The sequence below is a fragment of the Microcoleus sp. Pol8_D6 genome, from assembly GCF_036700965.1.
GTDB lineage: Bacteria > Cyanobacteriota > Cyanobacteriia > Cyanobacteriales > Microcoleaceae > Microcoleus.
In genome coordinates this window covers 1-42,165 of record NZ_JAUBPW010000050.1, presented here as the reverse complement: position 1 = coordinate 42,165, position 42,165 = coordinate 1, and the positions used below count along the sequence as shown (strand labels likewise).

The following is a 42,165-nucleotide window of genomic DNA, read 5'->3' as shown; positions in this document are numbered from 1 at the left end:
CACCAACCATTACTCAAAATCCAGTACCGGTCTCAAATTTGCCACCAGCACCAACCATTACTCAAAATCCAGTACCGGTCTCAAATTTGCCACCAGCACCAACCATTACTCAAAATCCAGTACCGATCTCAAATTTGCCACCAGCACCGACCATTACTCAAAATCCAGCACCGGTCTCAAATTTGCCACCAGCACCAACCATTACTCAAAATCCAGTGGTTGCGCCTGCTGCTGCGCCGATAAATCTCGCACCGATACCGACACCGGAGCTCGCAGCCAACCAGCCACCCAGCACAAATCGTTTATTTTCGCCTAGCTTGCAAGAGCAAAACCAGATATCTAATTCCTTGCAACAGCGCATTTCACCTCCCGCGTCTGGGAATCTTAACGCTTCCAATTTGTCAACTAACGTGGGCGCCGTTATTTTTCCCGTCGAGGAGAGATTTACCAGGGAGTTTGCCGATTACCTAAATTTGCCATCAACAAATGCGATCGCCACCTTAGAAGATGCCCAAAATACCCTTCGCAGTGTACAACAAGCCACAGGCATCAAACCAGCTCTCATTTATATCAGCTTTGTACCCATGGGTTCTAGAGTCGATCGGCCTGACAGCAGTTCCTCCATCTTGCGCGTAGAACAGCAAATTCAAGCCTCTGACGAACTGGAAATGATGGTGATCGCCCCGGAAGGTGTGCCCGTTCGTCAGCGCATCCCTGGAACCTCTCGCGCCCAGGTAATGGAAGCTGTTCGGAAATTTCGCGATGAACTGACTAATCCGGTAAAGCGCAAGACTAAAAGTTATTTGCCTTTGGCTCAGCAACTCTACCAGTGGATGGTAGCGCCACTCGAAGCAGAACTGCAAGCCAAAGGCATTGAGAATTTATCTTTTATCTCAGATATGGGGTTGCGATCGATACCGATGGGTGCGCTGCACGACGGTAAAGGCTTTCTGGTAGAGCGTTACAGTGTTGGATCGATGCCGAGTCTGAGTTTGACAGATACCAGCGCCACCAATTTCAAAAATACCCAAGTTCTGGCAATGGGGGCGTCGCAATTTGCAGATATGAGTCCTTTGCCCGCGGCGGAAATAGAAGTATCGACCATCACCCCGCAGCAGTGGCCGGGCAAGTCTTTCTTGAATGAAGCTTTTACCCTGGCTAATTTGAAATCGCAGCGCCAGCAGTATCCTTTTGGGATGATTCACTTGGCTACTCACGCCGAATTTCGATCGGGAGACCCCAGCCAATCCTTTATTCAGTTGTGGGATACTAAACTGCGTTTAAATCAGTTACGACAAATGGGATGGCACAGCCCGCAAGTGGAAATGTTAGTTTTGAGCGCTTGCAGGACTGCTGTGGGCGATCGAGAGGCCGAGTTGGGCTTTGGCGGGTTAGCCGTGCAAGCCGGGGTTAAATCGGCTATGGCGACTCTTTGGTATGTCAGCGACGAGGGCAGTTTAGGATTGATGGCGGAGTTTTACGGGCAGTTAAAAACTGCTCCGATTAAAGCAGAAGCACTCCGGCAAGCGCAATTAGCGATGTTGCGCCAAGAGGTGCGAATTGAAGGGGGGATGCTGCACACTTCTGGTGGCAATCTGCCGCTACCTCCGGAATTGGCAAACGTGGGGAGTGAGAATTTTTCTCATCCTTATTATTGGTCTGCTTTTAGAATGATTGGTAATCCTTGGTAATGAGGTTTGTTTTAGTCGATCAACCTTTTGACTGTGCGGGCGATCGGCTGTTAGCAAATTTGCGCTATAACTGTCGCATAATCTTCGAGCGACAGTAATATAGTATTATAAAAATCTTGACTTATCGGGAGCGGGAGTATGAGCATTGTTCCACGCGGCATGACAGTCACTGAGGCTTATCGGCTCTATCGGTCAGGTAACTTATTGGTAAACAGAAAGTATCAAAGAAAATTAATTTGGTCAGTTGACGAAAAAGAAAAACTGATTGGAAGCCTTTTAAAGGGATATCCAATCCCTTTGATTCTACTAGCTGAACGTCCTCAAGTTCATGGAAGTGGAAAGTATGAGATCATAGATGGTATGCAGCGACTTAATGCTATTTGTGGTTTCATTGAAAATTTATTTGCATTTAAGGGCAGGTATTTCGATCTTAACGAGTTCTCCTATGCCAAACAATTAGCTGATGACAAGGTATTTGAATTTGAAGAAAGTTTAGATAAATTAGATAGAAAAGAATGTGCAGATATTTTAGATTATCAGCTTGCAGTAACCATTTACACTGCAATGGATGAAAGCGACATAACAGAGGTTTTTGGCAGAATAAATTCCGGTGGTAAGCATTTAAGCAACCAAGAGAGACGACAAGCAGGTGTAACGACATCATTCGCAGAAGTGGTTCGTACAATTGCTATGCAGTTGCGGGGGGATGATACTCGGAAAACGCTTCGCTTATTTGATATGCCCCAGGTTAGTATTGATTCCAAACAGAATAATCAAGGTTATGGGATTCAAGCAGAAGACACTTTGTGGTGCAAGCAAGGAATTCTTAGTATAGCTGACCTGCGTGATAGTAAAGATGAAGATATGATAGCAGATATTGCAGCATCGATATTACTTAATCAACCTCTAAAAAGAAGCAGAGAGAGGCTAGATAGTCTGTATGATGAAGAGAGCAACGAATTCCAGTTAATAGAGAATAGTCTTGCAACGTATGGCTTCAAAAAACTAGAAGAAGACATTGTAAAAACCTTCTCCCTTCTGGGAGGAAGTATTGAAACATATAGCTCAGATAGTAAGTGTTTACAAAATATCGTAAACCCAGGCATTAATAATCCAATACCGCAGGCTTTCTATACAATATTCATGGCATTTTTTGAATTAATAATTGATTCAGAACTTCGACCTGCCAACCCTCAAAAGATTATGCAAGCACTCAAAAAGCTTCAGCAGAAGTTACAGCTAAGCAAGCGATATGCAGCGATAACGGATCGTATTAAAAATATTAATCAAACTAAGGGACTCATACAAGACTACTTCGCGAAAAAAGATAAATCCACTCTAGGACAAGGTGCTGAGTTGATACAAACATTCAAAAATTCCTTACTTCGTTCTCGTATAGAAACTGCTAAGTACGAGTGCAAGCAAGGTTTCCTCGATCTGTCACCAACAAGTAGAAAACTAAATGATGGTTTACCCCAGAGACTTGTTGAGACAATTTGCGGAATTGCCAACTCCGATCCCGATACAGATGGATATATTTTCATTGGAGTAGCTGACAAAAAGGAAGATGCAGAAAAAATTAAAAAATTAGATGAGATTAATCCTATTGAAATCAATGATAGATATGTTGTAGGAATTGATAGAGAAGCTAAGTTTTTAGGTAAAACACTAGAGGATCATGTTGGGATATTAATTAATGCCATTAAAAAATCTGCTTTGACAGACCCCTTAAAAACTCAGGTTCTGACGAAAATTGATACTATATGCTACAAGGGATGTTCTGTGATTAGAATAAATATCCCATCCCAAAAAGAGGTTTCATTCGTGGGTGAAAAAGCTTTTATTAGAGAGGACACTTCAACTGTAGAAGCTAAAGGGCAAAAACTAATGGCTGTTTTTCAAAGTTTCCAAAAGTAGTTTACGAATATCAGAAAAGCCCGATCGCCCAAAACATCTTCCACCATCATCAATCCGCTTCTAATCCGCCGGAATCATCCCCGATCGCACCCTTAATATCCTCTCAGCAACGGCGGATGCACCAAAAAAAACCCAAAACCCAGGAAGTAGAGGGGGAGTAGGTTTGATGTGTTTGTGCGCGTAAATGGCGCGATCGCCCCCTCAAGTGCAATTCCTAACCTCGTTTCACTCTCCCTGCGGCAAATTCTCCAGCCAAACCTCTAAATCCTCGATCGACTGAAAATCTAACAATTCCTCTGCTAGAGTTTCAATTTGCTCGATCGACAAATCAGCAATTCTAGTGGTGATAGATTCCGGTAATGTTCCAACTCGCCGATTTAACAGACGGCGATTTAACAGACGTAAAATCAAGGCTCTTCCTTCTTGTTCCCGCCCTTGCACAATGCCTTGTACAATGCCTTGTTCAATGCCTTGCTCGATGCCTTCTTCCTTAGCTTCCCGATAAAACCGAGTTTCCTCAAGCGTAATCCCTAACATCGCCTCTGCCTCCCTTCGGTTCAAATTTGTAAACTTGTAAACCAGTATTGTCGTCAGCATATCTATTATGGCGCGACTCGCTGCCTCAGATTCCTCCCGCTGCGATCGCGCCAACAACAATCGCGCCGCTTCCGGCGTACTCGCTTCGTCGATCGTCGTCAACGCCATCAGCGCCACCCCCAGCGGCAACTGTTCAATCTCCCCCAACTCATCCAAATATACCCGATGCACCTGATTGCAGTTCAACAGTGATCGATACGGATGTGTTTCTGATTGTTCAGTCGATCGACTCGGATAAATTACCACCGCTTCCCAATCTGTAAATCGCTGACGGTTGCGATAAAAATACAAAAACGACTCACCAAACAATCGCTCATAAAGCAATTCATCCCGCTGAAACTGCACCTCACAGAAATATACAACTCCAGGCTCAGCATCCGGCGGCAAAAACACCCCATCAATTTCAAACTTCGGTTCCTTCACAGCAACGGAGTCAAATCGATACTGTTCCGCATTCGATGGTGACTCTTCCAATAGCTCAAACAGCAGCGTCGGAGCTTCTTGAAATAACTTGTAAAATATTGAATCTCGACGCATTAACCCAACATCTCCTCTAACCTATGCAACTCATCCAACCGTCAGTCGATTTTAGATTTTAGATTTTAGATTTTAGAATTGACTCGCCTTGATAAATCTGGGAGGTTGAGCTTTGGTCTAAAATTTGGGGAGTATCCACAACCATTGTCGGGGGCTTCCGTTTTTTTGCTGGTTGCAAAAACAGCAAGTCGGTAATCTGATCAGTCAATTCTAAAGGATTCCAGATAGCCCCAGATCAAAAAACATCCTATATTTTCAGTCCTAGACGCACTCCCGACAAAGAAACGGGGTTTTTTACTTAATCTTCGAGTACGAACGAAGGATTTTCCTAAAAAAACCCGGTTTCTGGCCCCCCGTGCGTCAGTCATAATTTTGTTAATGGGCGATCGAATTTCGCCCATCAGCATTCCGTGTTTCCTTATTTGGAACTCGTCCAACCTCAAGTCCTCAGCCAGAATCAACAAGTGTGACTTGACGGGGTGACACTCGTCTGGTGGGTCAATAGTAGCTTGTTTGATGCGTCCGCGCGATCGCCCACTCGCACCTCAACAACCGCCAACCACTCATAATTGCCACAAAAATTCAAAATCCCAAACCCAAAACTGCCCAACCCCAGTACGATCGATCTAGTTAGCAAAAATAAGTAAAAACACTACCGGAGTAATTTTTATGGATCTGGTCGTACTCCAGAACTGGCTGGACAACATCTCCTTTGCCATTTTGTTCTCAACAATGCTCATTTACTGGGTTGGCGCAGCATTCCCCGGCATTCCCTACCTGTCAGCGCTAGGAACCGCAGGAATGGCCGTCGCCAACCTATCCATCGCCGCTTTACTCGGTTCTCGATGGATAGAAGCCGGCTACTTCCCCTTAAGCAACCTCTACGAATCCCTATTTTTCCTAGTTTGGGGAATCACCGCCATCCACCTAGTCGCGGAAAACATGAGTCGTTCCCGCTTAGTAGGAGTAGCCACATCCCCCGTAGCAATGGCAATATCCGCCTTTGCAGCCCTGACTCTGCCCGCCACCATGCAATCTGCAGAGCCCCTAGTACCCGCCCTCAAATCCAACTGGCTGATGATGCACGTTAGCGTCATGATGCTCAGTTACTCAACTTTAATGGTAGGAGCGCTACTGGCGATCGCATTTTTGATCGTCACCCGCGGCCAAAAAATCGAACTCACCGGTAGTTCCTTCGGCACCAACAGCAACCGCAACAGCAACTACCGCCTCCAACGCCCTCAAAACCCCGAACCTCAAAATGCAGAAACCAGCGCCGACAGCGCATTAGCTTTCAGCGAACCCTCTTTCAACTCCAACAATAACGGTTTGGGCACCACCGCAGTGCTCGAATTAGCCACCGTTCAAACCGCATCAACCTCCCCAACTCAAACCGCAGAACTTCTCTCGCCCCAGCGATTGAATCTAGCAGAAACTCTTGATAACATTAGCTATCGAATCATCGGTTTAGGATTCCCCTTACTGACAGTTGGCATTATTGCCGGTGCGGTTTGGGCTAACGAAGCTTGGGGATCGTACTGGAGTTGGGACCCGAAAGAAACTTGGGCGCTAATTACTTGGTTGGTATTTGCTGCCTACCTGCACGCCCGCATTACTCGTGGCTGGCAGGGAAGACGCCCAGCAATTTTAGCAGCCACAGGTTTTGTGGTAGTTTGGATTTGCTATCTAGGCGTCAATCTGTTAGGCAAAGGTTTACATTCCTACGGTTGGTTTTTCTAATTCCTGATCCATCAATGGGCTACAAAAGAACAGGATAAGTCAAAGAATCGGGATTAATATCATCTCCGGTTGTAGGGTGGGCAATTCCCACCTTACTCAACCAGCGAGATTCTAATAATTAACTCTCTCTTCCTTCTTCCCTTTTTTTACCGGCTCAGCTTCGCCGAAGACCTTTCTTCCTTCTTATAACTTCGGTCTTCCTAACATCCGTTACATCCGTTGCATCCGTTACAAAATCCGTTGCCGAACTTCCTTCCTTCATTAAAATAAGGACAATTAATATGGACGAATCGCCAATATTTCCCAAACAAGACGATGTTGTGTCTGCCCCTACCAGCGCTTTGATGTATCAATGTACATTCAAAGTCAGCGAATTTATGGCAATTATGCAGTCAAAATTGGTAGACGAAAAATTATTTTCAGACGGTCTGGATTGCGAGCTATTAAGTGCTGGCAAAGACTGGACTAAAGGAAAACTTAGAATGCGTCTGGAGTTCATTCCGCTGGAACCTGAAATCAAAGAGCAAAAAGCCCTTCCTGCCGCTGCCGAAAGATCAGACACCCTGCAAAACTATGCCGTAGATAGCTCAAAGCAAACCGATATAGATGAGCCATTAAATCAATGTGACTCAACAGAAATAAGTAATAATTTTCCTATTTCTAGGTATCCAGACCGCGACCCCCAAAGTATAGGAATGTGGAGCTAGGAAGGCAAAGACTGAGAGATTGGGAGAGGGGGATGCTTCCCCTTCTTTGCTCAAAATCCATCGGTTCAATTCCGTACACGGCTCGTTGTTTAACTTCCTTATTTTTGCTTAATGAAAAACTGCTCTCATGGCTGAATCTTCCCATTGGACGCACCTGCACGCTCAAGTTCACAGGACGCTGCTGTACCGAAAAATATTGCCATCAAATCAGCGATTGCTAGTAGCAGTATCCGGCGGACAAGATTCTCTGTGTTTGATTAAATTACTGCTAGATTTGCAGCCAAAATGGGGGTGGAACCTAGCGATTGTTCACTGCGATCATCGTTGGCGTTCTGACTCGCAAGCCTCGGCCAATCATGTAGAACAATTAGCTAAAAACTGGGGAATATCCTACTATTTGGAAACAGCATCGGACATCCCCAAAACAGAAGCAGCCGCCAGAAAGTGGCGATATCAAGCTTTAACCGAAATTGCGATCGCCCACAACTACCCCTACATTGTTACAGGCCACACAGCCAGCGATCGCGCCGAAACACTCCTCTACAACCTGATTCGCGGCAGCGGTGCCGACGGACTTTCCGCCCTCACCTGGACACGGCCGCTGCTCGATTTTCGATGGCCGATTGCCGATTTTAGATTGGGGAATTCCGGCGAAAATCCCAATTTCCAAATACCTGGCGATTTTAAATTGGAAAATCAGGATGAAAATTCCCAATCGAAAATCCAAAATCTAAAATCTAAAATCTATTTAGTTCGTCCCTTGCTCGAAATAACTCGATCGCAAACAGGTCAATTTTGTCAAGAGCAAAAACTACCCATTTGGGAAGATTCCACAAATCAAGACTTGCAATATAGTCGCAACCGCATTCGATCGGAATTATTGCCTTATTTGGAAACTCATTTCAATCCAAAAGCCCAACAAGCGCTAGCTCAAACAGCCGAACTCCTCCGCGCCGACGTAGAATATCTCGAACTTGCAGCCAGCGACTTGCTACAGCGAGCAATGTCTGCAATTGCAGACAGCCCGCAGGTGAATTTTCAACTTCCCGTCAAGTTAAATCGCCCGATTTTGCGGGAAGCACCGCTGGCCTTGCAGCGACGGGCAATGCGGCAACTACTCCAACAAATATTGCCCTCGGCGCCCAGTTTTGAAAGCGTAGAAAAACTAACCAGCTTAATCGTAGCGCCCAACCGATCGCAAACCGATCCATTTCCTGGAGGAGCGATCGGTCGAGTCGAACACCCTTCGATAATTTTAGATATTAAATTTTAAGCTGTGATCAAAGCCGAAAGGACTTGCCGCAAATCGGAAACTACCCGATCTTGCTCCTCTCCTGTCTGCTGCACGCGATCGAGTTCTCCCGCCGCCGCTTCGAGCTTTTGGCGTAGCGCAGTCAAATTGTCCTGCACCGGCTGCAACATTTCTTGATAAACATTCACCCTGCCCCAGAGTTGCGCCACTGCACCTTTCTGGTTGAACAAATTCTGCTCTAACTGCTTGAGTTCGTAGCGTTTCGCTTCACTTTCCCCATTTTGGCGGTTGACATTTGCCTCAATGTGGGATATGGATTCCCGCACCTGCTGAATTTCGTTTTCCAGTCTTTGCAATTCTTGGCTTTGCTGCTGCCGCTGAGTATCGAGCTGTGCGACAATCGGCCCCAAATCAATATCTCCTCGCTCTTGTTTTGAAGAATTAGCAGTACCCAGCCGTCGCCACAGCACCGCCTGATGCTGCTTCAAAACATCTTCCCGTTCCTGCAACCGGAGGCGCTGTCCCACCAGAGTTTCGTTTAACATCTGATAACTTTCGAGTTCATCTGCCATTTCATTTTCCAAAGCCATGCGATCGTACTCGCTAGCAGCTTGAATTTTCCCCTGCAGCTCCTCGATTGTCTCCCGCTGCAGAGTCAACTCCTCCTCTTGATCGTTAACAAACCGGAACACCTTTTCCAAATCCTGTTGTAGGTGTTGCACCAGCCCCTGTAACTCATCAACAGGCATCTTCTCCAAAGCTGACACATCTACTTTCTGCTCCGTACCCGCAGCACCCGAAGCAGATGCGAGCCTGGAAACTTGCTGGTAAAGATCCTCAACAGCCCGCACCTGCAAAGACACGGACTGAGCCTGATCCTGCTTAGCGCTGAGGGTACTTTGCTGCCCTTTAAGCTCCGCCCGAGCTCCGGCCAAAGCATCTTGAGATTGGTACCACTCTTGCCAGCGGTTTTGGAGGCTCTGATTTTGTCGATCGACCTCTTCTTGTTGCTGTTGGGCTATGCTTTGTTTTTGCTCCAATTGCTGCCAGTGCTGATCCAGAATTGCCTGTTGAGCGCCCAAGGCACTAAAAGACTGATTCAGTTGTTCCCGCACCCCATGGGCCGAAGCAATTGCCCCTCCCAGCTTCTGCATCAACTCCTGAATCCTCTGCGTCTGCTGCTCATCAACTACTGCCCCCTGGGGAACCTCAGACTGCTGCTGGGCCACCCGTTGCTGCTCGCCCCGCAACTGTTCCCAAGCCGTCTCAATTTCCACACGACTGCGATCGACTTCTTCTCGCAGTCGGTTAGCTTCATCTCGAGTATTTTCAATTTCCGAACGCTGAGCCTCCAGCCGCTCCAACTCCTCTTCCATTTGAGCCAACTGCTCTTCGCGGGCTTGCATTTCCATTTCCCGGCGATTGAGTTCCTGACTCGAAAACGTCAGAGAAGCCTTCCACTGTTCAATTTCCTCTTCCTTATCCTTAAACTTGTCCTGCAATCGCGAGAAATTTTGCAGAATGCTCACCAACTGGCGGGCCGCCTCCTGAATCCGCTGCACTTGCTTGCTAGCGCTCAACTCAACCAGCACCAGCGTGCCGTCGTTAAACTTATTAGCTTCCTCAACTGGGATCGCGTCATCACCTGGTACGGCGCTCCAGTTATGTTCGCCCCGCTGACAAGCTAGCAGTTTCAGTTCAGCCTTACCGCCACCGAGACCAAAGCCGCTTCTCTGTTTTTGTACTTCCGCTAGATACAGCACACTAATAGTCCTCTGCTTCGTAAAACCTATCCCAACTTACTTTAAGTTACTTAAAGGCCTAAAAGATAAGTGGTGTTTACTTCCTACGCTGTTGGGTAGACGGCTAATTCCAACATAAGTAGGCTATCCCCCTTAAGCCAAAGGTTCTTGACTAAACATAACACTGCGTGTGATCTTTAGTCAACTTACCTAAAGTAAACAAGTATAGGCAAGTAAGAATAACTTTTTGCCAATTAAGTCTTACTTTTTGGTGTCGTTTGCCCAATCGGGGGATAGCATTTTTTTCTAACTTTTCTTTAGCACTCACGCATAGCACGTTCTCACGGGAGAACTTCCAGAAAGTACGGCTGCCGCCAGTTGTCTGGAGGAATGAGAGAGCAGTACCAATGCCGCTTGATTAAAGACTAGCAAAACTTCGGAGACTGCCATAGGCAAAACCTGAAAAAGCTCAATCGATTTTAGATTTTAGATTTTAGATTTTAGAGGCGACCCCACGAATAAATGCGGGGGCTTGAGGATTTTCGATTTTCGATTTTGGATTGATTCCACGGATAAATCCGGGGGCTTGTACCATGAAGAAATTCGTGGTCAGTCCTGGAACATCCCCACGTCTAAAGCCGGGGGATTATTACCTATCTTCAAGACGACAAAGAGACATTCAAATATCCCTCTACTCACTCAAAAAAATTTACTTCTCCCGAAGCGCAGATTTGCTGAGTTCTTCATATTGTTAAGGTTGAACGTGACCTATGCTGCAATGATTTGCCCTTTAACTATTCCGAATGAATCGGATTAGTGCGTTAGCGGGGTTGCTCGCCCTCTAGGATATTTCAATGGGTTGAAAATTATTCTGACTCTGGCGAATTGCTCTGTGCCAATTATACCACCCTGGTTTTAGCAACACAATCGTTTCACGAGACTGAAAAGTCCCTACCGACTGATCCCCAAGTCTAAATCCCCATGTCATTAGCCCAGGGCTTGCCTCTGGCGTTTCGATCCAAAACTTTCTATTGATTTTACAACGCTTTAGTTATGGGTCGATCGTGAAAAAAGCCGTTGCTGCCCCCAAGCTGGTGCCTTGCTCCGGCGGACTAGGGATTTGAACCGCGCTGCCTTAGAATAAGGTAATGACGCGAGGCTAGGACGATCGCCGCAGGCGAGCAAAAAGGTTGATCGGCAGTGAGGGGTTTTCCTGACAATTGCCAACAAAGGTTCATTTTGACTGCACCTGATTTTGCTGTGGCAAACCCAAAAAAAACCTTGATCGCAACTCATCCAACCCAACAGACTAGCCTCACATTCCCCATCGGGGTTCGATCGGCACTTGCTGCTGGTAGCAGCGGTAAAACCAGAGAATCCTCGGTATTTTGAAGTTGACCTACGCCAAGATGCGTTGGAGAAACTGACGGCATACTCAGCCAAAAACTTCAAAACTTTGGCGATGGAAGACTTGAACCAGTCGGGAATGCCAGCGTTGCACAGTCGCACGATCCCGTGCAATCGTGCAATGTGGATTCTACGAGTTTAGGCAACAGTGGGAATACTTGGGAATACTAAGGTGAAACTCTACACTTAGAGAATGCCGCGAGTTTCGCGGTTTCAGCTTGTGGACTGGTAGCGCGGCCGAGGATCGGCAGCAAGTATCGCCCTTTCGTCAATGCCCAATTGTGAGATCGGCATCAGCGCGTAAATTATTGACGGAAACTAAAGTCAATCTTTTCGCCAGCACACAGTCTTTCCGAGCTCAGACGCCAACGGTTTTAAGGAGGATACTTTAGCTGCATGCAGGGAAATTTGAGTGAAATAGACATCCGCAGCATCCTGCAATTGATTGAGTTAGGTCAGCGAACCGGAGAACTGTTCGTAGAGGCCTACACCTCCACCAGCAGCAGCACGGGTACTCAACCTACCCCGCGCTCCCTTGCAGGACAATCCTGGTATGTCTTCTGCTTCAACGGTCAGATTATTTACGCTACCCAGAGTGCGGGCAGTTTGTTTCGCTTGCGCGACTACCTGCGCCGCTACAAAGCAGATACCGCCCTCGACAAAATCCAAGTTCCCTATATGGCATCTACCAATGCCCCAGAATACGGCTACCTATGGGCCCTGCTAGAAAACCACATCCTCACCCCAGCTCAAGGGCGCAACATCATCCAGAGCATGATCCACGAAACCCTATTTGACTTGCTCAGTCTCCACCAGGGTTCCTTCACTTTTGAAATGGGTCCAGCTTTGGCTCCTCAACTGACCAGCTTAGAAATTAGCTCCCTGCTGGCCAAGATTGTCAAACAGGTGCAGCAGTGGAAGCAGTTTCACCCTCACATTCAGTCGCCCAACCAATGCCCGGTGATTTCAGACCCCTCCGAGCTGCGAGTCGCGCTGCCTGTCAATACCTTTAATACTCTCAGACGCTGGGCCGATGGGCACACTTCGATCCGCCAAATGGCGCGCTACCTCAACCGAGACGTACTCACTGTCGCTAAGGCGATTTACCCCTTTGTGCAGCAGGGATTGGTGCAAGTATTTTACGAACCCTCTGTTGCCCCTACCAACAACAAAAAAGAATGGTCGTCCCCAGAAACTAAGGTTCCTAGAGTTGTCTGTATTGACGACGACAATACTATTCGCAAAACAGTCGAGTCAATTTTAAATGAACACGGTTACGAAGCTACTACGATCGGCAATCCCCTCCAAGCCCTGAGTTTGGTGTTTCCACTCAAACCCGATTTAATTCTGTGTGATATCGCCATGCCAGAACTCGACGGCTACGAAATTTGCGCTATGCTGCGTAGTTCTAGCGCTTTCCGCCAGACGCCGATCGTTATGCTGACGGGCATCGACGGATTTATCGACCGCGTTAAAGCCCGCATGGCCGGAGCTACAGACTTTTACACCAAACCTTTTGGTGAAAGCGAGTTATTGATGCTGGTAGAAAAATATGTGGGTCCGGGCTACCCTCGGGTCAATCTCTCAGAAAGATTATTAGACCGATCGCTAGAAGACCAATTAGAAGAAAAATAAATTTCGCACCCATGCCATGATGGGAGCTTTTTTGTACCTGCGGTTAGATCGAGTCTCGGCCGCCACAAAGAGAAAGCTGGGGGTACTATTGGCGATCGCACCATAAACTAGAATGTATAAATCCGCGCGCTGGCATAAGGGCGTCGGTAAAACTCTGTTCAATTTCTAGGCCCAAGTGGGTCTAACAAGCTCAAAGTGCAAATATAATATACTTGTTCTCCACTTGCAGCCGCTCCGAAAAACTGATGCACAGAACTACTTATTGCTAGGTATTTCTGTACAAAGTCAGAGAGTGCAATTGTCAGTCTTAAGTGACTCCGTTCATGATTGTTGCGACACCAGCCAGGTCAACAACTCCTCGCTAATCCGAGTATCGGTTTAGCATTTATCGCAGAAATTACCCAGAGTTTTACCAATTGAGACGGCGGTGGGAGTACAAAGTGAAGCTTTAGGGGTTTCAAATTAATTGTTCGTAGTCGATGGGAGCTAATGTGCCAGCAAAGGTCGCGCGGATTTATTGATGGCAGTCAATTATTGACGGAGCAAATTTATTGCCAAGGATCTCAGGCAGTCGCGCCATTCACCCCTTGGCTGTGTCAAGCTTGGCTGTGTCAAGTTTCGACCATCGAAGTTTCGATCGGGTTCTTCTTGGCGGGAAACCTCAACAATTTGCTAGAAATGCAGGTGTCAGAATTATGATTAGCGGTAGCCCAGACTTTATATTACCAGGACTAGGCGTAGATCCGGCTCCGGAATTCCAAGAACTAGAAACTCCCGAAGGCGAGCTGCACCTGCGGTTCTACGTTCCTTCGGGGAACGAGTTCGCACTGCCAGCGACAGGGATTAGAGAGGTACTATCCCCTTCCCCAGACCGCATGACACCGATCCCCAACGTTTCCTCTTTGCTTTTAGGTACGCTAAATATGAGAGGACGAGTGATTTGGGTGGCAGACCTCGGCCAATTTCTGGGAGACCAAACACCTCTGAATACAGATAGACCCGAAATCCCGATCGTGGCTGTGGAAGACCAAGACACGATTTTGGGGCTGGCAGTCGATCGAATTGTGGGGATGGACTGGCTCGACGTAGAGCAACTGCACTCTCAGAACAATGCACCAGACGGCATGATTCCATTTCTGAGGGGAGAATGGATGTTAGGTGCACAAGCTCAGAAAGTGCTCCGACTGCTAGATCAAGTGAAAATTCTGCGCTCGGCGCGGTGGGCAGCGTGAAATCGATTTTAGATTTGCGATTTGCGATTTTCGATTGAGGTCTAACCATCAACAGTCACACGACTTGAGGCGCGCATCTAAACATTCAATTCAAGATAAAAATCAAAAATCTCAAATCTAAAATCTAAAATCCAAAGAGGGCGGCAAATGGCAACAAGTACCAACTTTCAGCAGGACTACCAACGGGCAGAAGCGGCCTACATGGATGGCAATTATTCAGAAGCCGCAGCCCTAGTTTATCAATTAGTAGAAGATTTTCCCGAAGACCCCAGCGCTCGCCTGCTGTGCGGACACATTTATTGCTACGGACTGCAACAGTATGAGGTGGCGCGGGAACAGTACACGGTTGTGCTAGGCCTGAGTGATGACCCGAGTTTGGTGGAACACGCTCACAACGGAATTACCTACACAGACCAATTTTTATCTGGAGAGCTGCAAACGGAAAATTTCGAGGCTTTGTCTGCTGAAACTGAATTAGAATTCTACCCAGACTTATCTCTTGATGAAGGGTTAGAAGACCCGGATTTGGGACTTTTCCAAGGAAATTCCCCATCCCTTTCCTATACAAGTCAATCCCCAGACGAAATGGAAAACGAGGACTTGGCAGACTTGGGCATGAGTGGCTTGGGGTGGGAAGCAGAAGACGACGATGGCGCAGGCTCAGTCCCAGATTTAGCCTCACATTCTAACCCATTTGGTGGCGACAGTGGCGGAATGGCAGCTTATGCTGAGAACTCCGACTCGCTAGACATAGACGAGTTTGCCGACTCGGACTTTGGAGACCCTTTTGCCTTAGATGATGGAGGGTTTGATGCTGCTGACTTGTCTAGCAGCAAAGTCTCTGGGAAAAGCGCACCTTACTCAGGAGATTCGTTTTCAGAAGCTCCGACTCAGATGCTCAACGGTCAAAGTTTTGCCTCTTCAGAAACCGGGAATTCCTTCGACTCGAACCAGCTAGACTCCCCCATCGGGCACTCGGATAATTTTGGCGAACCTTTTGCTGCGCTCGATTTGCCAGACGAATTCGACGATAACTCCGACTACGACTACCAAGCCCCGCCCCAGAGCGGCCAAAATTACGGTCATAACGCACCTGGGGCCGAAGAGGAAGACCCGTTTGCCGAGGCGATGCCCTCGTCGGGTTTCGGGTCTTCTCGACCTCAAAACAAACAGCCGAATAACGGGTCGGACTACTCGTCAAACTATTCGCTGGCGGAAGACGAAACGCTGTTGATGGGAGGTGCTGTCCCCAACTCTCAAAGTCAAAGGTCGAGCCGGGGACAATTTAATTCAGTCGAGCCAGCATCCTCCAACAGCAACGGTTACAGCGACTCGGAACCCCCGGCATTTAGCTCTAGAGACAACTTCGAGTTAGATGCTTTTGAAGACGACGCTTTTAGCGATTCTTTCTCTTTTGACGAAAACGAACAAGCGACAGCTTTCGGGGCGTCCGACAAGAACAACAGCGCCTGGTCGTCAAAAACTGGGAACGCTCAAGAACACAGCGACTTTTTAGACGAATTTGACGAATTTGACGATTTGGGAAATTTGCCGGACTTTGATATCTCAGAAGATGCCACCAGTTCGATCTTGACTAGAGGTAACACCAATTTCGGCAACTCGACCAGCGGCATGATGGGAACGACTGGCAGCAGCCTGGACTTTGACAACAGCGATGGCTCAGCAATTCGGGATGACGAAATATTTAGCATAAACGGGCCGGCTGATACGTCGGTGCCGAGTTTTTCTCCCAGCGAAACAGAAGCGCTCGATACTTCGGTAACAGTAGAACAGGGGGGACTGGCTTTCTTGGAAAATGCCCCTTTGTTTACAAAACAGTTGTACACGGCAATCGGGGCGGGACTGGTTTCTCTGGTAGCTGTGGCTTTCGTCACCAACATTGCCTCCTATCAAGCTTTGCGGCAAGACAAACCGGAGGCGATCGTTTACCTGCGCCAAACAGGCTGGGTAATGACCGCAGCCGCAGGCTTTACCAGCTTTTTAACTTCTTGGGGCATCGGCCAGTTGATCGCCAAGCAGGTACGCAAGTCGTCGGACAATTTGCAAGCTCAGTTCGATGCCGTATCTCAAGGAACTTTGGATGCTCGCGCTACGGTTTACTCGGAAGATGAATTTGGTAAAATGGCTGCTAAATTCAACCACATGGCGAAGGTCATCCAAACCACGATTAGCGATACTAGGCGCAAGTCTGACGAGCAGGAACAGGCAAAAGAAGACTTGCAGCGCCAAGTGATTCGCTTGCTAGACGACGTGGAAGGAGCCGCCCGGGGTGACTTGACGGTGACTGCAGAAGTGACCGCAGACGTTTTGGGCGCTGTTGCTGACTCGTTTAACTTGACAATTCAAAATCTGCGCGAAATTGTCCATCAGGTGAAACAGGCGGCTCGGGAGGTCAGCAAAGGCGCTACGGATAGTGCCAAGTTTGCGGGCGATTTGTCTTCCGACGCGCTGCGACAAGCTGAGGAACTGGCGGCAACGCTGAATTCGGTGCAAGTCCTCACCGATGCGATTCAACGGGTCGCAGAGAGCGCTAGAGAGGCGGAAGAAGTGGCCCGGGGCGCGGCGGCAACGGCTCTGAAAGGGGGCGAGGCTGTGGAGCGGACGGTGGCCGGGATTTTAGAAATTCGAGAAACTGTAGCAGAAACCACGAGAAAAGTCAAGCGGTTGGCGGAAGCTTCTCAAGAAATTTCTAAGATTGTGGCTTTAATTGCGACGATCGCCTCCCGGACGAATTTGTTGGCCCTCAACGCCAGTATTGAGGCGGCGAGAGCTGGGGAAGCGGGCAGGGGTTTCGCGATCGTGGCAGACGAGGTGCGACAATTGGCAGACCGATCGGCTAAGTCTTTGAAAGAAATCGAACAGATCGTGATGCAAATTCAAAGCGAAACCGGCGCGGTAATGACGGCGATGGAAGAAGGAACGCAGCAGGTTATTGAGGGGACAAGATTGGCAGAACAGGCGAAGCGATCGCTTGAAGATATCATTCAAGTAACTAACCGAATTGACGTGTTAGTGCGATCGATTACTGCCGACACTGTAGAGCAAAACGAAACAGCTCGCGCAGTGGCCTCGGTGATGCAAGCAGTAGAGCTGACCGCTCAGGAAACATCCCAAGAAGCGCAGCGAGTTTCCGGTGCTTTGCAAAACTTGGTAGGCGTTGCTCGCGACCTTTTGACATCGGTGGAAAGATTCCGAGTAGAAACAGCAGAAAGACAATAATCAATTGTCTAATGCTTTTTTTGCAGGCTGATTTACAATCAGATTAGTGTGGCAATAATGGCATACAAAAAGCAACCTCGCAGTCTTGAAACCGCTGCGGGGCTGCCAATTCAACACCTAAAGGAAGTAGGAGTTGCACAGATGAACTATCAAACAGTAGAGGTAATTCCTGGCCTTTTTGGTGAAATTCAGCCGACGGGCTGTATTATCTCTACTCTCGCTAAATCTAGTAGTGGATATGCAAACAAGAGACTTCGCATTAACGGTAAATGGAAAACTTTTAATGTCCACCGTTTAGTATTAGAAAATATTTTAGGTCGACCGATCATATCCGAATACTTTGCTTGCCATACTTGCGATGTCCGCAACTGCATTAATCCTAACCATTTGTGGGAAGGTTCTAGGCTAGAAAATTCTCAAGATAGGTTTAAAAAAGGACGCATTAAAGATGTCGGAACTACATCTGCGCCGAAACCTCAAAAACAACTGCGACGCCAAGAAATAATTCCCGGTATTCGGACCCAAATACAGCCGAAAGGCTGCATGATTTGTACCTGGGCTAAAAGAAGTGATGGTTACGCCATTAAGGGTACTAAAATTAATGGTAAAACAAAAAGTTTCTACGCTCACAGACTTGTACTGGAACACAAACTGGGACGGCCTGTTAAACCCGGTTATTTTGCGTGTCACAGTTGCGACGATCGCGGTTGTGTCAATCCTGACCATTTGTGGGAAGGAACTCCCGCTGATAACTCCCGCGATGCTATAGAAAAAAACCGCTTTCCTTTCGTTCCTGGCAATATCTGCCCTAACCGCAAACTAAAACCCGAACAGGTGCGGGAGATTCGCTATCTTTTAGGTGAGGCCATCTCGAAAAGAAAAATAGCCAGGACATTTGCGATATCTCACAGTCAGATTATTCTCTTGGCAAGGGGCGAGATCTACAGAGACCTTCTCTAGAACTACTAACATAGACCCAATACAATAACGCTTAAAATCAGGAATAAAACTATGCTACCGGAGCAACAACAGAGGATAATGGGCTACTTTATTGAGGAGGCAAAAGACCACCTCAATACGATCGAGCAAGGCTTGCTGAATCTGCAAACCACGATCGAAGACCCAGAACTGGTCAACGAAGTATTTAGGGCCGCTCACTCTGTCAAAGGAGGAGCAGCAATGCTGGGGCTGACCAGCATTCAGCAAACAGCTCACCGACTAGAAGATAGTTTTAAAGTATTAAAAGAGTGCAGCGTTAAAGTAGACCAACAGCTAGAGTCCCTGTTTCTTCGAATTTTTGACACATTGCAAGGGCTGTTAGAGCAACTGTCGGGGCCTTTTGGACTGACAGAAGAATTGGGAGAACAGATGGTTCGAGAATTAGAACCAGTATTTGAAGAACTTAATGGGCACTTGGGGGGACTTGTTGGACACGGAGAATACCATGCATACGAGAGCAGCGCTCTGGCCGTACCCGAACCAGTGATGGCGGGGATGGGAGTCGGGGCGTTGGCCTCATCAAGGAGTATTCAGGATTCGCGGTCAGTTTACGCACCTGATGCCAGAGCAACAGAAGACAGCGCGCTGCAGCTAGTATTTGACTCGGACGTGCCGGCGAGGATGCGGGAACTCCTGCAAGAGTTCAAACAGCCCGAAGGGCCAGAAAGCAGGCGGCAACTCAAGAACATTTGTCGGAACTTGCTCAGGGCGGGGGAAGAATTTGAACTGCCCTGCTGGATAGAATTGATCCAAGCTGTATCCAAGGCGATCGCCAACCCAGACAATACCTACCGTACCTTAGCCCCAACGGTGATCAAAGACATCAAACAAGCGCAAGAACTGGTAATTTCTGGTCTAGAATCGTCGATCGCACCAAGTGCAAAACTTCTGGCGCTGCAGCCGGCTGTTCTGGTTCCAGAAACAGATTTTGAAGATTTGCTGGCCTTCGCTCAACCGAGTAAATCCGGGAAAAATGTGGTTTCTGTTGAGGATGAGGCCTGGGATCTGGTGGGTTCGGGCGATGCCCCGGATGGATTGAACAAGTTGCTGCCGACTATTTCGGGGCTGAGTATAGACGAGCTGTTCGACCAACTCGACAGTGGCGACAGCAACGATGACAGTGGCATTCGATCGTCCCAGTTCGACGCGGATTCCGCCTTCGCAGAATCGGATATAGAGACGGGTGCTTTTAGAGGCTCGACCCGCACCGGCCCGGAAGTGGGCGCGGCAGAACTCAACACTTTAGCTGACTTGTTTGACGGCGAGTCGCCGGATCTCGACGGCGCTTGGGAAGAAGAAGAAGACCTCGACTATGCACAGTCTTCTGGGATATCGGCGGGAATGCTGGGGTCAGACGATGACAATTCCGGCGATTTTACTGATTTGTTGTTTGACGAATACGATGCGGAAAGTTCCGAAACGAACACGAAGCCTCCGATTGATGACCTGACGAGTTTGTTTGGGGAGGATTTGCTGTTTGGAGAGGAGGCAGAGGGCTCGGCAGTAGCTGTCGGTCAGAAAAATGCGGGTTCGAGCCAGCGGTTAACTCGCAAACAGGTTAAAACCGGTAACGGTAAGCGCGGTTTGGAGCGGCGAGACGAGACGGTGACCCCAGCCAGGGGACAAGCTGACGAAGATGCTCTCGGTACGCTTTTGGACGAAGTGGCTGCCCAAACTTCTGCAGGTGGTAGGGACAATGCTGATTTCGAGAACTTGTTCGGCGATTTAGGCTTATCTGAGGCAACAGGTGGGCTGGCAGTCTCTTCGGAGTATTCCCTGAAGTCTGAGGCTTTAGACGGAGAATCGAAGAAGCCTGCGGCAGGGGAGGGCAATGATTCAGCGGAGGCCGAAGCGGTTGGTCTGCCTGAAATCGATGATTTCGAGTTGTTCTCTGAGCTTGGCGAGGATTCGGATTTGAGCGAGTTGTTGGGGATTACTTCTAATTTCCTTTCTTCAGAAGACGAAGGTGGGGAGAACGGGGGCGATCGATCTCAAGCTGCAGGCACCGCACAAAATGAGGAAATGGGCAACGTTCTTAACATGACATCAAATTCTGATTTAGATATCTCTGCGGATGAAAACTGGCTAGAAGATGCTTTCGGCATGGAAGACGAGTCTGTGCAATCGCTCAACCTGGAAGTAGACGATACGGATTTAGATGCGCTGTTTGGGGATATGACCTCGGACGCGATTTCTGAGGATGAACAGACTGTGCGGGATCGGCAAGGAGCTGCTACTTCCCGAGAAGCGGCAGATTTGGCTGAGCTGTTCGGTTCTGTACCTACGGGTACCGAGTATGACGGAGAAGCTTCGGGGCAAGCCCGTGGGGATTGGCAGAATGATGAGGATTCAGAATTGCCGAGTGCGGATGTGGGAGTTGATGAGGGCGACTTGGGGAGTTTGTTCGAGAACAATGGTGCGAATATTTCCGACCAAGGCTTGACAAATTCTGCAGCGGTTGAACTTGGGGCTTTGTCCGACGATCGTCCTGAGTCGGAAATTTCAAATGTCGAATCTGATGAGGGCGCAGCTTTCGATTTCTTGGAGGATATGTTTGGGGAAGGCATGGTGCAGCAGGGGGATGCTGGATCGGCGCCAGATGACGGCGCTGCGGATGTGAAGGAGTTGTCTGCCCAACCTGCCGATGGTTTGTTCGACGAGGTGAGTGCGGATTTGTTTGATCGAGCCGAAACAGATGCCGCCGGGGAGTTTGAGGGCGAAGATGATTTGTTTGATGCCCTGGAAACAGATTTTTCGAGTGTGGATTTAGAGGCACTGCCTGCAGAATCTCTCGATGGTATGTTTGATGGGGATGCTGACTTGCTCTCGGCGATGGAAACCGGGGCTACTCTCAACAACCAAGAGTTGGAGGGTTTTGACGATTTGTTGGATTCGATCGATGCTGAGGTTCTGGTGACTTCGGAACTGACGACGGGCTTTTGGGACGCTGAGGACGAGTCGGCCCAGACCGATTCCTCGGAGTTAGAAGAGGGGTCGCTGGCAGACTTTTTTGGCGAGGGCGAATCAGGTGATGAGGATGCCGAAGGCAATTTTGACGATTTAGAAGCACTGTTAATTGCCGGGGGTGCGGGAGCTGTCATAGCAGCTTCTGGGAACACAAATCAGAGTCCGGTAAATACAGAAGTTTTCTCGGATCTCGAAGAACTCCTCAGCGAGAGCGCAACTATGCCGGAAATTTCTGCACCGGCGACAACTGCCAGTAAAGCTTCGCGCGCTGCTGCCGAGGAGAGCGACGACGAATTTGGCGATTTGGAAAAACTTCTGGAAGATCCCAAGGACAGCGGCCGCCAAGGGGAAGGCAATATGGGGCCGTCGGCGATCAACAGACCCAGACGGAATGCCCGCGCGGGCGGGTTCGGCGACCAGACGATGCGGGTGCCAGTCAAGCAACTGGACAACCTCAGCAATTTGATGGGGGAACTGGTTGTGAACCGCAACAGTTTGGAGCAAGACCAAGAACGGATGCGGCAGTTTTTGGACAATTTGCTGCACCAGGTAACGCTGCTGAGCGATGTGAGCCAGCGGACTCAGGATTTCTACGAGCGGAGTCTTTTGGAGATTGCTTTGCTGGCAAACCGGCAGGGACACCGATCGGCCTGGCGCTCTGAGGATTCGGCGCACACTAGGGAAAGTGCTTGGAGACCGGAGGAAATGGACAGGTTTACTCCTTTCCACAGTTTGGCTCAGGAGATTATTGAGCTGATCGTGCGGGTACGGGAGTCGGCGGCGGACATTGAGTTTTTGGTGGATGAGGCTGATCAGGTGACTCGCCAACTGCGGCAAGTCACTACTCAACTGCAAGAAGGTTTAACTCGCGCCCGGATGAAGCCGTTTGCGGAGACGACGGACAGGCTGTTCCGGGCGGTGCGGGAAATCGCGATTAAGTGCGGCAAGCAGGCTCAATTGCAGGTTGAGGGTAAGGATATTTTGATCGACAAGATGATTGTGGATCAACTATATGACCCCATGACTCATTTGGTGAACAATGCGATTACTCACGGGATCGAAGCGCCGGAGGTGCGTCTGGCTGCTGGGAAGCCTGCAGTCGGCAGGATTACGATTCGCGCTTTCCACCAAGGGAACCAAACCGTGGTTTCGGTTTCTGATGACGGGGCCGGAATTGACCCGCAAAGGGTGAAGGCGAAGGCGATTAAGCAGGGTATGCTGACGGCGGCTCAGGCTCAGAGGATGTCTCGCTCAGAAGTTTACGATTTGCTGTTTATGCCGGGTTTCAGCACTCAGGAACAGGCGACGGAGTACGCCGGCCGGGGGGTCGGTATGAATGTGGTGCAGACTTCGTTGCAGGAAATTCGAGGCACTGTGTCGATCGATTCAACCATCGGCAAGGGGACTGTGTTTACCATCCGTTTACCTCTGGTGTTGAGTATTTCTAAGGCTCTGACTTGCATTAGCGATCGAGCTCGCATTGCTTTCCCGATGGATGGGGTCGAGGATATGATCGATGTCCCTCGCGATCAGGTGACGACGGGGGCGGACGGTTTACCTTGCATTGAGTGGCGGGGTCAAAGCTTGCCGTTCCGGCCGCTGCGGGATCTGCTGGCTTACAGCCGCCATTTGGGTCGGGGCAGTGTTTACGGGTTCAATACTGACGATGACATGATTTCGGTGATCGTGCTGCGGTCTGCTGGCAATTTCTTGGCGGTGCAGGTGGATCAGGTTTCGACGGAACAGGAAATTGTAATCAAGCCGTTGGAAGGGCCGGTGCCGAAGCCGATCGGGATTGCTGGGGCCACGGTGCTCGGAGACGGTCGGATCGTGGCAATTGCGGATGTTCTGGAGCTGATCGATTTGGCTACTGGAAGGCTGCGGAAGGACACTGGCGGTACGCTTTGGGATGAGGGCGATCGGGCTGCTGCCGAGGCGGAACTCGAGAAGACTGAGCCGACTGTGCTCATTGTGGATGACTCGATTACCGTGCGATCGCTATTGTCGATTACTTTTGAGAAGTCTGGCTATCGTGTGGAAGAAGCTCGCGACGGTAAGGAAGCTTGGGAAAAGATGAAATCTGGTCTGCCTTGCGATATCGTTTTCTGCGATATTGAAATGCCGAGAATGGACGGTTTGGAACTACTTTCTCGGATGCAGAAGGATGCGGTTTTGTGTGAATTGCCGATCGCGATGTTGACTTCTCGCGGTGCTGACAGACACCGCCAAATGGCTTACAGTTTGGGCGCGAAAGGTTATTTCACTAAGCCTTATTTGGAGGAGCAATTGCTTGATGCTGCTTCTCGGATGTTGAAAGGCGAGGTTGTTGGTGCTCCGGTTGGTGTGTAATGTGTAAATCTACGTTTCTCTGCGGTTGAAAAAGGTAATTTCTTAACCGCAGATAAGAATTGATAGATGCGGATTCACGCAGATAATCTCTAATTTATCTGCGTGAATCTGTGTTTATCTGCCTATATCTGCGGTTAAAAAAGGTAATTTCTTAACCGCAGATGAAAATGGATTGACGCGGATTGACGCAGATTTAGCTCGCGCTTTCGGTTTTGGTGGTAGGCTGGGAAAGTGGGGTGTAGCGGAAGGGCGATCGAGGTTATTAATGAACGCTGAAGAACTTTTAGAAAAATACGCAGCAGGACAACGCAACTTTCAAAAAGCAGAGTTAAGTGGGGTAGATCTTAAAGGTGCCGACTTGAGCGGGATAGATTTACAGGATGCCAATTTGTCCAGAGCAGAATTGAGTGAAGCAATCCTGACTAAGGTAAACCTTTACAGGGCAAACCTCAGCAGGGCATCTTTAAAAGGTGCGAATTTAAGCAAGGCAACGTATGGTTCACAAAATCTGCGTTGGGCAGACCTCAGCGGTGCTGACTTAAGTGGAGCCAACTTGAGTAGTGCCAATTTGACTAATGCCAATCTAGATCAAGCAAACTTGAGGGGAGCAAATCTAGCCTCTGCTAATCTAACTTTAGCTTCTTTTATTGAGACAAACCTGAGTCTTGCCAATCTGACTGATGCAAATTTGACTGGGGCAAACTTGACTAGCGCAGACTTAGGTCGTGCAGAGTTACGTGGCGTAAAAATTCTACAAACTAATTTTCAAGGAGCTAATTTACAAGAAGTCAATATGCCTAAATTTGGTTTGTCTCACGAGAATATAGCTGATGCAAATTTGAGTCGATGCGACTTGGAAAACGCACATCTCAACAACGCTAATCTGCAAAGATCAAACCTAGAGCAAGCCAATCTGCAAGGGGCAGATTTGAGGAATGTAAATCTGGAGGGAGCCAATTTGAGCCGGTGCTACTTGGAAAAGGCATACCTCAACAAAGCTAATCTGCAAGGAGCAAATCTAGAACAAGCCAATCTGCACGAAACAAATTTGAGCAATGCAAATCTGGAGGGAGCCAATTTGAAGAAGGCTAACTTGATGAATGCAAACAGCTATGGTTGGAATATTAAAAATGCAGACTTCACTGGTGCTATAATGCCCGATGGAGAACTCTACCAGCCCGAAACCTCTGACGGACAAATCTACCAGCCAGAAACTTCGGAAAAATTATCCCAAAAAGTGATATCTATGACGCGCAAAATTATTCGTACTGACAAAGCACCTGCACCAGTGGGCCCTTACAATCAAGCGATCGCCGCTACGGGCACTATGCTGTTTGTAGCTGGTCAAATTGCGATCGACATTAGACTAAACGATATTGTCTACACCGACGACGTGGCAAAACAAACCGAACAAGTTATGGCAAATCTCGAAGCCATTCTCACAGAAGCCGGCGCTACTTGGTTGGATGTCGTAAAAACTACCGTTTTCCTCAAAGATATGAATGATTTTGCCGCCGTAAATGCGGTTTATGCGAAATATTTTGATGCGGAAACTGCACCGGCGCGCGCTTGTGTGGAAGTTTCGCGGTTGCCGAAAGATGTGTTAGTAGAGATTGACTGTATTGCGGTTATTTAACGTGAGTTAGAGTGCTGACCTGGCACGTCGATCGATCGACGTGCCAAGTATCTAGAGTCTGACTCCTTAAGTTGCAATAGTCTCACTACTTCTTCAAATTAGCAGGAGGAGTTTCAGGTACAACCCAGTAGTAGATTGTTCTCTCGCCCACTTTTACTACCTGCTCAGGTTTCCAGTCGCCCATATCAAATTCATGGGACACAATGCGCGTACCTGGTTTTAATTCACTGAGTAATTTGGGGCGCAGTTTTACGTTAAGTTCTGGCAGTAGGTAAAGCGTGACGACTGTTGCCTCACTGAAGTCTGTTTGGAATAAATCTTCCTGACGAAACTGGACACGATCGGTCACGCCAGCCTTTTTGGCGTTCTCGTTAGCTTCTCGAATGCGTTCTGGGCTGATGTCAATACCAATGCCCCGCGCGCCAACTTTTTGAGCGGCTGCAATCACAATCCGACCGTCGCCACTACCCAAGTCGTAAACCACGTCATTGGATTGCACGTTTGCCAGCCGCAGCATTTCATTCACAACCGGTACAGGGGTTGGAACGTAAACAACATCGGGTTGACGAGTGGGAGCTTCTGTTGTGGAGTTAGGAGTCGCTTGAGCCTGATCAGAAACAGAATTAGTTTGGGATGTGGCAGTGGGACTGGGAACCACTGCCTCAAAGTTACGTTGTTCGGTACAACCGATCGCAGCAACACTGAGAATGCTAACGCCAACAAAGAGTGATTGCCTAATGGTTTTGAGTTGCATGATCGTAAATCTCCAAAAAAAGTTGCTATGTAGTATGACGGGCAAAGGGAATACCCAGTAGAACAACGATGATCCCTGCGATCGCGCCGATGCCTGTATAGACCACACTCGAATAGAGCAAATAACCACAAATGGCGCAGAACACTATGGGAATGAGCGGGTAAAGCGGTACGCTAAACGGGCGGAGTCGATCGGGTTCTCGAATGCGTAAAACAATTAACGACAGGGTGCTGATCAAAAAGAAAAACCAGAAGATGGGCGCAGTGTAGTCCACCATTGTTTCAAATCCTTTGCGGGTGAAGGTTCCCAGCCCAATCAGCGTCAGCGCGATCGCACCTTGCAATAAATAAGCGGTTGTCGGTGAACTCGGATGCGGGTGCCAACGTCCCAACCAGCGAAATGCAGACAGATCCTGCCCCAGAGCAAAGCTGCTGCGTGCCCCCGTAAAGATGCTGCCGTTGATCGACCCCAGCGTGGCGATCACAACCAGTAAACTCACAAACGCGGCTCCCGGTTCACCCAGCACTCGCCGCAGTAAATCTGATGCAACGGCTTGAGAGTTTGCCATGCCTGCGATACCCAATCCCCGCAGATATGCCAGATTAATCAGCAGATAAAGTCCTGTAATGATGCCAATGCTCCAGAGGAACGATCGCACAATATTGCGCTGAGGGTGGTGAATTTCGGCAGAAACGTAAGCGGCTTCATTCCAACCACCATAGGACAGCAGCACGAAGACCAGCGCTAAGCCCCAGGAAGAGGTAGCAGAGGCATCGGAGGGAAGGGGCCCGACGGGAGGAGGGGAGGATGCCAGACCAACCACGATCACCAGGAGTAAGCCTAAAACGAGTATCACTGCTAGCCAGTTCTGGAGGCCTTTACTCTGGCGCAGTCCAATGATGTTCAGCATTGTGAGCAGGCCGATCGCGACTGCTGCGTAAATTGCAGGCGAGTAGCCACCTAGTGGAAATAGCTGAGAGGCATAATCGCCAAACACAAATGCCAGCAGTGCGATCGATCCTGTCTGAATTACAGTCATGCGTGCCCAGGCAAATAAAACTGCGATCGGTTGCCCAAATGCCCGTTTCAGGTAGTAGTAGTTGCCGCCGACATGGGGATAGGTCGTTGCCAATTCGGCGTAGCAAAGTGCTCCCAGCAATGACACAACACCCCCCATTAGCCAGACTCCTATGACACCACCAACCGTTCCTGTATTAGCAGCGACCAGAGCAGGGGTTTCAAAAATGCCTGCGCCGATTACTAGCCCGACAATCAAGGCGATCGCATCAATTAGACTAATAGAGGGTTTTGGAGTCCCTGTTAGGGATTCGTTACGTTCCACCAGTGCAGTGTTCTCTAATCTATTCACAGTTTTAACTTCTCAACGAGTAGAATTTGTAACGACACCCAGGCGTAAACCAATTTCCGTTTTGCCTAAAAATCCGACGCCCACTCAAAAGAATTAGAATTCCTGCGATACCAGAAATTAAAAAGAGTTGCTGGAAACGTGAACTGTTCATCCTCAAAAATCTATTTAGGAGAGGGTTGACAATCAAGGTCTACTCTTAGCCTCAACAGCAAATGTGACTCAAAGGTGACAATCCCCACATTTTTCCAATTAATTACTGGGAGCCTATCGATATTACAGAAGACACAATTTCTAGTCCTTCTCATCACAGGCACTAAATCCCTGCTGAGGATCGGCGGCACTCGATCTATTTCCCACTCGCGAATGGTGCAGCAATTTTTCGATCATCCGCTTAGTTCTTAATACGGTAGCTGATCAATTTGCGGACATTTTCAACCGACATTGCTAATTCTTGGGCGATCGTTGCTTCGACCTGACGGGTTTGGGTTACTGGAAACTCGTATTCCAGCTTCTTTAGAGTTGAGTCACTGGTGTTGACAAAAATAGTGGTAACACCCAGGCTGCGATCGATTTCTGCATTTATGGTCAAGATTGTTACTGGTAATCTCCGATTTAACGGTCTATCTGCCTGGAGTTTGTGGACAGAGTTATAAGGACGGCTGAGAACTTGAACCGCGAGGAAGTTACCTGTAGTCCAGAATAAGGCTGCTACCAAAGGCAGGGGTAACCAGAATTCCCAGGCAGCGCGGTGTAGAAGCGGTAGGAAGCGAGGTAAAGCCATTGGAATGTTGGATTTTAGATTTAGATGGCTCGAAATACTCTGGAGAAACTACCAACATTTTAGTTAGCAACAGATTGGTATAAATCTTACCTGTGATGGAGGCTTTTCCTAAATTTCTTCTCTACCATACGTAAAATTTGCCAAACAATGGTTAGACGGATGCGAATTCTCCTGGTAGAAGACGATGTAGATCAACTGGAGCCACTTCAAGCTGCTCTCTCTGAGGCAGGACATATTGTTGATGGTGTAGAAGATGGGGCGACGGCCCAGTGGATTTTATCGCAGCGGGACTATGATCTGTTGATCCTGGATTGGTTATTACCTGAGATCAGTGGCTTAAGCTTATGCCAGCAATACCGCCGTCTGGGAAAAACGGCCCCAGTGTTGCTGTTGACTGCCAAAGATGCGATTGTTGACAAAATTAGCGGTTTAGACGCTGGAGCAGATGATTATCTCATCAAACCTGCCGATGTGTTTGAACTGTTGGCACGGGTGCGGGCATTGGGACGACGATCGCCACTTTGGAAAGGGGATACTTTACAGGTTGAAGATATGACTCTACATCTATCAACGCTGACTATTGAACGGGGGGAGCAAAGTATGCAGTTATCGACTCGTGAATTTCTTTTTCTAGAGTATCTGATGCGCCATCCTCGTCAGGTACTCTCCCGTGGCCAAATTGAACAAGCCTTGTGGGAGTGGGGCAGCGAACCGGAGAGTAATGCGATTACTGTCCTAGTGCGTCGCCTGCGGCAGCGATTGCAGATGATAGGTGCTGTCCGTTGGCTAGAAACCGTATATGGTATGGGATATCGCTTGAATCCAGATGTTTAATCGTAGCCGGCGCAATCTTGCCCACTGGTTTACGCTCTCGATGGGGGCTATTCTCATCATTTTTGCAGGGATCATTTACTACCAGCGAGCGGTTAACCGCTTAGAAGAGAGCGATCGACTACTCTACAAAAAAGCAAGAGTCATGGCTGCGAATATTGACTTTGGTTTGCGACAGGGAAAAGAACACATCGATCTGAGTAACGTTCCGATTCTTGGGAATTATGCTCCTCCCTCTGACAGTGAAGTTGTTTACGCTCGGTGGTATTCAGCGACTGGACAACTGCAACAGTTTTATGGGGCGCAGCCCTCGGATCAGATTCAAGTGAGCGCGGCGTTTCAAACCATTCACTCTTCCCCCGAGTGGCTGCGACAATTAACGCTTCCAGTTGACTACAAGGGACGCACGATTGGCTACCTCCAGATTGCCATGCCGTTGACGGATGCTCAGCAAACACTGAGAGAGTTACTGATTGTGATGGTGGTAACACTGCCCTTAACCCTGGGCGCTATTAGTCTAGTAGGTTGGTTTTTAGGCGGATTGGCAATGCAACCCATTCAAAACGCCTATGCCCAAATGCAAAGATTTACATCTGATGCTTCCCACGAACTAAGGGCACCGCTTGCCACAATACTCAGCAATGCCCAAGTTGGCTTACTCAGCCCAGTCGATGCCGGCAAGCCTAAGCACTCTCGATTGGAAAAGATTGCTGAAACGGCTAAGTCGATGAATCGGTTGGTGACTGATCTCTTGTTTTTAGCACGACAGGCAGGACAGTTAGACCGAAACTCGCTTCAATCAATTCACTTAAATGACCTGTTGAAAGATACGATCACCACTTCATCAATACAGGGTGTTGCCCAGCATTTAAGCCTTCATTTAGAACTGCCTGAAGAGAGAGTTATCATCAAAGCCAATTCTGATTTATTAAAACAAGCTATCACTAATCTACTCACCAATGCCTGCAAATATACCTTACCTGAAGGAACAGTGTGGCTGCGGTTATTGACTCAATCTCATCGCATTTTAATTCAAATAGAAGATACGGGAATCGGCATTCCAGATGTAGATTTGCCACACATTTTTGATCGATTTTACCGAGTTGATGAGGTACGAACACGGAAGAAAGGCGGCTCTGGATTGGGATTGGCGATCGCCCAGCAAATTGTGGAAGCTCACGGCGGACACCTAACAGTAAGTAGCGAGGTTGGGAAAGGTTCTCTGTTTCAAATAGAGCTGCCCCTGTCATAGAAGATATCCTGCGGCTATAACGGGGACATAGAAGATTGTCACTCTTGAATCACAGTTGCGATCAATTATGTGGTTGCGGTTTCAACCGCCGAGGGTAAAGTGCGCGACTTTATTAACTTCCACAGCCGATCGCACTTTTGTCGATCTGTCGCTGTCGCGCACCTACTCCCAAATCAATCTGAAACAATCAGATTTAATCTCAATTAGCAATTAGCAATTACTAATCACGAGTTAGCAACTAGCAATTAGCAATTACTCTACAAGTAATTACCAATTACCAACCGTAAACTATTTATTCAGCGCTTCGCGGGCGGCTACCGCTTCGTCGGGATGAATATTCAAGCGGGTCAAATTAATTCGACCTTTATTGTCAATTTCTCGCACTTTGACAATCACTTCATCGTTCACAGCTAACTCGTCTTCCACTTTTCCAACGCGGTAGTCCGCTAACTGCGAAATGTGAATCATTCCTTCTTTTCCGGGCAAAATTTCCACAAAAGCGCCGATCGGAATAATTCGAGTTACGCGGCCGACATACACGTCTCCTGCATTCAACTTGCGCGTCATGCCTTGGACAATGTTGTAAGCCCGCTGAGCTTTTTCGCTGTCGTTGCCAGCAATTGTCACGGTTCCGTCGTCTTCGATGTCTATTTTGACACCGGTTTCTTCGGTGATGGCTTTGATCGTTTTGCCACCAGGCCCAATTACCAAACCAATAAATTCTGGATCGATTTTCAGGGTTAGCAAACGCGGTGCAAACGGCGACATTTCCTTGCGGGGAGTGTCGATGGTTGCCAGCATTCTTTCTAAAATGTGCAGTCTGGCTGGTTTTGCTTGGCGGATGGCGGTAGCAATCACATCTAAGGGCAAACCTTTGATTTTCATGTCCATCTGCAAAGCAGTAATGCCGGTGTCGGTACCGGCTACTTTGAAGTCCATGTCGCCTAAAAAGTCTTCAATTGCCTGAATGTCAGTCAAAATTCGGACTTCATCGCCTTCTTTAATTAAGCCCATTGCCGCGCCGCTGACGGGTTGGGAAAGGGGAACGCCTGCATCCATTAATGCTAGCGTTGAGGCGCAAACTGAACCCATTGAGGTGGAACCGTCGGAAGAAAGGATTTCGGAAACTACGCGAATCACGTAGGGGAAATCTTCTTTGGATGGCAACACGGGCAGTAAAGCGCGTTCTGCGAGGGCTCCGTGACCGATTTCTCGGCGGCCGGGCGATCGCATCGGCTTGGTTTCTCCTACCGAAAACGGCGGGAAATTGTAGTGATGCAGGTAGCGTTTGTCTTGCTGCGGGTGCAAGTCGTCTCCTAAGTCTTGGGCGTCGCCTGGGGTTCCCAGGGTAGCTGCGGACAAGACTTGGGTTAACCCCCGATTAAACAACGCACAGCCGTGTACTCGCGACGGCAGCACGCCTACGCGACAAGAAACGGGTCGCACCTCGTCTAGCTTGCGACCGTCTACGCGGATGCCATCTTCGAGGATCTGCTTCCGCATCATTTTTTTGGTAACGTCTTTGAAAACGTTGCCGATCGCCTTGCTGTTGGCAGTGGCCGCTACTTTTACCGGGTCCTCTTCCGGGAGTTCGGCGATCGCAGATTCGACTGCATTTGCCTTAACTTCGTCCAAAGCTGCATTCCGTATTGTTTTGTCTTTTTCAAATCTTGACAAAATGATGCGGATGGGTTCTTGGGCGCGATCGCGAATGAAGTTTTCCAGGGCCGAATCTTGCGATGGCCGTTCCTCTACCACCAAATCGATGCCCAATTCCGCCATAATTTCGCGCTGAGCTTGAATCAAGTCACAGGCTGCTTCATAGCCGAAGTCGATCGCCTCGATGATATCCTGTTCGGGCAACTGGTTGGCGCCAGCTTCTACCATGATTACTCCGTCAGGAGAACCAGCTACCACGAGATCCAACTCGCCTTCTCTGATTTCGCTGTAAGTTGGGTTGATGATGAAATCATCTCCTACCAAACCGACTCGCACCGCAGCCATCGGCCCGTAAAACGGCATTTTTGCCAGCAGTATCGCTACTGAAGCCCCCGTCACCGCCAAAACATCCGGTGGCACTTGTTCGTCCATCGAAACCGTTGTGGCTACAACTTGGATGTCATCTCGTAGCCAGCTTGGAAATAGCGGACGCAGGGGTCGATCGATCAAACGACCCGTCAGAGTCACTTTTTCTGGGGGACGCCCTTCCCGGCGTAAAAATCCACCGGGAATTTTACCGCCAGCGTAGAGTCTCTCTTCGTAATCCACCAACAGGGGCAGGAAATCAATTCCCTCTCTCCCCTGCGATCGAGTCGCTGTCACCAAAACCGCCGTGTCACCCGACTGAATCAAAACTGCACCGCCTGCTTGAGGCGCTAGTAAACCAATCTTCAGTCTAATATCCCGTCCATCGAAGGATATTGACTTGTCTATCTCTACCATGTAGCACTGCTTCCTTATCTACCACATTCTTTCTCTGTCGGGATCGTAACATTACCACAGGATGTTTGAGAGTCCGACGCCAAAAGACAGGGATAATCGCCTCGCGATCGACTCTCTGTGTCTCGATTGTAAGCATTTATACTCGATAATTATTTTTTGCAGTCTGGGATCGATTCTCCGGTCGATCGTCCGCTAAACGCCTGAAATAGATGGTACTATGAATTTTCGTTTGGGAATTGGGACGTTGAAGGAAGAAAGAACAGGGATTTAGTTATTTAAGTTAGGGAATAAGCCGTAAGGTGTGCCATAAGTACCTAAATATACAGGTATCTACCTAATTCCTATCAGGCTTAAATTTTCCTCGGTTTGTTTTAAATAAAATTTTCATAAATCCATATAAATGTAGTAGTCAACATCCCACTTAAATAAAAATATCAGGATTTAAAAAATGGCAATTTTACACGGCAGTTGGGTACTAGAGAATGAAAAAAGTGGCTTATTTATTTGGGGAGAAACGTGGCGAAAAATTGGAACAATTGACACCATAGAATCGGGGATAAATCTACCGCATCCCTTAGCAATGACGGAATCGGAATTTAAGACTTTCCTAAATTCCTTGCGGCAGTCGGGAAAGCTGGATTGGCAATTACCGGAAACCGCCGAAACTTTACTGGAAAAAAGCAAAAAAACTCGGCGAGCGCCCAAAACTCAAAACGCAGCAGAAATTAGCCCACCCAACTCCTCAATTAAAAGGGAAATTCGGGCGATCGCACTTCCCACCCAAATCTCAGAATCGAATACAAATCTGATGCCGCAGCACTCAGCCGCAGCACTTGAGGAACCCGCTAAAACCGAGGATATTTACCTTTATCCCTGGCAAGTCGAGGGTTTTTGTCTCAACCCTCAAGCCGCTTTTATTTTCTTGCAATCACTACCGCTTAACAGCACGGAACCAGACTCTTTTGTTGGCTCAGATTTGCGTTTTTGGTCTCATATTGCTAGGTGGAGTTTGGATTTGTTGGCAAGATGCAAATTTTTGCCTGGATTGGAGAAACAGTCGGACGGTTCTGCTATTGCCAAATGGCAACCGTTGTTAGATAGTTCTACAGATAAACTCCGCCTCGCCACTTTTGTCAAGCAAATGCCGACGGCTTGCAGAACATATCAATCGAAGGAAGAGGGAAGTTCGGCAACGGATTCTGTAACGGATGTAACGGATGTAACGGATGTCAGGAAGAAGGAAGAAGGAAGTTCGGCAACGGATTCTGTAACGGATGTAACGGATGTCAGTCCGATGTCCGTCGGAAGAAGGAAGAAGGAAGAAGGAAGAGGGGAAAAGGAAGAAGAATCCAGTCAATTGCCTTTAGCGGTGGATTTGCTGATGGGGGCGGAGGAATTGGTGTTAGGCTTTTTGAGTAGTATTGTAGATAGTCAAGTGCGATCCTCTTCGAGGGCTGCGCTAACGGCTGGTAGCTTTACTTTAGACATCAAAGCAGTTTCTCCTGTGCGCGACTGGCTGCAAGCTTTGCAGCAGGAATCTGGGATAGTTCAAGTAGAAACAGCAGCATTGGAAAACTTGGCAACCAAGCTTAGTGCTTGGACTGCACCGCTGCAAAACCAATTATCTCAACAAAGTCAATTTCGCACTTGCTTTCAACTCATACCACCAGCGCCCGGTAAAGCCAACTGGAGTTTAAATTATTGCTTGCAAGCAGCAGATGAAACCGAATTTTTGGTGGACGCGACAACTGTTTGGAACAACTCTGTCGAGCGTTTGGCTTATGCGGGGCGGACAATAGAATTACCTCAAGAAACTTTGCTTAGTGGCTTGGGTTTAGCCTCGAAACTTTATCCGTTAATTGAACCGACTTTGCAAGCACAGCGGCCTCAATCTTGCCAATTAAATCCGCTGCAAGCGTACGAGTTTATTAAGTCTGTAGCTTGGCGGTTTGCTGATAGCGGCTTGGGCGTAGTTTTGCCGCCGAGTTTGACAAAGACGGATGGTTGGGCGAGTCGTTTGGGTTTGAGCATTCAAGCGGAAACTCCGAAAGTGACTCCGGCGAAAGGTGGGGTGGGATTGCAAAGTCTGTTAAATTTTAAGTGGGAATTGACGATCGGCGGACAGCGCATTTCTAAGGCAGAATTTGACAGATTGACCGCGTTGAATTCGCCTTTGGTGGAAATTAACGGCGAGTGGGTGGAGTTGCGCGCGCCCGATGTGAAAGCGGCTCAAACTTTTTTTGCCAGTCGCAAAGAGCAAATGACTCTTTCTTTGGAGGATGCTTTGCGTTTGGCGTCGGGCGATACTCAGATGATCGAGAAATTGCCTGTGGTGAATTTTGAGGCAACCGGTCAGCTTCAGGAATTGTTGAATACTTTGAGCGATAATCAAGCGGTAAGTGCGATCGCAACTCCGGCTAGTTTCCGAGGACAATTGCGGCCTTATCAAGCGCTAGGAGCAGGCTGGTTAGCATTCTTAGAACGCTGGGGTTTAGGTGCTTGTCTCGCGGACGATATGGGGCTCGGTAAGACCATCGAACTAATTGCTTTCCTCGTACACTTACAAGAACAAAATTCTCTAGAAGCGCCAACATTACTGGTTTGTCCGACATCGGTATTGGGCAATTGGGAGCGCGAAGTCAAGAAATTTGGTCCGACGCTTAAAGTGTTAGTTCACCACGGAGACAAGCGCGCTAAAGGCAAAGCATTTGCGAATGAAGTTAAAGGAAAGGATTTAATAATTACCAGTTACGCGCTGGTGTTTCGCGATGCGAAGGAATTTCAAGGCATTAAGTGGCAAGGATTGGTTTTAGATGAAGCGCAAAATATTAAAAATTCCGAGGCGAAGCAGTCCCAAGCGGTACGGCAAATCGAGGCATCTTTTAGAATTGCGCTGACGGGAACTCCGGTGGAAAATAGACTGCAAGAATTGTGGTCAATTTTGGAGTTTCTCAATCCAGGCTATTTGGGGCCGCGCAATTTCTTTCAGCGCCGATTTGCAATTCCGATCGAGAAATACGGAGATCGAGAATCTTTGCAGACTTTGCGATCGCTCGTTCGGCCTTTCATCCTCCGCCGCCTGAAAACTGACAAAGAAATCATCCAAGATTTGCCCGAAAAACAGGAAATGACTGTATTTTGTGGGCTGGCGGGTCAACAGGCGGTCTTATATCAGAAAATAGTCGAAGAGTCAATAGCTGAATTAGAATCAGCCGAAGGGATTCAGCGCCGGGGAATGATTCTGGCTTTGCTGGTAAAACTCAAGCAGCTTTGCAACCATCCGGCTCTTGTGAAAGCAGAAGCTAAGCCGAAAGAATTGGAGATTAAGAGTCAGGAATCGGGGAAATTGCAGCGGTTGGTGGAAATGTTAGAAGAGGTGCTCGCTGAGGGCGATCGGGCTTTAATTTTTACTCAATTTGCCGAATGGGGAAAACTCCTGAAACCGCATCTAGAACAGCATTTAGGGCGAGAAGTTTTGTTCTTGTACGGAGGAATTCGGCAACAGCAGCGGGAAGAAATGATCGATCGCTTCCAGCACGACCCCCAAGGCCCGCCGATTATGATTTTATCTTTAAAAGCTGGCGGTACAGGTTTGAACTTAACCAGAGCCACCCACGTTTTTCACTATGACAGATGGTGGAATCCCGCAGTTGAAAATCAGGCAACTGACCGCGTATTTCGCATCGGCCAAACTCGCAACGTGCAAGTTCACAAATTTGTCTGCACAGGTACGTTAGAGGAGAAAATACACGATATGATCGAAAGCAAAAAAGCCTTAGCCGAACAAGTTGTCAGCGCTGGCGAAAACTGGCTCACCGAACTCGATACAGACCAACTTCGCAATTTACTAATTCTGGATCGCAATGCTATTATAGAAACAGAAGAAGAATAATATGTTTAATTTTATTCGGTTTCTCGTGAGAATTTTAGTTCTCAAAAATCAGAGGAATTACACACTCTGACCACAGAAACCTGGTTTTCTACCAGAATTAAAGGTTAGAGTCCAGTTTTTCCGTAAAAACCCGGTTTCTGACTCTCCTAGATAAGTAAAACTTTCTTCCTCCTTCTTCCTTCTTCCTTCGGCTTATGATTGACAGAGAATGGTGGACCCAACAGTGGTTAGATTTAATCAATACTTACCGCTTCAAAAAGCGGTTAGAACGTGGCTGGCAATATGCACGCGAAGGTAAAGTTCTCAGCATTAAATTCCCTAACCAAGAAGTAATTGCCGTAGTTCAAGGAACCGATCCCAAACCCTATCAAGTTTCTTTAGGACTCGACACATTGAGCGATGAAGATTGGGATTACGTGATTGAAAATATGTCGCAAAGAGCAGTTTTTTCAGCTAAACTCTTAGCAGGAGAAATGCCGCACAATATTGAAGATGTCTTTGCAGCAGCGGGCAAAACGCTATTTCCGTTAAGTTTATCTGATATTCGATCGCGCTGTAGCTGTCCTGACCCCAAAAACCCTTGCAAACACATCAGTGCAGTATACTACTTATTGGGCGATCGCTTCAGCGAAGACCCCTTCGTACTCTTTCAATTGCGGGGGAGAACCAAAGAGCAAATTTTGACAGCACTGCGTCAAAGACGCGGTACGCAAGGAGAGGAAAATTCCCAACTCAACTCCGGCGAAAATGCCCCCACAGCGAATTCTAAATTACCAAAGGTCGATCGCTTTTGGGAATACAATCAGCAGCTAGAATCATCTTTAGTAGTTATTGTACCCCCACCCAGCAGCGAAACAGTATTAGATATCTTAGGCCCAATTCCCATCGCCACCGACGGAAAAGGAAGCGCTAGTAAATTCTCGCCGGCATCTGACGCACTCAAGCAACATTTTAGCAAAATCTACCAAGCAGTTAGCCAGCAAGCAGTTTTAGCAGCACTAAAACGGGGTGAAGGAGATTAAGATATTTTACTTTTAAAGAGTATAATAGGGACTATAGCTGATAACAAATCAGGCTTTCATACCCGTTTTATTCTTTAGCCCCTCTCTGCTGGAACAAGAGTTTGTGTAGAATTGATTTCAACCGAGGAGTCTTACTTTGGGCAATTTCAGTTTACACTTCCCGCAAATTACTCATAATCTCTATCAATTCCTGGGGGCGTTTAATCAAAAAATCTGGATTGTGTGCAGCCAAAGCCTCCTGAGAATTAAAACCCCAAGCTACAGCCATTACCTTAATTCCTGTTTTTCGAGCAGCTTCTATATCTCTAATCTCATCTCCCACATAAACAACTTCTTTAGCATTTATATTTTCTCTTTTTAGCCAGCTATTAATAACTTTATGTTTGCCAAAAGTTGAACCAGAATAAATAAATGCGAAAGTGTCTTGCAAACCGTTTTTTTCCAGCGATGCCAAGACGTTTTCTCTAGAATTAGATGTGATAATGCCCAGTTGAAATCCCAGTTTTTTTAACTCGAGTAAAACTTCTTTAATTCCCGGAAATAATTTAATGTTGGGAATTTCGCTGCGTAACTCTGCTTTCAACATTCTAATCAACAGCGGGAATTTGAAGATAGAAATGCCAGAATACTGAAGGAGTTGCCAAGAAGTTAAATTGCTCAGTTGAGAGATTTGCTCTTTGGTCGCAGACTTAAAGCCCAATTCTACTGACAAACGGTTGGTGATGCTCAGAAGAATATCGATTGTATCTGCTAAAGTACCGTCAAAATCAAAAATAATTACTTTGGTCATGGGACAATAGCAAATAAGGAACCGGGGATCATACAATTTTAGATTTTAGATTTTAGATGTTAGATGGGGAATGACTTACTGCATAATGTATCGACGATTGGCGATCCGTACATACCCTAGGGTTATTATCTATAGGGTAAGGTGCCCACTAAGCACCCTGACGAACATCTCAAATTTTAAGGGTTAATTTGATTGGCTTTGGCATTTCGCCGCAGCATTTCCGGTTTAATGCGCCGCAGCGCCGAAGCTGTAAATCTGCGGTTCCATTCCTCGTCGGAAATGTTGGCTAATTCTGTAAGTGTCGGTGCTATATTTTCAGGATAAGGCTCAAACTCGGCCACATCAGTTGGTTTAGCAAATCGCTGATTCCAAGGACAAACATCCTGACAAATGTCGCAACCTGCTACCCAACCTTGTAAATTAGATGCAATTTCGTCGGGCAATTTTTCGGCTCGATTCTCGATCGTGTGATAGGCTATACATTGATCGGCATTCACCACAAAAGGCTCAGTAATTGCTCCCGTCGGGCACGCCTCAATGCAGCGAGTACAAGTACCGCAATGTTCCGTATGAGACTCATCCGACGCTAACTCCAAATTAGTCAAGATTTCGCCCAAAAACACCCAAGAACCGTATTCGCGCGAAATTACATTACCATTTTTGGCAATCCAGCCAATCCCGGCACGCTGCGCCCACATTTTATCCTGAATCGGCCCAGTATCAGCATAATACCGCGCTTCAATTCCCTCGCCTTGCGATCGCACCCAATTTGCCAAAACCTTCAGTTTTTTGTGCAACATTCTATGGTAATCCCGCCCCCAACCGTAGCGAGAGATTTTAGCATATTCGACCGCTGCATCGTCCCCCCCCTCGCACAGGGGATTTTCGGGGCGTTGGTGGGGCGTGTAGTAGTTGATGGCGACACATATTAATGACTGCACCTCTGGCATTATTAATCGAATATCCTGCCGTTTCGGGTTTGCCATCCATGCCATATCCGCCTGATAACCCTTGTCCAGCCAAGCTTGCAATCTTTGTTTTTCTAAATCAAAATCCGCGTCTGTTGATGCTATCCCCACTTTGTGAAATCCCAACTCAAGGGCTTTTTGCTTAATGCGATCGCTATTAATTGATTTTTTCATCACGTAAGAAACCACAGCACAATTTGTGCTATAAGTCTAGTAGTTTTAAGAGTAATTTTGGGACAGTATTGATAATTCTTTTACAATCTTTATATTTATAAGTTTGAACTCCAAAAGGTCAAAAATGTTACATAATTTAATTTAGGGAGAATTCGATTCGCTAATTCAAGTACGCAAGTAAAACCGACAGCGAATCCCACAGCATACATATGGCAGTTAGTATTCAATCAGCTCAATCTATTTTTTCCAACACCGAGATCGCTAGCGTTGTTCCGGCTACCACGGAAGCGTTCTACAAACTCAGCGTTGAAGACCAACTCGCACTGCTCTGGTATGCCTACACCGAAATGGGCGTTTCCATTACCGCAGCAGCACCGGGAGTAGCCAGCATGGCGCTTGTCGAAGGCATTCTGAGCGAAATCAAGCAAATGTCGCCGGCTGCTCAAAGCAAAACCATGTTTGACCTAGCCAGCAACGCCGACACAACAATTGGCCGGATTTACACTTCTTTGCGCGTCAATACCAAACTCGGTTTCTGGTACGAGTTGGGACAGTTGATGAAACAGGGCCTTGTCGCTCCGATCCCCGCTGGCTATCAAATGTCTCCCGAAGCCACCCAAGTTCTCGAAACCATCAAAAAACTCGATCCGGGTCAACAAATTACCGTACTTCGCAACACAGTAGTTAACATGGGCTATGACCCTGCTTTTAACCAAGAGTACGCCAAACGCTCTGCCCCCCGCAGCACTCCCACCGCTCCAGAAGAGCGGGTAAAAACCACAATTGAGGGTATTAGCGAGCAAACTGTGCTCAGCTACATCGACTACATGAACGCCTTCGACTTCACCCCAGCCGTCGGTTTATTTGCTGAAGAAGGTGCCCTGCAACCGCCTTTCCAAAAGCCGATCGTTGGTCGCGAAGCTATCCTCAACTATATGCGCGAAGAGTGCGTCGGACTGAAAATGATGCCCCAGCAAGGCGTGTCAGAACCTGCCGAAGATGGCTACCGACAAGTGAAAGTCACGGGTAAAGTAGAAACTCCCTGGTTCGGATCGAATGTGGGTATGAACATCGCGTGGCGGTTTTTGCTCGATCCCCAAGGTCAAATTTTCTTTGTGGCGATCGACTTGTTGGCATCTCCTAAAGAATTGCTCAATTTGATCCGCAAATAGAATATTCTTGTTGGCTCTGTTAAACAGGCTTGCCCAGAAACCCAGATGCCGCTCGGTGTCTGGGTTTATGTCATTTTATATTTAATATTTTAAATTTTAGATTCAAGAATTGAAGGATGAAAAATGACTGATTGTATCAGGGTTTACAGCTTGGCTACACTTGTATTTTTTGAAATTAGGATTGATTCTGCTCGATCGCTCTGAAATCTGCGATCGACGCTCTGCGGTTCCCGATTCCTCCTTTTTTCGGAGAATTATTTTCCTACCCCTACTTATATCTTTTGAGGGATTTGCTGCGACAAAGAGAATGATTACAGTATAATCATTCATTTGAAATCACTTGTTTTATGACCGCAACAACTCGACCTATTTTAACTAACTCTATAAAGATTGCAGGCATCACAATGCCAGGGATACTGCAATATTTTGAAACTTTAAACGCGGGGGATTTTGAAGCGACGGCTAATTTGTTTGCCGATGATGGGGTTCTGCACGCGCCGTTTGAAGATCCAATTATCGGCAGCATTTCGATCGCCACTTATCTAAAAAAAGAAGCACGAGGAATGCAGCTAGAACCCCAGAAATGTGTCAGCCAAATTTTAGAAGGTGGCAATGTGGAAGTTCAGGTCAGCGGCCGGGTGCAAACTTCCGCATTTGGTGTTAATGTCGGATGGCTGTTCTTGCTCAATTCTGACCAAAAAATCCTTTCTGTTACGGTCAAACTGTTAGCTTCTCCCCAAGAATTGCTAAATCTGCGGTCACATAAGAAATAAGCTGTTTGATAATCTGTTTCAGATTTAAATTGCCTATTTGGGTTTGACCTGTCGATCGCACGTAATAGCTAAAGTCGTGCGATCGCCAGGTTAATCGGCTCTTTATCGCCAGAATCAGGCAGAAACCGGGTTTTTTCCAAATCTTTGGTAAAGTGCCACTCACGGTATAAAAATCCCGTTTCTGCGGTATTTGTGCGATCGGGACTGTACCCCTACAATCTTATACCAATTCTCCAAAATTATGCTACAGTATTTAGTGCCGATAGAATATAATCCCATCCCGTGATAGATGCGATT

Annotated in this window: 29 protein-coding genes; 19 read left to right on the top strand and 10 right to left on the bottom strand. The window is 47.7% G+C overall.

Going from position 1 to position 42,165, the window contains the following annotated elements:
* Both QUA10_RS19615 and QUA10_RS19610 read left to right on the top strand, forming a co-directional pair.
* Positions 1 to 1,691, top strand: a 1,691-nt coding sequence (locus QUA10_RS19615; RefSeq protein ID WP_333084714.1) for a CHAT domain-containing protein, incomplete at its 5' end; no start/stop codon positions are given.
* Positions 1,692 to 1,829: 138 nt separating this feature from the next.
* Positions 1,830 to 3,608 (top strand): GmrSD restriction endonuclease domain-containing protein, encoded by a 1,779-nt coding sequence (locus QUA10_RS19610; protein WP_333084715.1) that lies wholly within the window; start codon positions 1,830 to 1,832, stop codon positions 3,606 to 3,608.
* A gap of 225 nt (positions 3,609 to 3,833) precedes the next feature.
* Here QUA10_RS19610 and QUA10_RS19605 read toward each other — a convergent pair whose 3' ends face one another.
* Positions 3,834 to 4,742: an Rpn family recombination-promoting nuclease/putative transposase gene (locus QUA10_RS19605; protein ID WP_333084716.1), complete on the bottom strand. Its 909-nt coding sequence runs from the start codon at positions 4,740 to 4,742 to the stop codon at positions 3,834 to 3,836.
* Positions 4,743 to 5,411: 669 nt separating this feature from the next.
* Here QUA10_RS19605 and ccsB point away from each other — a divergent pair.
* From ccsB to tilS, 3 genes are all read left to right on the top strand, one after another.
* Positions 5,412 to 6,482 (top strand): c-type cytochrome biogenesis protein CcsB, encoded by a 1,071-nt coding sequence (ccsB, locus tag QUA10_RS19600; protein WP_333084717.1) that lies wholly within the window; start codon positions 5,412 to 5,414, stop codon positions 6,480 to 6,482.
* Positions 6,483 to 6,763: 281 nt separating this feature from the next.
* On the top strand, positions 6,764 to 7,189 hold the full coding sequence (locus QUA10_RS19595) for a KGK domain-containing protein (RefSeq protein WP_333084718.1): 426 nt from the start codon (positions 6,764 to 6,766) through the stop codon (positions 7,187 to 7,189).
* 127 nt (positions 7,190 to 7,316) lie between these two features.
* On the top strand, positions 7,317 to 8,462 hold the full coding sequence (tilS, locus tag QUA10_RS19590) for a tRNA lysidine(34) synthetase TilS (RefSeq protein ID WP_333084719.1): 1,146 nt from the start codon (positions 7,317 to 7,319) through the stop codon (positions 8,460 to 8,462).
* Here tilS and hmpF read toward each other — a convergent pair.
* The 3 genes from hmpF to QUA10_RS19575 all read right to left on the bottom strand — a co-directional run bounded on the left by hmpF (position 8,459) and on the right by QUA10_RS19575 (position 11,692).
* Entirely contained in the window at positions 8,459 to 10,204 is a 1,746-nt protein-coding gene (hmpF, locus tag QUA10_RS19585; protein WP_333084721.1) for a pilus motility taxis protein HmpF, read from the bottom strand. The two genes, tilS and hmpF, sit on opposite strands and share 4 nt — an antisense overlap.
* Positions 10,205 to 10,507: 303 nt before the next feature.
* Positions 10,508 to 10,633: a hypothetical protein gene (locus tag QUA10_RS19580; protein ID WP_333084722.1), complete on the bottom strand. Its 126-nt coding sequence runs from the start codon at positions 10,631 to 10,633 to the stop codon at positions 10,508 to 10,510.
* Positions 10,634 to 11,230: 597 nt separating this feature from the next.
* Positions 11,231 to 11,692, bottom strand: coding sequence for a hypothetical protein (locus QUA10_RS19575; RefSeq protein ID WP_333084723.1), 462 nt, complete (start codon positions 11,690 to 11,692; stop codon positions 11,231 to 11,233).
* A 294-nt stretch (positions 11,693 to 11,986) separates the two neighbouring features.
* Between QUA10_RS19575 and QUA10_RS19570 the strand changes: the two genes are divergently transcribed.
* From QUA10_RS19570 to QUA10_RS19540, 7 genes are all read left to right on the top strand, one after another.
* Entirely contained in the window at positions 11,987 to 13,225 is a 1,239-nt protein-coding gene (locus QUA10_RS19570) for a response regulator (protein WP_333084725.1), read from the top strand.
* 489 nt (positions 13,226 to 13,714) lie between these two features.
* The gene (locus QUA10_RS19565; RefSeq protein WP_333084726.1) at positions 13,715 to 13,924 is read left to right on the top strand and encodes a hypothetical protein; all 210 of its coding nucleotides are present in this window, start codon (positions 13,715 to 13,717) and stop codon (positions 13,922 to 13,924) included.
* Complete coding sequence (locus QUA10_RS19560; RefSeq protein ID WP_190661936.1) at positions 13,924 to 14,457, top strand: chemotaxis protein CheW; 534 nt, start codon at positions 13,924 to 13,926, stop codon at positions 14,455 to 14,457. Before QUA10_RS19565 ends, QUA10_RS19560 begins: the two co-directional genes overlap by 1 nt.
* Before the next feature lie 147 nt (positions 14,458 to 14,604).
* Entirely contained in the window at positions 14,605 to 17,697 is a 3,093-nt protein-coding gene (locus tag QUA10_RS19555) for a methyl-accepting chemotaxis protein (protein ID WP_333084727.1), read from the top strand.
* A 57-nt stretch (positions 17,698 to 17,754) separates the two neighbouring features.
* Complete coding sequence (locus QUA10_RS19550; RefSeq protein ID WP_333084728.1) at positions 17,755 to 18,657, top strand: HNH endonuclease; 903 nt, start codon at positions 17,755 to 17,757, stop codon at positions 18,655 to 18,657.
* Between the two features lie 51 nt (positions 18,658 to 18,708).
* On the top strand, positions 18,709 to 24,012 hold the full coding sequence (locus QUA10_RS19545; protein ID WP_333084729.1) for a response regulator: 5,304 nt from the start codon (positions 18,709 to 18,711) through the stop codon (positions 24,010 to 24,012).
* Positions 24,013 to 24,184: 172 nt separating this feature from the next.
* Positions 24,185 to 25,648 (top strand): Rid family detoxifying hydrolase, encoded by a 1,464-nt coding sequence (locus QUA10_RS19540; RefSeq protein WP_333084731.1) that lies wholly within the window; start codon positions 24,185 to 24,187, stop codon positions 25,646 to 25,648.
* Between the two features lie 85 nt (positions 25,649 to 25,733).
* Here QUA10_RS19540 and QUA10_RS19535 read toward each other — a convergent pair whose 3' ends face one another.
* The 3 genes from QUA10_RS19535 to QUA10_RS19525 all read right to left on the bottom strand — a co-directional run bounded on the left by QUA10_RS19535 (position 25,734) and on the right by QUA10_RS19525 (position 28,552).
* Positions 25,734 to 26,402, bottom strand: a complete 669-nt coding sequence (locus tag QUA10_RS19535) for a class I SAM-dependent methyltransferase (RefSeq protein WP_333084732.1) — start codon at positions 26,400 to 26,402, stop codon at positions 25,734 to 25,736.
* A 25-nt stretch (positions 26,403 to 26,427) separates the two neighbouring features.
* Positions 26,428 to 27,771, bottom strand: coding sequence for an amino acid permease (locus QUA10_RS19530; RefSeq protein WP_333084733.1), 1,344 nt, complete (start codon positions 27,769 to 27,771; stop codon positions 26,428 to 26,430).
* 391 nt (positions 27,772 to 28,162) lie between these two features.
* Positions 28,163 to 28,552: a hypothetical protein gene (locus tag QUA10_RS19525; protein ID WP_333084734.1), complete on the bottom strand. Its 390-nt coding sequence runs from the start codon at positions 28,550 to 28,552 to the stop codon at positions 28,163 to 28,165.
* 159 nt (positions 28,553 to 28,711) lie between these two features.
* Between QUA10_RS19525 and rppA the strand changes: the two genes are divergently transcribed.
* The 3 genes from rppA to QUA10_RS19510 all read left to right on the top strand — a co-directional run bounded on the left by rppA (position 28,712) and on the right by QUA10_RS19510 (position 30,849).
* Entirely contained in the window at positions 28,712 to 29,386 is a 675-nt protein-coding gene (gene rppA / locus QUA10_RS19520; RefSeq protein ID WP_333084735.1) for a two-component system response regulator RppA, read from the top strand.
* The gene (locus QUA10_RS19515; RefSeq protein WP_333084736.1) at positions 29,379 to 30,635 is read left to right on the top strand and encodes a HAMP domain-containing sensor histidine kinase; all 1,257 of its coding nucleotides are present in this window, start codon (positions 29,379 to 29,381) and stop codon (positions 30,633 to 30,635) included. Before rppA ends, QUA10_RS19515 begins: the two co-directional genes overlap by 8 nt.
* 67 nt (positions 30,636 to 30,702) lie before the next feature.
* Positions 30,703 to 30,849, top strand: a complete 147-nt coding sequence (locus QUA10_RS19510) for a hypothetical protein (protein WP_333084737.1) — start codon at positions 30,703 to 30,705, stop codon at positions 30,847 to 30,849.
* Positions 30,850 to 30,923: 74 nt separating this feature from the next.
* Here the strand turns inward: QUA10_RS19510 and QUA10_RS19505 are convergent, their stop codons facing one another.
* Positions 30,924 to 33,077, bottom strand: a complete 2,154-nt coding sequence (locus QUA10_RS19505; RefSeq protein WP_333084738.1) for a polyribonucleotide nucleotidyltransferase — start codon at positions 33,075 to 33,077, stop codon at positions 30,924 to 30,926.
* Between the two features lie 448 nt (positions 33,078 to 33,525).
* On the opposite strand from QUA10_RS19505, the gene QUA10_RS19500 reads away from it, so the two are divergent.
* Together QUA10_RS19500 and QUA10_RS19495 are read left to right on the top strand one after the other, a co-directional pair.
* Positions 33,526 to 36,969 (top strand): DEAD/DEAH box helicase, encoded by a 3,444-nt coding sequence (locus QUA10_RS19500; RefSeq protein ID WP_333084739.1) that lies wholly within the window; start codon positions 33,526 to 33,528, stop codon positions 36,967 to 36,969.
* A 194-nt stretch (positions 36,970 to 37,163) separates the two neighbouring features.
* On the top strand, positions 37,164 to 37,991 hold the full coding sequence (locus QUA10_RS19495) for an SWIM zinc finger family protein (RefSeq protein ID WP_333084740.1): 828 nt from the start codon (positions 37,164 to 37,166) through the stop codon (positions 37,989 to 37,991).
* Between the two features lie 151 nt (positions 37,992 to 38,142).
* Here QUA10_RS19495 and QUA10_RS19490 read toward each other — a convergent pair whose 3' ends face one another.
* Entirely contained in the window at positions 38,143 to 38,781 is a 639-nt protein-coding gene (locus QUA10_RS19490; protein ID WP_333084741.1) for an HAD-IA family hydrolase, read from the bottom strand.
* 176 nt (positions 38,782 to 38,957) lie between these two features.
* Complete coding sequence (gene queG, locus QUA10_RS19485) at positions 38,958 to 39,923, bottom strand: tRNA epoxyqueuosine(34) reductase QueG (RefSeq protein ID WP_333084742.1); 966 nt, start codon at positions 39,921 to 39,923, stop codon at positions 38,958 to 38,960.
* A 209-nt stretch (positions 39,924 to 40,132) separates the two neighbouring features.
* On the opposite strand from queG, the gene QUA10_RS19480 reads away from it, so the two are divergent.
* Positions 40,133 to 41,095, top strand: a complete 963-nt coding sequence (locus QUA10_RS19480; RefSeq protein WP_333084744.1) for an orange carotenoid protein N-terminal domain-containing protein — start codon at positions 40,133 to 40,135, stop codon at positions 41,093 to 41,095.
* Between the two features lie 347 nt (positions 41,096 to 41,442).
* Positions 41,443 to 41,868, top strand: a complete 426-nt coding sequence (locus tag QUA10_RS19475; protein ID WP_333084745.1) for a nuclear transport factor 2 family protein — start codon at positions 41,443 to 41,445, stop codon at positions 41,866 to 41,868.
* Positions 41,869 to 42,165 lie beyond the last annotated feature (297 nt).

What these genes read in the sequence shown, in the direction of transcription:
- QUA10_RS19610 (WP_333084715.1), top strand. Translation starts at nt 1,830, where the DNA reads ATGAGCATTGTTCCACGCGGCATGACAGTCACTGAGGCTTATCGGCTC.
- QUA10_RS19605 (WP_333084716.1), bottom strand. Translation starts at nt 4,742, where the DNA reads ATGCGTCGAGATTCAATATTTTACAAGTTATTTCAAGAAGCTCCGACG.
- ccsB (WP_333084717.1), top strand. Translation starts at nt 5,412, where the DNA reads ATGGATCTGGTCGTACTCCAGAACTGGCTGGACAACATCTCCTTTGCC.
- QUA10_RS19595 (WP_333084718.1), top strand. Translation starts at nt 6,764, where the DNA reads ATGGACGAATCGCCAATATTTCCCAAACAAGACGATGTTGTGTCTGCC.
- tilS (WP_333084719.1), top strand. Translation starts at nt 7,317, where the DNA reads ATGGCTGAATCTTCCCATTGGACGCACCTGCACGCTCAAGTTCACAGG.
- QUA10_RS19580 (WP_333084722.1), bottom strand. Translation starts at nt 10,633, where the DNA reads ATGGCAGTCTCCGAAGTTTTGCTAGTCTTTAATCAAGCGGCATTGGTA.
- QUA10_RS19570 (WP_333084725.1), top strand. Translation starts at nt 11,987, where the DNA reads ATGCAGGGAAATTTGAGTGAAATAGACATCCGCAGCATCCTGCAATTG.
- QUA10_RS19565 (WP_333084726.1), top strand. Translation starts at nt 13,715, where the DNA reads ATGTGCCAGCAAAGGTCGCGCGGATTTATTGATGGCAGTCAATTATTG.
- QUA10_RS19555 (WP_333084727.1), top strand. Translation starts at nt 14,605, where the DNA reads ATGGCAACAAGTACCAACTTTCAGCAGGACTACCAACGGGCAGAAGCG.
- QUA10_RS19550 (WP_333084728.1), top strand. Translation starts at nt 17,755, where the DNA reads ATGGCATACAAAAAGCAACCTCGCAGTCTTGAAACCGCTGCGGGGCTG.
- QUA10_RS19545 (WP_333084729.1), top strand. Translation starts at nt 18,709, where the DNA reads ATGCTACCGGAGCAACAACAGAGGATAATGGGCTACTTTATTGAGGAG.
- QUA10_RS19535 (WP_333084732.1), bottom strand. Translation starts at nt 26,402, where the DNA reads ATGCAACTCAAAACCATTAGGCAATCACTCTTTGTTGGCGTTAGCATT.
- QUA10_RS19525 (WP_333084734.1), bottom strand. Translation starts at nt 28,552, where the DNA reads ATGGCTTTACCTCGCTTCCTACCGCTTCTACACCGCGCTGCCTGGGAA.
- rppA (WP_333084735.1), top strand. Translation starts at nt 28,712, where the DNA reads ATGCGAATTCTCCTGGTAGAAGACGATGTAGATCAACTGGAGCCACTT.
- QUA10_RS19515 (WP_333084736.1), top strand. Translation starts at nt 29,379, where the DNA reads ATGTTTAATCGTAGCCGGCGCAATCTTGCCCACTGGTTTACGCTCTCG.
- QUA10_RS19510 (WP_333084737.1), top strand. Translation starts at nt 30,703, where the DNA reads ATGTGGTTGCGGTTTCAACCGCCGAGGGTAAAGTGCGCGACTTTATTA.
- QUA10_RS19505 (WP_333084738.1), bottom strand. Translation starts at nt 33,077, where the DNA reads ATGGTAGAGATAGACAAGTCAATATCCTTCGATGGACGGGATATTAGA.
- QUA10_RS19500 (WP_333084739.1), top strand. Translation starts at nt 33,526, where the DNA reads ATGGCAATTTTACACGGCAGTTGGGTACTAGAGAATGAAAAAAGTGGC.
- QUA10_RS19495 (WP_333084740.1), top strand. Translation starts at nt 37,164, where the DNA reads ATGATTGACAGAGAATGGTGGACCCAACAGTGGTTAGATTTAATCAAT.
- QUA10_RS19490 (WP_333084741.1), bottom strand. Translation starts at nt 38,781, where the DNA reads ATGACCAAAGTAATTATTTTTGATTTTGACGGTACTTTAGCAGATACA.
- queG (WP_333084742.1), bottom strand. Translation starts at nt 39,923, where the DNA reads ATGAAAAAATCAATTAATAGCGATCGCATTAAGCAAAAAGCCCTTGAG.
- QUA10_RS19480 (WP_333084744.1), top strand. Translation starts at nt 40,133, where the DNA reads ATGGCAGTTAGTATTCAATCAGCTCAATCTATTTTTTCCAACACCGAG.
- QUA10_RS19475 (WP_333084745.1), top strand. Translation starts at nt 41,443, where the DNA reads ATGACCGCAACAACTCGACCTATTTTAACTAACTCTATAAAGATTGCA.